Annotated in this window: 60 protein-coding genes, 1 pseudogene and 2 riboswitches (1 of these 63 running past the window's edge); of the genes and pseudogenes, 21 read left to right on the top strand and 40 right to left on the bottom strand. The window is 39.3% G+C overall.

Annotation, left to right across the window (positions count from 1 at the left end; genetic code table 11):
• A protein-coding gene (locus PQ474_RS14285; protein ID WP_273844519.1) for an MDR family MFS transporter crosses the window boundary here: on the bottom strand, positions 1 to 763 show its 5' portion. 449 nt of this gene lie to the left of the window's left edge; 763 of the gene's 1,212 nt are visible here — the first part of the coding sequence; it begins with the start codon at positions 761 to 763; its stop codon lies beyond the left edge, outside the window.
• A gap of 360 nt (positions 764 to 1,123) precedes the next feature.
• On the opposite strand from PQ474_RS14285, the gene mnmL reads away from it, so the two are divergent.
• The 4 genes from mnmL to PQ474_RS14265 all read left to right on the top strand — a co-directional run bounded on the left by mnmL (position 1,124) and on the right by PQ474_RS14265 (position 4,157).
• Positions 1,124 to 2,071 carry a tRNA modification radical SAM protein MnmL/YtqA gene (gene mnmL, locus PQ474_RS14280; RefSeq protein ID WP_273844517.1) on the top strand — a complete coding sequence of 316 codons (948 nt, stop codon included), beginning with the start codon at positions 1,124 to 1,126 and terminating at the stop codon, positions 2,069 to 2,071.
• The gene (gene mnmM, locus PQ474_RS14275) at positions 2,068 to 2,640 is read left to right on the top strand and encodes a tRNA 5-(aminomethyl)-2-thiouridylate-methyltransferase MnmM (protein ID WP_273844516.1); all 573 of its coding nucleotides are present in this window, start codon (positions 2,068 to 2,070) and stop codon (positions 2,638 to 2,640) included. The genes mnmL and mnmM overlap by 4 nt, the downstream gene beginning before the upstream one ends.
• Before the next feature lie 64 nt (positions 2,641 to 2,704).
• Entirely contained in the window at positions 2,705 to 3,262 is a 558-nt protein-coding gene (locus PQ474_RS14270) for a beta-class carbonic anhydrase (protein ID WP_273844513.1), read from the top strand.
• Between the two features lie 460 nt (positions 3,263 to 3,722).
• A complete protein-coding gene (locus tag PQ474_RS14265) occupies positions 3,723 to 4,157 on the top strand; it encodes a VOC family protein (RefSeq protein ID WP_273844511.1) in 435 nt (144 codons plus the stop codon).
• A gap of 199 nt (positions 4,158 to 4,356) precedes the next feature.
• Here PQ474_RS14265 and PQ474_RS14260 read toward each other — a convergent pair whose 3' ends face one another.
• Positions 4,357 to 5,412, bottom strand: a complete 1,056-nt coding sequence (locus PQ474_RS14260) for a tetraprenyl-beta-curcumene synthase family protein (protein ID WP_273844509.1) — start codon at positions 5,410 to 5,412, stop codon at positions 4,357 to 4,359.
• A gap of 90 nt (positions 5,413 to 5,502) precedes the next feature.
• Positions 5,503 to 6,285: an alpha/beta hydrolase gene (locus PQ474_RS14255; protein ID WP_273844506.1), complete on the bottom strand. Its 783-nt coding sequence runs from the start codon at positions 6,283 to 6,285 to the stop codon at positions 5,503 to 5,505.
• Between the two features lie 108 nt (positions 6,286 to 6,393).
• On the opposite strand from PQ474_RS14255, the gene PQ474_RS14250 reads away from it, so the two are divergent.
• Complete coding sequence (locus PQ474_RS14250; protein ID WP_273844504.1) at positions 6,394 to 6,912, top strand: gamma carbonic anhydrase; 519 nt, start codon at positions 6,394 to 6,396, stop codon at positions 6,910 to 6,912.
• Between the two features lie 90 nt (positions 6,913 to 7,002).
• Here PQ474_RS14250 and PQ474_RS14245 read toward each other — a convergent pair whose 3' ends face one another.
• The 3 genes from PQ474_RS14245 to PQ474_RS14235 form a co-directional block, all read right to left on the bottom strand.
• Positions 7,003 to 7,158, bottom strand: coding sequence for a DUF1540 domain-containing protein (locus tag PQ474_RS14245; RefSeq protein WP_273844502.1), 156 nt, complete (start codon positions 7,156 to 7,158; stop codon positions 7,003 to 7,005).
• 322 nt (positions 7,159 to 7,480) lie between these two features.
• A complete protein-coding gene (gene metK / locus PQ474_RS14240; RefSeq protein WP_273844500.1) occupies positions 7,481 to 8,686 on the bottom strand; it encodes a methionine adenosyltransferase in 1,206 nt (401 codons plus the stop codon).
• A gap of 157 nt (positions 8,687 to 8,843) precedes the next feature.
• A riboswitch (SAM riboswitch) is annotated at positions 8,844 to 8,955 on the bottom strand.
• Positions 8,956 to 9,155: 200 nt separating this feature from the next.
• Positions 9,156 to 9,530, bottom strand: coding sequence for a hypothetical protein (locus PQ474_RS14235; RefSeq protein ID WP_273844497.1), 375 nt, complete (start codon positions 9,528 to 9,530; stop codon positions 9,156 to 9,158).
• A gap of 358 nt (positions 9,531 to 9,888) precedes the next feature.
• On the opposite strand from PQ474_RS14235, the gene pckA reads away from it, so the two are divergent.
• On the top strand, positions 9,889 to 11,469 hold the full coding sequence (pckA, locus tag PQ474_RS14230; protein ID WP_273844496.1) for a phosphoenolpyruvate carboxykinase (ATP): 1,581 nt from the start codon (positions 9,889 to 9,891) through the stop codon (positions 11,467 to 11,469).
• A 45-nt stretch (positions 11,470 to 11,514) separates the two neighbouring features.
• On the opposite strand, the gene PQ474_RS14225 is transcribed toward pckA, so the two are convergent.
• Positions 11,515 to 12,663 (bottom strand): glycosyltransferase family 4 protein, encoded by a 1,149-nt coding sequence (locus tag PQ474_RS14225; RefSeq protein ID WP_273844493.1) that lies wholly within the window; start codon positions 12,661 to 12,663, stop codon positions 11,515 to 11,517.
• 177 nt (positions 12,664 to 12,840) lie between these two features.
• Here PQ474_RS14225 and PQ474_RS14220 point away from each other — a divergent pair, with 177 nt between their 5' ends.
• On the top strand, positions 12,841 to 13,377 hold the full coding sequence (locus PQ474_RS14220) for a phosphatase PAP2 family protein (protein WP_273844491.1): 537 nt from the start codon (positions 12,841 to 12,843) through the stop codon (positions 13,375 to 13,377).
• Positions 13,378 to 13,400: 23 nt separating this feature from the next.
• Here PQ474_RS14220 and PQ474_RS14215 read toward each other — a convergent pair whose 3' ends face one another.
• Both PQ474_RS14215 and PQ474_RS14210 read right to left on the bottom strand, forming a co-directional pair.
• Entirely contained in the window at positions 13,401 to 14,216 is an 816-nt protein-coding gene (locus PQ474_RS14215; RefSeq protein WP_273844489.1) for an alpha/beta fold hydrolase, read from the bottom strand.
• A gap of 69 nt (positions 14,217 to 14,285) precedes the next feature.
• Positions 14,286 to 15,071 carry an alpha/beta hydrolase family protein gene (locus PQ474_RS14210; RefSeq protein ID WP_273844487.1) on the bottom strand — a complete coding sequence of 262 codons (786 nt, stop codon included), beginning with the start codon at positions 15,069 to 15,071 and terminating at the stop codon, positions 14,286 to 14,288.
• A gap of 145 nt (positions 15,072 to 15,216) precedes the next feature.
• Between PQ474_RS14210 and PQ474_RS14205 the strand changes: the two genes are divergently transcribed.
• Genes PQ474_RS14205 through PQ474_RS14195 form a run of 3 tightly spaced genes read left to right on the top strand, consistent with a single transcriptional unit; the run spans position 15,217 to position 17,786 of the window.
• A complete protein-coding gene (locus tag PQ474_RS14205; protein ID WP_273844484.1) occupies positions 15,217 to 16,215 on the top strand; it encodes an ABC transporter substrate-binding protein in 999 nt (332 codons plus the stop codon).
• 13 nt (positions 16,216 to 16,228) lie between these two features.
• Positions 16,229 to 17,002: an ABC transporter ATP-binding protein gene (locus tag PQ474_RS14200; protein WP_273844482.1), complete on the top strand. Its 774-nt coding sequence runs from the start codon at positions 16,229 to 16,231 to the stop codon at positions 17,000 to 17,002.
• A complete protein-coding gene (locus PQ474_RS14195; RefSeq protein WP_273844479.1) occupies positions 16,947 to 17,786 on the top strand; it encodes an ABC transporter permease in 840 nt (279 codons plus the stop codon). The genes PQ474_RS14200 and PQ474_RS14195 overlap by 56 nt, the downstream gene beginning before the upstream one ends.
• Positions 17,787 to 17,967: 181 nt before the next feature.
• On the opposite strand, the gene ytkD is transcribed toward PQ474_RS14195, so the two are convergent.
• From ytkD to PQ474_RS14160, 7 genes are all read right to left on the bottom strand, one after another.
• Positions 17,968 to 18,441 carry an RNA deprotection pyrophosphohydrolase gene (gene ytkD / locus PQ474_RS14190; RefSeq protein ID WP_273844477.1) on the bottom strand — a complete coding sequence of 158 codons (474 nt, stop codon included), beginning with the start codon at positions 18,439 to 18,441 and terminating at the stop codon, positions 17,968 to 17,970.
• A gap of 63 nt (positions 18,442 to 18,504) precedes the next feature.
• Positions 18,505 to 19,716: a bacillibactin exporter BcbE gene (locus PQ474_RS14185; protein WP_273844475.1), complete on the bottom strand. Its 1,212-nt coding sequence runs from the start codon at positions 19,714 to 19,716 to the stop codon at positions 18,505 to 18,507.
• Positions 19,717 to 19,932: 216 nt separating this feature from the next.
• Positions 19,933 to 20,427: a YwpF-like family protein gene (locus PQ474_RS14180; RefSeq protein WP_273844474.1), complete on the bottom strand. Its 495-nt coding sequence runs from the start codon at positions 20,425 to 20,427 to the stop codon at positions 19,933 to 19,935.
• A 129-nt stretch (positions 20,428 to 20,556) separates the two neighbouring features.
• Positions 20,557 to 20,703 (bottom strand): hypothetical protein, encoded by a 147-nt coding sequence (locus PQ474_RS14175; RefSeq protein ID WP_273844471.1) that lies wholly within the window; start codon positions 20,701 to 20,703, stop codon positions 20,557 to 20,559.
• A 108-nt stretch (positions 20,704 to 20,811) separates the two neighbouring features.
• Positions 20,812 to 20,961: a sporulation histidine kinase inhibitor Sda gene (gene sda / locus PQ474_RS14170; RefSeq protein ID WP_273844469.1), complete on the bottom strand. Its 150-nt coding sequence runs from the start codon at positions 20,959 to 20,961 to the stop codon at positions 20,812 to 20,814.
• Positions 20,962 to 20,990: 29 nt separating this feature from the next.
• Complete coding sequence (locus PQ474_RS14165) at positions 20,991 to 22,169, bottom strand: MalY/PatB family protein (RefSeq protein WP_273844468.1); 1,179 nt, start codon at positions 22,167 to 22,169, stop codon at positions 20,991 to 20,993.
• Positions 22,170 to 22,459: 290 nt separating this feature from the next.
• Positions 22,460 to 22,843 carry a hypothetical protein gene (locus PQ474_RS14160; protein WP_273844466.1) on the bottom strand — a complete coding sequence of 128 codons (384 nt, stop codon included), beginning with the start codon at positions 22,841 to 22,843 and terminating at the stop codon, positions 22,460 to 22,462.
• A 174-nt stretch (positions 22,844 to 23,017) separates the two neighbouring features.
• Here PQ474_RS14160 and PQ474_RS14155 point away from each other — a divergent pair, with 174 nt between their 5' ends.
• The 3 genes from PQ474_RS14155 (at position 23,018) to PQ474_RS14145 (ending at position 25,942) form a co-directional block, all read left to right on the top strand.
• Positions 23,018 to 24,571, top strand: a complete 1,554-nt coding sequence (locus PQ474_RS14155) for an ABC-F family ATP-binding cassette domain-containing protein (protein ID WP_273844464.1) — start codon at positions 23,018 to 23,020, stop codon at positions 24,569 to 24,571.
• 71 nt (positions 24,572 to 24,642) lie between these two features.
• Entirely contained in the window at positions 24,643 to 25,296 is a 654-nt protein-coding gene (locus tag PQ474_RS14150; protein ID WP_273844462.1) for a deoxynucleoside kinase, read from the top strand.
• Positions 25,280 to 25,942 carry a deoxynucleoside kinase gene (locus PQ474_RS14145; RefSeq protein WP_273844460.1) on the top strand — a complete coding sequence of 221 codons (663 nt, stop codon included), beginning with the start codon at positions 25,280 to 25,282 and terminating at the stop codon, positions 25,940 to 25,942. Before PQ474_RS14150 ends, PQ474_RS14145 begins: the two co-directional genes overlap by 17 nt.
• Before the next feature lie 153 nt (positions 25,943 to 26,095).
• Here the strand turns inward: PQ474_RS14145 and PQ474_RS14140 are convergent, their stop codons facing one another.
• The 3 genes from PQ474_RS14140 to PQ474_RS14130 form a co-directional block, all read right to left on the bottom strand.
• Positions 26,096 to 26,344, bottom strand: a complete 249-nt coding sequence (locus PQ474_RS14140) for a substrate-binding domain-containing protein (protein WP_273844458.1) — start codon at positions 26,342 to 26,344, stop codon at positions 26,096 to 26,098.
• A gap of 224 nt (positions 26,345 to 26,568) precedes the next feature.
• Complete coding sequence (locus PQ474_RS14135) at positions 26,569 to 26,715, bottom strand: hypothetical protein (RefSeq protein ID WP_273844455.1); 147 nt, start codon at positions 26,713 to 26,715, stop codon at positions 26,569 to 26,571.
• 42 nt (positions 26,716 to 26,757) lie between these two features.
• Positions 26,758 to 27,399, bottom strand: coding sequence for a restriction endonuclease (locus PQ474_RS14130; RefSeq protein WP_273844452.1), 642 nt, complete (start codon positions 27,397 to 27,399; stop codon positions 26,758 to 26,760).
• A gap of 129 nt (positions 27,400 to 27,528) precedes the next feature.
• Between PQ474_RS14130 and PQ474_RS14125 the strand changes: the two genes are divergently transcribed.
• Both PQ474_RS14125 and PQ474_RS14120 read left to right on the top strand, forming a co-directional pair.
• Positions 27,529 to 28,257, top strand: coding sequence for an SDR family NAD(P)-dependent oxidoreductase (locus tag PQ474_RS14125; RefSeq protein ID WP_273844448.1), 729 nt, complete (start codon positions 27,529 to 27,531; stop codon positions 28,255 to 28,257).
• Complete coding sequence (locus tag PQ474_RS14120) at positions 28,254 to 29,276, top strand: S-adenosylmethionine:tRNA ribosyltransferase-isomerase (protein WP_273844442.1); 1,023 nt, start codon at positions 28,254 to 28,256, stop codon at positions 29,274 to 29,276. Before PQ474_RS14125 ends, PQ474_RS14120 begins: the two co-directional genes overlap by 4 nt.
• A gap of 950 nt (positions 29,277 to 30,226) precedes the next feature.
• Here the strand turns inward: PQ474_RS14120 and PQ474_RS14115 are convergent.
• Together PQ474_RS14115 and PQ474_RS14110 are read right to left on the bottom strand one after the other, a co-directional pair.
• A complete protein-coding gene (locus tag PQ474_RS14115; RefSeq protein WP_273844439.1) occupies positions 30,227 to 30,871 on the bottom strand; it encodes a response regulator in 645 nt (214 codons plus the stop codon).
• Positions 30,872 to 30,894: 23 nt separating this feature from the next.
• Entirely contained in the window at positions 30,895 to 32,331 is a 1,437-nt protein-coding gene (locus PQ474_RS14110) for a GAF domain-containing sensor histidine kinase (protein WP_273844436.1), read from the bottom strand.
• A 131-nt stretch (positions 32,332 to 32,462) separates the two neighbouring features.
• Here PQ474_RS14110 and PQ474_RS14105 point away from each other — a divergent pair, with 131 nt between their 5' ends.
• Complete coding sequence (locus PQ474_RS14105; protein ID WP_273844431.1) at positions 32,463 to 33,086, top strand: restriction endonuclease; 624 nt, start codon at positions 32,463 to 32,465, stop codon at positions 33,084 to 33,086.
• A gap of 195 nt (positions 33,087 to 33,281) precedes the next feature.
• A complete protein-coding gene (locus PQ474_RS14100) occupies positions 33,282 to 34,007 on the top strand; it encodes a TspO/MBR family protein (RefSeq protein WP_273844428.1) in 726 nt (241 codons plus the stop codon).
• 76 nt (positions 34,008 to 34,083) lie between these two features.
• Here the strand turns inward: PQ474_RS14100 and PQ474_RS14095 are convergent, their stop codons facing one another.
• From PQ474_RS14095 to PQ474_RS14070, 6 genes are all read right to left on the bottom strand, one after another.
• Positions 34,084 to 34,311 (bottom strand): hypothetical protein, encoded by a 228-nt coding sequence (locus PQ474_RS14095; RefSeq protein ID WP_273844425.1) that lies wholly within the window; start codon positions 34,309 to 34,311, stop codon positions 34,084 to 34,086.
• A gap of 212 nt (positions 34,312 to 34,523) precedes the next feature.
• Entirely contained in the window at positions 34,524 to 35,084 is a 561-nt protein-coding gene (locus PQ474_RS14090) for a maltose acetyltransferase domain-containing protein (protein WP_273844423.1), read from the bottom strand.
• A gap of 62 nt (positions 35,085 to 35,146) precedes the next feature.
• Entirely contained in the window at positions 35,147 to 36,013 is an 867-nt protein-coding gene (locus tag PQ474_RS14085) for a hypothetical protein (protein ID WP_273844421.1), read from the bottom strand.
• Positions 36,014 to 36,122: 109 nt separating this feature from the next.
• Positions 36,123 to 36,392 carry a hypothetical protein gene (locus PQ474_RS14080; RefSeq protein WP_273844419.1) on the bottom strand — a complete coding sequence of 90 codons (270 nt, stop codon included), beginning with the start codon at positions 36,390 to 36,392 and terminating at the stop codon, positions 36,123 to 36,125.
• On the bottom strand, positions 36,382 to 36,789 hold the full coding sequence (locus PQ474_RS14075) for a hypothetical protein (protein ID WP_273844416.1): 408 nt from the start codon (positions 36,787 to 36,789) through the stop codon (positions 36,382 to 36,384). Before PQ474_RS14075 ends, PQ474_RS14080 begins: the two co-directional genes overlap by 11 nt.
• 163 nt (positions 36,790 to 36,952) lie before the next feature.
• Entirely contained in the window at positions 36,953 to 37,786 is an 834-nt protein-coding gene (locus PQ474_RS14070) for a tyrosine-type recombinase/integrase (protein WP_273844414.1), read from the bottom strand.
• A 180-nt stretch (positions 37,787 to 37,966) separates the two neighbouring features.
• Between PQ474_RS14070 and PQ474_RS14065 the strand changes: the two genes are divergently transcribed.
• The 3 genes from PQ474_RS14065 to PQ474_RS14055 all read left to right on the top strand — a co-directional run bounded on the left by PQ474_RS14065 (position 37,967) and on the right by PQ474_RS14055 (position 41,212).
• A complete protein-coding gene (locus PQ474_RS14065) occupies positions 37,967 to 39,013 on the top strand; it encodes a lactonase family protein (RefSeq protein ID WP_273844412.1) in 1,047 nt (348 codons plus the stop codon).
• A gap of 265 nt (positions 39,014 to 39,278) precedes the next feature.
• Positions 39,279 to 39,378: riboswitch (purine riboswitch) on the top strand.
• Positions 39,379 to 39,445: 67 nt separating this feature from the next.
• Positions 39,446 to 40,735, top strand: a complete 1,290-nt coding sequence (locus tag PQ474_RS14060) for an NCS2 family permease (RefSeq protein WP_273844409.1) — start codon at positions 39,446 to 39,448, stop codon at positions 40,733 to 40,735.
• 99 nt (positions 40,736 to 40,834) lie between these two features.
• The gene (locus tag PQ474_RS14055; RefSeq protein WP_273844406.1) at positions 40,835 to 41,212 is read left to right on the top strand and encodes a hypothetical protein; all 378 of its coding nucleotides are present in this window, start codon (positions 40,835 to 40,837) and stop codon (positions 41,210 to 41,212) included.
• A 56-nt stretch (positions 41,213 to 41,268) separates the two neighbouring features.
• Here PQ474_RS14055 and PQ474_RS14050 read toward each other — a convergent pair whose 3' ends face one another.
• From PQ474_RS14050 to PQ474_RS14025, 6 genes are all read right to left on the bottom strand, one after another.
• On the bottom strand, positions 41,269 to 42,483 hold the full coding sequence (locus tag PQ474_RS14050) for an MFS transporter (RefSeq protein WP_273844403.1): 1,215 nt from the start codon (positions 42,481 to 42,483) through the stop codon (positions 41,269 to 41,271).
• 58 nt (positions 42,484 to 42,541) lie between these two features.
• Positions 42,542 to 43,606, bottom strand: coding sequence for a tartrate dehydrogenase (locus PQ474_RS14045; RefSeq protein WP_273844401.1), 1,065 nt, complete (start codon positions 43,604 to 43,606; stop codon positions 42,542 to 42,544).
• A 126-nt stretch (positions 43,607 to 43,732) separates the two neighbouring features.
• The gene (locus tag PQ474_RS14040; protein WP_273844399.1) at positions 43,733 to 45,382 is read right to left on the bottom strand and encodes an SLC13 family permease; all 1,650 of its coding nucleotides are present in this window, start codon (positions 45,380 to 45,382) and stop codon (positions 43,733 to 43,735) included.
• A gap of 227 nt (positions 45,383 to 45,609) precedes the next feature.
• A complete protein-coding gene (locus PQ474_RS14035) occupies positions 45,610 to 46,269 on the bottom strand; it encodes a response regulator (protein ID WP_273844397.1) in 660 nt (219 codons plus the stop codon).
• The gene (locus PQ474_RS14030; RefSeq protein WP_273844394.1) at positions 46,262 to 47,857 is read right to left on the bottom strand and encodes an ATP-binding protein; all 1,596 of its coding nucleotides are present in this window, start codon (positions 47,855 to 47,857) and stop codon (positions 46,262 to 46,264) included. Before PQ474_RS14030 ends, PQ474_RS14035 begins: the two co-directional genes overlap by 8 nt.
• Positions 47,858 to 47,884: 27 nt before the next feature.
• Positions 47,885 to 48,955, bottom strand: coding sequence for an NAD(P)H-dependent flavin oxidoreductase (locus PQ474_RS14025; protein ID WP_273844392.1), 1,071 nt, complete (start codon positions 48,953 to 48,955; stop codon positions 47,885 to 47,887).
• Positions 48,956 to 49,314: 359 nt separating this feature from the next.
• Here PQ474_RS14025 and rsgA point away from each other — a divergent pair.
• Positions 49,315 to 50,366: pseudogene (rsgA, locus tag PQ474_RS14020) on the top strand (ribosome small subunit-dependent GTPase A).
• A 49-nt stretch (positions 50,367 to 50,415) separates the two neighbouring features.
• Here the strand turns inward: rsgA and PQ474_RS14015 are convergent.
• From PQ474_RS14015 to PQ474_RS13985, 7 genes are all read right to left on the bottom strand, one after another.
• Positions 50,416 to 51,192, bottom strand: coding sequence for a Cof-type HAD-IIB family hydrolase (locus PQ474_RS14015; protein WP_273844389.1), 777 nt, complete (start codon positions 51,190 to 51,192; stop codon positions 50,416 to 50,418).
• 231 nt (positions 51,193 to 51,423) lie between these two features.
• Positions 51,424 to 52,752 (bottom strand): 6-phospho-beta-glucosidase, encoded by a 1,329-nt coding sequence (locus tag PQ474_RS14010; RefSeq protein ID WP_273844387.1) that lies wholly within the window; start codon positions 52,750 to 52,752, stop codon positions 51,424 to 51,426.
• A 13-nt stretch (positions 52,753 to 52,765) separates the two neighbouring features.
• Positions 52,766 to 53,077 (bottom strand): PTS lactose/cellobiose transporter subunit IIA, encoded by a 312-nt coding sequence (locus PQ474_RS14005; RefSeq protein ID WP_273844385.1) that lies wholly within the window; start codon positions 53,075 to 53,077, stop codon positions 52,766 to 52,768.
• A gap of 119 nt (positions 53,078 to 53,196) precedes the next feature.
• The gene (gene celB / locus PQ474_RS14000; protein WP_273844630.1) at positions 53,197 to 54,522 is read right to left on the bottom strand and encodes a PTS cellobiose transporter subunit IIC; all 1,326 of its coding nucleotides are present in this window, start codon (positions 54,520 to 54,522) and stop codon (positions 53,197 to 53,199) included.
• 16 nt (positions 54,523 to 54,538) lie between these two features.
• On the bottom strand, positions 54,539 to 54,844 hold the full coding sequence (locus PQ474_RS13995; protein WP_273844383.1) for a PTS sugar transporter subunit IIB: 306 nt from the start codon (positions 54,842 to 54,844) through the stop codon (positions 54,539 to 54,541).
• Positions 54,845 to 55,121: 277 nt separating this feature from the next.
• Positions 55,122 to 57,059 carry a BglG family transcription antiterminator gene (locus tag PQ474_RS13990; RefSeq protein WP_273844382.1) on the bottom strand — a complete coding sequence of 646 codons (1,938 nt, stop codon included), beginning with the start codon at positions 57,057 to 57,059 and terminating at the stop codon, positions 55,122 to 55,124.
• Positions 57,060 to 57,436: 377 nt separating this feature from the next.
• Positions 57,437 to 57,671: hypothetical protein (locus PQ474_RS13985; protein WP_273844380.1), on the bottom strand; the 235-nt coding region annotated here is incomplete at its 5' end.

The following is a 57,671-nucleotide window of genomic DNA, read 5'->3' as shown; positions in this document are numbered from 1 at the left end:
CAATCATTAATCCATTAACCGTCCATAGCAAGCTGTAATACTGCAAGGATATACCAAGTGATTGTGTGTGAACAGACACATTCGCCTGCCACTGAGTATAAGCCAGCCAGCAAATAAAGAACGCAACCGATAGTAGCACCAAGGCCTGGAGTCGCGCGTTGCTTCGAATAGGCGTCTTTTGTTCAAATACATTCGACGTGGCTTGACTGATCGCTTTTGCTCCGATTTTCTTAAAGCAAGCTGCTACAAACACTAATAATACAGCGTACATGAATGCATTGGCCGTAAATACTGCCGTCAGTTCGATCGTCGCTACCACTCCAACTAAAGCCGTTCCAAGAGCAACCCCCACGTTTTGAGCGACGTACATCGCATTGAATGGCTTACGATCACCTTCGGGCCATAAACTACCCGCCAGTGCATACATGGCTGGAAAAAGAATACCTGTACCAAAACCAAGCCCTATTAATAGAGACATATAGAAATAAAAACTATGATAGAAAACTAATATAATAGCACTAACTGTTGTGATCACAAGTCCTAAAATCATCGTCCGATAGGCTCCTATTTGATCAAACAACCGCCCGCCAATTAAACTACCGAACACGCCTGCCCCTGCATTAAGCATTAGAACAAAGCCAGCTGCGGTTAGCGATCTACCTAATTCTTGATGAATAATAATGGCATTTAACGGCCATAAAAATGAAGCTCCAGTTACATTCACAACCATGGCAACAACAAGGAACCAAAGTGATTTTGGCATAACATTAGCCCCTCCTTCCGCTTTATTCCCTAAGACATCTTAGAAGATCTATAATTAAATTGCAATCTTTTTCTTTCGTACTACTAAAGAAACTCCTTTGGGCGGCGACTGAAAAAGGTCGACTTTTACTTTTTTCGTTCGCCTCCAAGCAATGAACGTAGCCGTTTCATATTTTAAAACCCTGCTATGAGTGGGTTTCTCCTAGCAGGGCGCAACGTGTGGAGTCATTGCTATTTAATCAAGATACTAAAAATGGTCGGTTTTCACCTTTTTAAAGAGGCTTCACTTTTTGAAGATTCATTTTCAAACATGCTACAATAAAGGTAAATCCATGACAGGTAAGAAAGAAAGGCTGGGTCCATGAGCAAACCTAACTTCGGAGACAAACGTTATTATTCTTGGAATTATTATTTAAAAAATCATTTTGGTGAAAAAATATTTAAAGTCCCACTTGACGCTGGATTTGATTGTCCTAATCGTGATGGAAATGTCGCACATGGGGGGTGTACGTTCTGCAGTGAAAGAGGATCAGGAGATTTTGCTGGCGATCGCCGTGATGATTTAATCACGCAATTTAATACGATCAAAGAGAGGATGCACAAAAAATGGAAAACTGGAAAATACATCGGGTACTTTCAAGCTTACTCGAATACATATGCTCCTGTTGAAACGTTACGTGAGTATTTTGAAGTGATTTTACAGCAAGAAGGGGTCGTCGGTCTTTCGATTGCCACAAGGCCTGATTGCCTTCCGGACGATGTTGTCGACTATCTTGCGGAGCTTAATAAACGAACTTTTTTATGGGTCGAGCTTGGGTTGCAAACGGTTCATGAAAGAACAGCTCTCCTCATCAATCGCGCACATGATTATCAATGCTACATAGATGGTGTGGAGAAGCTTAGAAAACATGGCATTAATGTTTGTGCCCATATGATTAACGGACTCCCTCTTGAAGATCATAAAATGATGATGGAGACGACTCAAGAAGTTGCAAAGTTGGATGTTCAAGGCATTAAGATTCATCTCCTTCATCTGTTGAAAAAAACTCCAATGGTGAAGCAATTTGAAAAAGGGCTCGTTGAATTGATGAGTCAAGAGGATTATATCAACCTTGTTGTTGATCAGTTAGAAGTATTACCACCAGAAATGGTCATCCATCGTTTAACCGGAGATGGTCCAGCTGATATTATGATTGGGCCAATGTGGAGTATGAATAAGTGGAGTGTTCTAAATGGAATTGAAGCTGAACTTGTAAGACGAGATAGCTGGCAAGGAAAATTCTATGTGAAGGAGTTATTAAATCAATGAAAGTATTTGGCGTTTTACCTTTTGCCCGTTTTCTATTACAACAAGCGATACAGCCAGGTGATGTTGCGGTCGATTGCACAGTCGGAAATGGCCATGACACTCTTTTCCTGGCAAACCTTGTTGGAAAGGACGGGTTGGTTTACGGATTCGATATCCAGGAACAAGCGATTACAGCCACTACCCAACGGCTTCAGGAGCATCATGTCTTATCTAGAGTAGAGCTTGTTCAAACAGGACATGAACACGTACGGAAGGTTGTTCCAGAACTGGAGTACAGTCGATTAAAGGGAGCCATTTTCAATTTGGGATTTTTACCAGGTGGTGATAAATCCATTGTCACAAAACCCACCTCCACACTGGCTGCAATTAGTGCCTTACTTGAAATGATGGCTCCTAGCGCCATCATCGTTCTTGTCATTTATCATGGACATGACGAGGGGAAGGAGGAGAAAAATCAGATCCTTTCATTTGTTGAGCAAATTGATCAACGACATGCACATGTACTCAAATATGAGTTTATTAATCAAGTAAACGATCCTCCTTTCATTATCGCAATCGAAAAGCGCTAATGTTTGACAATTCTAAATAAAGCGTGGAAAATATAGGGAAATAAATTTATTAAGGGGAATCACTATGACTTTACTTGATAATGTGTTGGCTCACAATCAAAGGTTTGTGACTGATAAACAATACGAGGGCTTTCAAACAACCAAGTTTCCTGATAAGAAGGTCGTCATTTTTACCTGTATGGACACACGCCTTTCTCAGTTGCTGCGGTCTGCCATGGATATAAATCACGGCGATGCCAAGTTCATAAAAAATGCCGGGGCTGTTATCTCACATCCATTTGGCAGTGTTATGCGTAGCATTCTTTTGGCTGTCTATGAACTAAAAGCAGAAGAAGTGATGGTAGTGGGGCATCATAACTGTGGAATGGCCGGATTGGAACCAGGTGGCATTGTCGAAAAAGCGAAAGAAAGAGGAGTTAGTTCAAAAACCATTGAAACACTAGAGTTTTCAGGAATTGATGTCAAATCATTTCTGACTGGTTTCAATAATGTCGAAGAAAGTGTTAGAAATAGCGTGAAAATGATAAAAAATCATCCCCTACTCCCAGAGACGATTCCAGTTCATGGACTCGTTATCTCTCCAGATACAGGAGCTTTAGACCTAATTATTGATGGATATTAGCCAAAGAGAAAGCAACCTGAGTGTAGGGATAACGGGTTTACTTCAGAGGTGCAAACAAGCCAATCACAAGCAAAAACACATGCGATTTTACACAAGAAATCACATGTGTTTTTTTTATTGTTATATCAATGTTTTACCCTCATATAGTCTTAAAATCACATAGCAATTCACACCCCTATTACACGGGTGGAAATAAATATTTCCAGCTTGTGATTTAGGTGAGATTAAATATGTGAAATTTCATGTGACTGAAAGGCATTTGGATATTTATGTTAAAATGGTAATAAGAAAAATGCAGAGTTTGTGAACAAAAACACTTAAGCTAGCGAGTAGAATACTACAATAAGAAAACCATATTTACCGTGTTATTAATATTTAACTGGTATACTTTAATTGATTAAACTGGGGAAAATGGTGAGGTAAAGAATATTTATTAACTTGTAAAAGGAGTGTGTTCATTATGGTTGGAGTAGAAATTGATATGGTTGTGAAAGATAGCTTAAAAGCATTGGAATTATACGAAAATATATTTAATATCGAGCGTGTCGAGGTTTCAAACTTTCCTCGTGGTGAAAATGAGGTAGTTTTTATCCTATACGATGTTCACTTTCATATGTTAGATGAAAATCCAGAATTCCATTTGATCGCACCAAATCCTGACGACCCTAAAACTAGTTGGGTTAATGTTACTGTCCCAGACATTAAGGAGACCTATGCAAAGGCGATGGATTTAGGTTGTACAGAGGTGCAACCGGTGACTGAGATTCCTGACTACGGAGTATCGAACGCCATATTCATGGACCCCTTTGGTTATATATGGATGCTGCATCAAGTACATAAAGAGGTTAGTCATGAAGAACGTATACAGCTTTGGGAGGAAAAAAGGGAGAATTAACAATGGGTACTTTAGTTTAACAAGAAAAAACATAAAAATTGAAGGCACGAAGAACAGTTCTTCGTGCCTTTTTACAATGCGAATTATCCTGTGATTTAGGTTGTGAATATTGTGTGATTTAGTATGTGAATTTGTCGGTGTTTTTCCGTTTTGCCCCTTACAAGTAAACCCGTTAGTGTAGGGAACCGGTTGCTTTCTTTTATCGTTTACGTCTCACCATCCACCTATTTAAAAAGAAAAGGAGTGTAGGCAATCCGCCCATTTTAATCATTTGTTTCGATTTCCTTTTTAAGTCCTTATCACCTTGAATTTTTTCGTCGGCAATATAGATCGCAATGATTCCGCGAATAATCATTCTGTGGAACTGTGGGTCTGGTAATTTGGCAAGGTATTCCTCTGCTTTCTCCACAAAAAAACGAAAACGCTCAATCATTTGTTCTTCATTTTCATAGTAAAATAAAAAGTTCAATTCATCATCCGCTATATCTTCTTCTTGATCAATGAAATAGTCAAGTAAAATATGTACACCTTGAAGCCAAGGATAATAACCGTCCTTGAGTGCTTTGGCTGTTATTTCTGTTAAGTCCGGTTTCGTTGCGTATGTCGCTTGTACGTAAATTCCTAAGGTCGAAGCCGTACAAGCAGAGAACTCAAACCAGGTCATTTCGGGTACTTTATGCTGATGTTCGGCAAACCACTTTTCTAGACGCGGAATGCGTTCTTCCTTAACCACATGCTTATGAACTTGTAAATCACCATAGTAACCACTTAATTCAAGCATTCCTGCCTGAACTTTTTCAAAAGACGGGAAAGTGATCAGAATATCTTGACACGTTTTTACTAAAGCGTGTAAGTAGCCACCATCTTCCTGTTCTTGTCGGTATTGATAATAGTTTTTCAAGCTCGCTCCTGGGGTTAACGCATCGAGCAATGCTTGATGTAACGACCTGAAATCATTAGGATCAAGAGACGGACTCTGATCACAAAGATTATCAAGATAATCACACGTTATTTGATAAGCAATAATGAATTGGATCAGATCATCAAAACGATCTCTAGCTACTAAACCAAACACTCCACCACCCTCACAGTGGAACTGTTTCTTGTTGATAGCGTCAAGAGCTTGTGAACGCAATTCTGGGTCTGGTATCGTTTGAGCTAATTGATCCCATTGATTGAAATAACGATGAACCGTTGGGATCACCTCTTTATAAACATTATACAATAAAGGGATTGGTTTGGTCGGGACAGTCAACGTTTCTCCTCCTCCGTATTTCCATCAATATACCTTAGCATAATCATTCCTTAGAGACAATGAAAGACCTTTTAAGCACGGTCTCAGGTACTAAGGTACAAGCAAGTTCACAAATCCAATCGCATAGCGGAAAACATCGTCGCGTTCTGGTTCATTAAATACTTCATGGTACAAACCTTCCCATTCCTTATAAAACTTCTCCGTTGACGAAATTTCATCAAACCATGCCCTTACCTCAAGTTTATTAACTAAATGATCGTCACCCGACTGTAAAACAAGGACTGGTACATTCGGAAATTTCTCTGGATATCTGAGTGCTACCCTCATCGCTTTTGTTAACTCCTGATACCACCTTGCCGATACCTTTGTTACTCGTAACTCATCTCTTAAATAGAGCTCTCGGATTTCTTCATTCCGCGTTGCGAGCTCTGAGCGTACACCTGAAGTCGTACTAAAAGTCGGAACGATTCGGTGAATCAACTTCGACGCCAAATCTTTTGTTTTTGCTGGTGGATGGCTTAGTCCTAAGCAAGGTGAGGACAACAGCACTCCTTTTATGAGAGCCGCATTCCTCTCCATTAACGTTCTTATCACAACAAGTCCACCCATACTATGACCGAGTAAAAAAACCGGCAATCCTTTTGTTCGGGCTTCTTCTAACCATTCTTCAACCGTATCTAAATATTGATTAAAGGATTGAATATGTCCTCTTCTTCCCCTCGTCTTTCCTTGACCAGGTAGATCTCCCATCACGACATCAAATCCATGTTCATTCCATTTCTCAGCAAGCCATTGGTACCTCGCGTGATGCTCTCCGGCACCATGAACCACAACTATAACTCCTCTTGGTTCAGCCACTTCCCATTTCCACATACAGCAAACTCCCCCTTTGATGAAAATTTAAAAAGAGACCATAACATGCATTTTTTACGTTAAAATAAGTATAGCGATTTATTGACCAAACGAAAAGGATGTGGCTTTATGATTTATCGATATCAAGACAAATTTCCGACAATTGCAGAAAGTGCGTTTATTGCCGATGGAGTGACAATCACAGGAGATGTAAAAATCGGTGAAGAATCAAGCATTTGGTTTCAGACCGTTATTCGCGGCGATGTCTCACCTACAATCATTGGAGATCGTGTGAACATTCAAGACCAATCCATGCTCCACCAAAGTCCGAAATATCCATTAATTATTGAGGATGATGTTACCGTAGGTCATCAAGTGATGCTCCACAGCTGCACGGTTCGAAAAAAAGCATTAATAGGAATGGGCTCTATCGTTCTTGACGGAGCGGAGATTGGCGAAGGAGCCTTTATAGGGGCTGGAAGTCTTGTCCCTCCAGGAAAGAAAATTCCAGCCAATACTTTAGCTTTTGGCCGACCTGCGAAAGTCGTACGCGAGTTAAATGAAGAGGACCTCATAGATATGGCGCGTATTCGCCAGGAATACGTTGAAAAGGGGCAGCATTATAAACAGGTGATGAAGGAAAAATAATTTTCTTTGAATAAGATTGATTATTATTATCAATAATAATAGAGAAAGAACGAGAGATTGTTGAAGCAACCTCTCGTCTTCTCCGATTGATTAGTGTTGTGGTTCAAACGTTTTACAATCCGTTTCTTCTTGTTTGTCCGCTTCCTCACCTGTATGACTAACTACGTAAATTTTATCTGCTTCACATTGATTACCATGAGCCCAATGCACACAGTTATTTACTTCACATAATACATCTTGTGCCATATGCGTCACCTCCTCTTGCTACTATTTTGACCAAGAAGAGATAAAGCCATACCAAAAGGACCTTATGAGAGGTCTTTTTTCGCATGCTTGTTAGCAAAAGCCTATTTTGCCGAGAACAGTGTATCTAACTCTTGAATTTTAATGTTCCACTTAATTCGATCGATTTACCCCTTTTACACAGAAGAACAAACACGATCTTCTTTTTATGCGTCTAATCCGCCTTCTTATGCTCTTCACTTCTCTTTACCTGCTCATGCATCGTACATGTTTCGAAACAACAAAGAGGCGGACTCACATATGAGTCTGCCTCCTCCTATATTTATTATAAACCTGCTTGCTCTTTTAAAGCAGCTGCCTTATCTGTTTGCTCCCATGGAAGCTCAACATCTGTACGACCGAAGTGTCCGTAAGCAGCTGTTTGCTTGTAGATAGGACGACGTAGGTCAAGCATTTTGATGATGCCAGCTGGGCGAAGATCAAAATTGTCACGTACTAAAGTAACGAGTGACTCTTCTGATACTTTTCCAGTTCCAAATGTATCAACCGAAATCGATACAGGATGTGCTACCCCAATTGCGTAGGCTAATTGAACTTCACACTTATCAGCAAGGCCTGATGCAACAATGTTTTTCGCAACATAGCGAGCTGCGTATGCACCAGAGCGGTCTACTTTCGTAGCATCCTTACCTGAGAATGCACCACCACCGTGACGAGCGTAACCACCGTATGTATCTACGATAATTTTACGTCCAGTAAGACCAGCATCTCCTTGAGGTCCACCAATAACAAAGCGGCCTGTTGGATTAATGAAATATTTCGTATCTTCATCAATTAGTTCTTTAGGAACGACTGGATTGATGACATACTCTTTTAAGTTGCGTTGAATTTGCTCAAGCGCTACTTCTGGATGATGTTGTGTTGAGATAACGATTGTGTCTACACGTAATGGTTTTCCAGTCTCGTCATATTCAACCGTTACTTGTGTTTTCCCATCAGGACGTAAGTATGGAAGAATTTCCTCTTTACGAACTTCTGTTAAACGGCGAGCAAGTTTGTGACTTAATGAAATCGGAAGAGGCATAAGCTCTTTGGTTTCATTATTTGCATAACCAAACATTAAACCTTGGTCACCTGCACCAATTGCATCAATTTCTTCTTCTGTCATTTGACCTTCACGCGCTTCAAGAGCTTGGTCAACACCTTGCGCGATATCAGCAGATTGCTCATCAATCGATGTTAAAACCGCACACGTTTCAGAGTCAAAACCATACTTAGCACGTGTATAGCCAATTCCTTTAATTGTTTCACGAACAATTTTAGGAATATCTACGTAAGTGCTAGTTGTAATTTCACCAGCAACTAATACAAGACCTGTAGTAACTGATGTTTCACACGCCACGCGTGCGTTTGGATCATTTGTTAAAATAGCATCAAGAATCGCATCTGAAATTTGATCACAAATTTTATCTGGATGCCCTTCTGTTACAGACTCTGACGTAAATAAACGTCTACTTTTAAATTCTGCCATGTAAAATTTCCTCCTTTAAACACTGCTACATTCTTAGCATGTGTCTTTCTTTGAGACGGCACTCATGTCCCACCGAATGGGAAATGCTTCCTGTACAGCGTATAAACGATAAAAACCCTAATCCATAGAGGAAAAGGGTTGAATGTTTACCTTTAGCCTCTTATCGTTCAAGGCAAATGCCTTGCAGGTTAGCACCTTTTCACTCATGGCTACGAGTGTTGGTTGCTGGGCTTCTTCGGGCCTGTCCCTCCGCCTACTCAGGATAAGAGTATCCGTTCGACGCATATCATATCGCACATGTCGATTACTGTCAACCTGTCCACTAAAATAAATGACCAAATTAATCCAACACACACTAAAATCCATTTTACTTGAATCATCAAAAGGCGAGCCTCTGCCTTTTGATGATTCGGACCTTACACGTAATGTTAAGGATAGTATCTCAAACAAACCATTTTTCATTCTTTATTTAATAGGGTGTATCGTCTCTTTGTGCCGGATAGTTCTCACGATTTCTACGCCTTTCTTCTTCCCTGCGTAGACGTTCCTGCTCTTCTTCCTGTTCTAGTCTCGTCTCTTCTCTTATCTCCATTTTTAATAGTTCATTTTGATTATCTCTAGGCTTCACTTGGCTATAAACACCACTTGCCATCAAGCCGATAATAAGGGCCATTAACACCTGTTCCCCCCACTCTCTAGGAATAAACCAGAGAATTCCTGCTATCCCTATCGCTAAAAGGGCTCGGTACTTATTTTCGACACCAAATGCATTTCCTAGCACAGTCACTAAAGCGGCTACTACAGCTGAAACGGTCGCAAGATCTAGCATCGATACTTGATCCACACAGAACGCCTCCTTTTCCCTTTACCTACATCCTATGCAAGCAATCGACATTTAGGAACATCTCCTATGAGACTCGTGCGATAAGGGGATCCGGACACTTATTGATCTCAATCCCATTTCAAGCGCCTCCTTACGCTATTTCGTCACCCTCCTTTTTTCCAACGTCATCTTTAAGCTTCTAGCCTCTCTTTCACTCCCTACAGAAAAAACATAGGTAAACACATTTTCTTAAAAGAACATGTCACACTCAAAAAAAAACATTAATAGTATAGACTATTAATGTTAATGTGTTATACTAATAAACAAGAATTATAAACTAAAGGTAACAAATACTTGTTATGGAAAGGGTTTTGTGACAATGAATACGATTAGCCTACAATCGGAGTTAGAGAATTTAGTGAAACAGAATAACGTACAACTTAATCTACCAATCTCTTCTCTTATCGAAAAATCTTTAATGCGCGGAGAAGGAAGCCTAACGTCAACAGGTGCACTAAGTGTTGAAACAGGTGCCTATACAGGACGTTCCCCTAAAGACAAATTCATTGTCAATGAATCTAGCATTACTGACAAAATTGAGTGGGGACCTGTTAATCAACCGATTGAAAAAGAAGTGTTTGCAGCGCTTTATCAAAAAGTGTTAGAACATTTAGGAAAAAAAGAAGAGCTTTTTGTTTCAGATGGCTTTGCTGGGGCGGACCAAACTTATCGTTTACCTTTAAAAGTCATAAACGAATTTGCTTGGCATCAAGTTTTTGCCCGTCAGTTGTTTATTCGTCCAAATGGACTAGAAGATAAAAGAGAAGAGAACGCCTTCACGATTGTATCTGCCCCGACCTTTAAAGCAGATCCTGTAGTGGACGGGACACGTTCAGAAGCGTTTGTCATTGTTTCTTTTGAAGAAAGAGTCGTGTTAATTGGTGGGACTGAATATGCCGGTGAAATGAAAAAATCTATCTTCTCTGTGATGAATTTCTTATTACCAGAACAAGATGTTCTTTCTATGCATTGTTCTGCTAATACCGGAAGAGAAGGTGATGTTGCTTTATTTTTCGGCTTATCAGGCACAGGAAAAACCACTTTATCAGCTGATCCAAATCGTTCATTGATTGGAGATGACGAACATGGGTGGTCTAGCAATGGCGTATTCAATATTGAAGGCGGTTGCTACGCAAAATGTGTGAACCTTTCTCAAGAAAAGGAGCCACAAATTTGGAATGCCATTCGCTTCGGTTCTGTTTTAGAAAATGTCGTTGTTGATCCGCAAACAGGTCAACCTAATTACGATGATATTTCTTTAACTGAAAATACACGTGCCGCTTATCCGATTGAGTTAATTCCAAATGCTTTAACACCAAGTGTATCTGGACATCCTAATACGATCATTTTCCTTACGGCTGATGCCTTTGGAGTCCTGCCTCCTATTAGCAAGTTGACTAAAGAGCAGGCTATGTACCACTTTTTATCAGGCTACACGAGCAAGCTTGCAGGAACGGAGCGTGGCGTTACCTCTCCAGAGGCAACTTTCTCTACTTGCTTCGGGGCACCATTTCTTCCTCTTCCAGCGGCACGTTACGCTGAAATGTTAGGCGAGAAAATTGATCAACATGATGTAAACGTATACCTTGTAAACACAGGTTGGTCTGGTGGTCCTTACGGAGTTGGAAATCGAATGAACCTAAAATATACTCGCGCTATGGTTCAAGCGGCTTTATCAGGTGAGTTACGTTCTGTCGAAACGGTGACCGATGAATTTTTCGGATTACACATACCTACTCATTGCCCTGGTGTTCCTGACCATGTTTTACAACCTCGCGACACATGGGAAGATAAAGATGCCTATGATGCAAAAGCGAAAGAATTAGCTACCAATTTCAAAGATAACTTCTTGAAATTCAACGCGGTCAGCGAGAAAATTAAAAATGCAGGCCCACAATAATGAAATCCAAGCTAGCCACTGTGTAAAAGCAAGTGGCTAGCTTTTTTACGCGGTATTGATCCTTCTACGCTTAATCACGCTTTGATAGCCTTGAATGAGTTGAGCAAATACCTCATCCCACGACTGCATCAAGGCATACTGACGTGCTTGATATCCGAATTGCATTCGAATCGTTTCATGTTCTAATAAAAAGCACGTCTCCTTTGCGAAGGATTGTACTTGCTTCCTTTCGCATAACAATCCGTTCTCGCCGTGTTTTATTAAATGTTTGACCCCACCAGCATTTGCCCCTACAACAGGTAGACCAGAAGCCATCGCTTCTAACACTACGTTTCCAAATGTCTCAGTTGAAGAGGGAAATAAAAAAACGTCACTTGACGCATACACGTCGGCTAATTCTTCCCCTTCTAAAAAACCGGTAAAGGTAATTGGTTTATCGTTCGTTTTTTCCGTTAAAGGCTTGAGGAGAGGTCCGTCTCCTACAATTAAGAGATGAGTATCTTTTTTTATGTTTTCAGGTAACGTTTCAAAGGTTTCAATTACTATATCGATATCTTTTTCAGGGGCAATTCTGCCAACAAATAATAAAACCTTTGCTTCTTTAATTTGATATTTTTGTTTGATCTCACTTCTTTTTCGCTCAGGAGTATAGAGCCCGTGATCGACACCTCTTTTCCATAGATCAATGTCTTCGTGAACGCCTCTTTTCAACAATTCACTTTTCGTACTTTCGGAAGGGACAAATACTTTTTCAAAAGGTCGATGAAACCAAATCATATATTTCCAAAGCCAGTGCTGAAAAAATAGCGCATTGTAATAATTTAAATATTGATCGAAATGGGTATGGTAAGATGCCACCATTGGTATATGATGTTTTTTTCCGTAGTAAAGTCCGCAAAGTCCTAGATTTAAAGGGGTTGCTACATGAATGAGGGTTGGTTGAAACTCTTCTAAAGTTTGATTGATTTGTAGAGGGTTTAAGAGGGTTATTCGACATTGTGGGTAAAGAAAAAAAGGTATACTAGCAAAACGCTCGATCTGACGAACACCAGGAACAGTCGCTTTTGTTTCAGGCGCAAAGACACGAAACTCCATTTGATTCTTGGCTAAATAACGAGTCAATCTCTCCAGCGTTTTGGCAACACCATTGATTTCAGGTGCATAAGTATCGGTGAAAATTGCCACTCGTACCATCCTGTTCTCTCCTTTTTCGGTAAAAGTTGTTTTATTTAACTTTACGAAAAAAGAGCGAGGTTTTTTACAATATTCTTGTAAAGGTTACGTTAAGTTTCTCACAAAAAAGCTATATGATCGTTACAAAAAATCAAAAGAAATGTATTATAATAAAATTATTATACCTAACGAATTGGGGTGTTTACGATCAACCGTTTTGTTAACTGGCTAACCGTTTACGACAACCGAATGTTCATGCTCATAAATAAACAATGGAGATGTCGCTTTTTCGATTTCATCTTACCCAAGTTAACGCACCTTGGAGGAGCTACCTTTTCATTATCGCTACTGTTTCTTCTCATGATCTTTTTTACAAACTCTGTACGTGATTCTGCTTTCGTTGCCCTTCTCTCCATCGTGGCAAGTCATGTTGCTGTACAACTCATTAAAAAACTTTCTTGTCGCAAACGTCCTTATATTATTCTACCTGACGTGCATACATGCCAAAATCCATTAAAAGATTATTCTTTCCCCTCAGGCCATACGACTGCGACCTTTGCTATAGCTGTTGTATTTTCCATTTATTATCCGTGGCTAATGCCTACTTTACTCCCGCTTGCCATGCTTGTTGGTATTTCAAGAATGTACCTTGGGTTACACTACCCAACAGATTGTATCATTGGTGCTCTCATTGGAACCGTTAGTTCCATCGTTATTGTCCTTTTGTTATCCTAGAAAAATAGTACTACTGTCCTCCCCTACGAGGTGTAGGACAGTATTTGATGAAAGACAGCTTCTGACTGTTCTTCTGTCACTAAATGACCTGTTTTCTCATAGATGACTAACTGTGCTTGAGGCAAATCTTGCACTAGACGTTTTCCAACTTGGAGGGGCACGACCTTATCCTCTTCTCCCCAGATTAAGAGTACTGGCTTTTTAATTTCCTTTAACTCTTCCTCTGTTAAATCCCCTTCTCGGTACCGAAGTAAACGCATAAGTGCAACAGGGAACCCCTTGTCCCTTAAGGGAGCAGCAAATTCATTCATCAGCTCATCTGTAATGAATTCATGATTATAACACACATTTTCTAAACTCTTCTTAATATCTTTTCTACGAATATAGTGCTTGACCCCATACTTAAAAAACGGGAGATAGGAACAATAAATGAGGGAACGACGTGCTCGTTTTACATAGCCAGAGCTACAAAGCAAAATTAATTTAGATACTTTCTCTGGAATTTCCCTAGCCGTATTTAGGGCAATCTGACCACCCATTGAATGGCCCACTACAATTACATCGTTTAGGTTAAAATACTTAATACATTCAGCAACCACATTCGCATAATTTTTATAAGAATAAACAAATGACTTCGATTTTTCACTTTTTCCAAAACCAGGTAAATCGATTGCCACGACTGAGAAGTGCTTGGACAACAACGGAATCATTCGATGATAGGTGTAGATGGAAGAGACAAATCCATGAATGAGGATGATAGGTGGCTTATGATTCAAGATGTATTCACAATAAACGTTTACATCACAAAGTGTAATCGTCTTTTTCTCAAACCGTTCCATCGCAACCAACTCCTTATAGATTGATAACGATAGTATTTGTCACAACTATTTCCTACATACCAATCACATTCAACCATTTCTCTTCCTTTTCATCCATGCCGCTGCCTCTGATAAGATTTGCCTCTGATCTGAAGCTGGAAAGTGATGGCCGAACTCATCATAATACCAACACTCCGCCTCTCGTCCCGCATAACGACATACTTGTTCTAACATATATGCATGCTTAAATGAAACATGTTCATCTTTAACTCCATGTATAATTAAGACATTTGCTTTCATCTCTTCTAAAAAAAACAAAGGAGTTCTCCACCGATAATGAACTGGATACTTATTGGGTGTCCCTCCAATGACACGCTTCATCATCCTTCTTAAATCCACTCTTTCCTCATAGGTAAGAACCATGTCTGTCACTCCGTTCCAACAGGTCACCGTCGCTGCTTCAGGTCTTGCCACAGCGGTTAATAGCGCCATCACCCCTCCTCTTGAAAAGCCAAGAATGTGTAGGGAGTTCAGGTCGACTTTTTCAAAGCTCGCTAACAAATCAAAAGCTGAAAAAGCATCCTCGCGATCCTCTCCACAAAAATCTTCCTGGCCTTCTCCACCTTTGTTCCCTCGATAAAAAGGGGCCACTACCACCATGCCTTCTGCAGCCCATTGAATGACTCGTTGAATACGAACCATCCCTACGTTTTTTATGCCACCGCGTAAATACAACAATCCAGGCAACTTCTCTCCCCATGATGGGACAGCCATATAGCCTTTCACCTTTAATCCATCGCTTATATAAGTAATTAAATAAAGCTGAATCTTTGGATGAGGGGACGGAATTCTTTGTTTTTTAATCAGACGTTTCATTAAAATAATCCTTTCTTCCACTGTAGTTTTTTTCCCATTGGAATAGTCCTTGTCCGTTTAACGATTTAAATATGGGCAAACACACATTTTTATTCTCCAACATACACTATCACATCCACTTATAAAAATTTAGGAGATGAAGACTATGAAGCTTGTAAAGAAAGCATTTCTTTTGCTCTTATCACTCGTTCTCATTGTTGCCATTAGCGCTTGTTCGTTTGGAGGAAGTAACAAAGAAACGATCCGCGTTTCTGAAGTAACAAGATCAATTTTTTACGCTCCATTCTATGTTGCTATTTCCCAAGGTTTCTTTGAGGACGAAGGAATCGATCTCGAGCTGACGACCACTTGGGGTGGCGATAATACGATGACCTCTCTCTTATCTGGTGGAGCTGATGTTGCTTTAGTAGGAGCAGAAACCACTATTTATGTTTACGCTCAACAAGCGACGGATCCTCCAATAAACTTTGCTCAACTGACACAAACAGATGGTACCTTTCTTGTCTCACGTGATCAACTCGATTCTTTTGAATGGGACGATCTAAAAGGCAGCACATTCCTTGGGCAACGCACAGGCGGGATGCCGCAAATGGTTGGCGAGCACGTACTCAAACAACATGGGATTAACCCGCATTCTGACCTTAACCTTATCCAGAACATTGATTTCGGAAATATCCCAAGTGCCTTTGCTTCAGGAACTGGTGACTATGTTCAATTATTTGAGCCACAAGCTTCTCTGTTTGAAAACGAAGGGATCGGTCACATTGTCGCTTCCTTTGGAACTGAATCTGGAAACGTTCCTTATACCGTTTTCATGGCCAAACAAAGCTATATTGAGAAGGAAGAAGAAAAACTAATTGCGTTCACACGTGCCTTAACGAAAGCTCAACTATGGGTCGATGAGCAACCCGTTGATGTTGTAGCTGAAGCGATCGTTGACTTTTTTGAAGATACGGATGTCGAACTTGTTGCTCAAGTAGTTGATCGTTATAAGTCTCAAGGTTCATATGCCACCTCCCCACTTCTTCAACCTGAGGCATGGGAAAATTTACAGCTGATTATGGATGAAGCTGGTGAGCTCCCTCAGCAAGTTGATTATACAGAACTAGTGAATACGTCTATTGCTGAGAGTGTACTAAAATAGGAGGCAGAAAGCTATGTCCACTTTAACATTATCAAATGTCTCAATGGGTTACGTTACAAAACGTGAAACGACTTTAGCTCTAGATTCCATTTCACTTTCAATCGAGGATGGAGAGTTCGTCTCCATCCTCGGCCCAAGCGGCTGTGGAAAAACGACTTTACTTTCACTCATTGGAGGTCTTCTTTCTCCTATATCTGGTCAAATTACGCTTGGAGATCAAGAAATAAAAAAGTCCAATGCAGCGATTGGATATATGCTCCAGCAAGATTATTTATTTCCTTGGAGAACGATTGAAGATAATTTAATGCTCGGTTTAAAGATCCGGAGAACATATAGCGAATCAACTAGAAGAGATGCGTTGAATTGGCTACAGCAACTCGGCCTTGGAGATAAAAAAGATTTATACCCTAATCAACTATCTGGAGGAATGCGCCAACGAGTCGCCCTTGTCCGTATGCTAGCCACTAACCCCTCTCTCATGTTACTTGATGAGCCCTTTTCCGCACTCGACTATCAAACGAAATTAAAATTAGAGGACCTAGTTTTCCACACATTAAAATCCGAGAGAAAAACAGCTATCCTCGTGACTCACGATATCGGCGAAGCCATTGCCATGTCTGATCGTGTCGTTTTACTTTCTCCTAGACCTGGACGAATTCATAGAGTCTTTGAAATTCCAAAAGACATGGCAAACATTTTGCCATTCGATGCCAGACAACATCAACATTTTAATGAGCAATTCCAAATCATTTGGAAGGAGATGGAAAGACTTGCAGCAGCAACTTGAAACACTACACAAAGAATACATCACCTCACTTCGGCGAGAACGTAGACGCGTTCTAACTGTTCAGCTTGGAATTTTGCTCTCCTTCTTTGCATTTTGGGAGCTTGCAGCTAGACAACGTTGGATTGATCCATTATTGTTTAGCATGCCTTCTCGAGTTTGGGACCTTTTATTTACAAGACTTAGTGATGGTTCTTTATTTACCCATGCTTCAGTAACTTTATTTGAAACGTTACTTGGGTTCATGCTAGGAACTGGAATCGGAACCCTTCTTGCCGCCGTATTGTGGTGGTCTCGCTTTATCTCAAAAGTGTTAGATCCTTATTTAGTCGTCTTAAATTCAATGCCCAAAGTCGCACTCGGTCCCATTTTAATCGTAGGACTTGGACCAGGTTTTACTTCGATCATCGCTATGGGAGCTCTTATTTCCGTTATTATTACAACCATGGTCGTTTATACGGCGTTTCGGGAAGTAGACTCAAATTACCTAACTGTCATGAATACGTTTGGAGCTTCCAAAAAACAATCATTCCGCTTTGTCATTTTTCCCGCATCGTTACCGACCATCATCTCCACATTAAAAGTTAATGTGGGATTAGCCTGGGTCGGTGTCATTGTAGGAGAATTTCTTGTCTCAAAGCAAGGACTCGGCTATCTAATCATCTATGGTTTCCAAGTATTCAATTTCACCTTAGTGATTATGAGCCTATTAGTAATAGCCATCCTAGCCACGATCATGTATAAAGCAGTCGAACTAATGGAAAAACGACTGCTAAAACGATTTTAGAGATATAAAAAAAGGTCGCACTTCACCTTTTTTTATATCTCTAAGCACTGAGCGTAGCCGCTGCCTGCCTTTAAGCCCACTCCAAGCGCTCTTCTTGGCGTGGGCGCGTAGCGTGTGGAGTGCGTGGAGCCCAGTGTCACTATTTTCATCAAAGTTTCAATAAAACTAAGCCAAGAAACAACTATATCAGTTGTTTCTTAGCTATCTGTTTTAATGTGTAGGGAAGGACCTCATCTTTCATGACGAAGCTAAATGAATCGTTTTCCCTTATATTAGCAGGTAATTCCTGTAGTAAAATCGGTCCATCTGTTTCGAGGTACGTGCCCTTCTCCGTTAGAGAAGAGATTTCAGCAAAATAAATAGCTTTCTGAAAGCTAGTACGATCAGATCTCACCTCATACTGACCAATGAAATGCAACGATTTGATGGTTGCACCTGTTTCTTCCCAGACTTCACGTTCAGCTGCTTCTGTTAAACGTTCTCCCTCTTCTACTTTTCCACCAGGGAATTCCAAGCCTCTTGTTGAATGGTTCGTTAACAACCATCTATTTAAATACCGACACACAATCCATACATGCTTAGGATCTGATGTACATTCATTAGGTTCAAATGTTAACCTAACCTCGCAATTGTGAAAATCCTTAAAAAGATACATGGTCTCAGCCTCTCCCTTAATCTATATCATCAGTATACCGATGATTTTAACGAAGCGAAACACTTATCCCCAAGTTGGTTTCACAGGATCTTCTGGTTTGATTGCCAGAAGAACGATCAAAACAGCGATAACGCATAGGATGGAATTTGAAAAGAACATAAAGAAATGGGATGTCTTCATTAAAACAGCAAATAGTGGAGGTCCAGCAGCAACGCCAAGAAAGCGCATGCTACTATACAAAGAAGAAATTGTTCCTCGCTGTTCCATCTCAATTCCTTCCGTTACTAATGCATCTAAACAAGGAAGGGCTATGCCAATTCCGACACCGCTTGCGAAAATGCAAGTTAACAACAAATAAATATCTTTCGAAAACGATACAGTAAAAATGGCTAACGTCAATATTACTAAACCTGTAACGGTGAACCACTTCATTTTTTGTTTGTCTTGGCCGATTACTTTCCCCGTTGCAAAGGAAGAAAAACATAAAGCGGCAAGTGGGATCGCTAAGATAATCCCTTTTTTTATTCCATCTATTTGATACTCATCTTCAAGCATGGTTGATAAATAGAAGAGAACGCCAAATATAACAAGCATTAAGATTCCACCAATTACAAAAACGGCATACAACCACCGACCTTCACGCTTGAATATAACTTTTGTATTTTTGAAAAACTGTTTGAACCCAACGGCTTCGCCACTCATTGGTGCCTCTTTCACTAACAAAAGCATCGCCAGAATGGAGATTAAGCATAGAACAGGAATGGAGAGAAGCGGCATATACCAAACAATAAGAGCGAGTGCGGCTCCTAAGATAGGGCTTAACACCTTCCCCAATGTATTTGCAGTCTCAATCATACCTAACCCTTTACTTACATCTTTTTGGTCTGGATACATATCACCAACTAGTGGCAATACAATTGGCATGGCTCCAGCTGCCCCAATCCCCTGTAAAACACGACCAATAATCATAATTCCATAAGGGCTTTCCATTTGCCAGCCAGCAAATCCAGATATAAAGCCACCCAACCCAGCCAGGATTAAACTTGGAATAATGACTTTCTTTCTGCCAATATGATCTGAGATATAACCTGCGATTGGAATGCAAATAATAGCGACAATGGAGTATACCGTGATCAACATACTTACTTGGAACGAACTAATGCCAAGCTCTCTTTCAATTTCGGGTAACACCGGTATAAGCATTGAATTTCCTAACGTCATCACTAACGGTATTGAAGAAATCGAGAATATCGCCCACTTATCTTTTTCTTGCATGTAAGGCTCCCCCGTTCCTAACATAAAAAATAATTACTCTGTTAGTATGAGAAACACTTTACGGAATATACCTTAAGAAAACGGTGCAACCTTCTTTTTTAGAAGCAGATGAACCGAATAAAATGTTGTATCCTGTCGATGACCTTACAATGAATGCTGCAAATTCATTTTCTTTATCAAGCAAAAAAACATCCAAAAAATGGATGCTTTTTCATTTTACTGCAACTTATATAGCCCACTTTCTTGGATGGATCGGTAGATAGTATTTAACGCGGATGTAGGATGTGCAGCTAATGTTTCCATTTCATTTCTAAATGCTTGCACTAGTGCTTCATTTGAAAAACCACGACCCACCAAATCCTTTAACACATCTTCAATAATATCATCTTTCTTTAACGCAAGTTTCGCCTCCAACAAGATACTTATCTTCTGATCCGTTAATTCAGTTATGCTTTGAACACTTGTAATCATAGCAGCAGGATGGTTATCTTTACTGGTAATAACTACATCCACTAATATATGTCCCTTTTGAGTTTTAACATCTTGAAAATACTTTTTGTACTCTTGACTAATCACAGCCTCGATATACCACATTTGTTTTTGATTTTCCATGTTAATTATGAGTCCGTCTTCAATAGGTACCATTTTTTGATGGACATTCCCATCCTTACCTTCAAGCAAACTGAGAGAATAGAGCTTAAATGTTTTCATACGTAATCGCTCCTTTCCTTTTCATTTATTATAAGCATACACATGCCCTTTTCACAAAAAAACAATTAAAAAAGATTTCCTAACTAGCTTATTGAAGTAGCTATTGTTAGAAAATCTAAAACATTCTCTTTATGAACTTTTAACCCTTTCAAAAAAGGTCTCATAATGCTTTTCTTGAATCCACTTAATGAGTTCCACTTCTTCTCGTGCTAGTTCTCTCCCAAGCTTACATTTACATTCATTTACAAGTTCCTCAAAAAGGTTTTCAATCGGCATAAAGTAAATGTCTCCTTTGTCGATTATTTATACGAACGTGTGACTCATACTTTTTGGATATATATGTCTTTCTATATGAAAGGAAAAATCCCCTTCTACATCTTTTATTTATACTGGCATTTTTTTCTTTTTTCTAACATGATTCGTTTGGCGATCGAGAATTTCTTCTTTTAATAATTGAATAAAGTCCTCTTCAAGGTTTAATGCCATTGCTTGTTCATACGCTTCTAGTAACACAGTGTATTCCAGCCTATCCATTTCCTACTTTCACCGCACTTATAAAAAATTTAAAATCCACGCTTATCATAAGCCCTTTTAATCCGCTCTAATCCTTCTTGTAATGTTGCTCTTGGACAGGCTAAATTAATTCGCTCAAAACTCTTTCCTTCTTCACCGAAAATCGAACCAGGATTTAAAGCCACTTGTGCTTCTTCAATCAGCCATTTCTTTCGCTCTGCTGGTGTTAATGGTAACTTAGAACACTCTAACCATAATAGATATGTGCCTTCAGAATCCATCACTCGTAGCTTAGGCATATGCTCTTCTACATATCTTCGAACATATTGAAAATTAGCTTCAACATAAACCATTAACTCATCTAACCATTCTTCTCCATGATTATAAGCGGCTTCTGTTGCGACTTCTGCAAATGAGTTTGTCATGTTGGCAAATGAATTCGCCAAATGGTTTCTTAGTTTCGTACGCAACTCTTCATTTTCAACCACCACATATGAAGTTTGTATTCCAGCTAAGTTGAACGTTTTACTAGGAGCTAAACAGGTGAACGTTCGCTCAGCTGCCTCGTTGCTCACAGATGCAAATGGAATATGTTTTTCACCATTAAAAAGTAGATCAGCGTGAATTTCATCGGATACGACGAATAAGTCATGCTTTTTACAAATTTGAGCTAACGCCTCTAGTTCCTCTCGTTTCCAAACACGACCAACTGGATTGTGAGGGTGACATAGGACAATCATCTTTGTTTTTTCTGTAATTACAGACTCTAGATGCTCTAGATCCATGTCATAATGATCTCCATCAAAAGCAAGAGGATTTCTGATAAGTTCACGATTATTTTTATTTACCACATCGTAGAACGGGTAATACACAGGTGTTTGGATGATCACCTGATCACCAGGCTCCGTAAATGCTTGAATAATATAACTGATTGTCGGGACAATCCCAGCTGTATATATAAGAGTATTCGTATCTATCGTCCAATCGTATCTTCGCTTTAACCAACTTTGAACGGCTTGATCAACGGTTTCAGAATGTGCAGGATAACCGAATATCCCATGCTCCACTTTTTCATGTAGCGCATCAAGTACTTCTTGCGGTGCTCGAAAATCCATATCCGCTACCCACATCGGCAAAAGATTTTCACCACCGAAACGTTGTTTGGTCATATCCCACTTCAAAGAATCTGTTCCACGTCGTTCAATTACTTCATTAAATCTTTCACTCACTCTTTACACTTCCTTCCTAATTACACACTACCTCCATTTAATTCTGTTGCCGCATTTAGGTCAATACTAACTATTCTACAGTTTCACCTTTGATTCCTTTGCATTTGACAAATTTCTTTAATCAAATTTTCATTAAAAAATAAAAATTCCAGCTATACACAAGAAAATGATCCATAATTCTTTGTGCAATCCTTTCCTCTCTTAGCTTTCGTTGTAAAATAGTAGCTTGGAGTTTGTCAATTTTACAGCAGTGAAAATAAAGCTGCAAGTTCAAAATGAAAAGAGTTGAACTATAATCCCCCATGCAAACCATGCAAAAAAGTTAAATCTGTAGAGCTGCTAGACTCCTCTTGTAGCAAAAAAATCAAGATAAAAAGACAAACACTAAAGATCATTGATGTGAACGGACTTTGTTTTTGCTCAAACCACTCCGACCCCCATTTCTGTTTTTCATATGTCCGTAACTCGACTAACCATTTGAATAACCTCCATTGCCTACCACTCATATCAAGCCAAATGAAGGTCGCATGAAGACCATTAATAAATATAATCAAAAAATACACAGGGTTAAAGATTGAATTAAGGTACATCACAGCTAGAAGAACGAGAATGACCGACAGCGAAAGAACATTGACCAGGATTTGTTCATTTCTTCTCCATTTATACAACTCCAACTTCGACACCTCCATTAATCTTGAAATAACCTTACCATAACCATTCGTATAAGTGGGGAATACAGGAATATTCCTCCATTATTTAATCGAATTTGAAACAGACATCTACACTTTCTTATGATAAGATGAGAAAAGTAAAAAAGTACCCACTTTATTAGAGGATAGGTGTTTTACATGAGTGTGTTAACGGTGAAAAACTTAAGCCATGGCTTTGGCGATCGAGCCATTTTTCATGATGTGTCTTTCCGGTTACTAAAAGGAGAGCATATTGGTTTAATTGGAGCCAATGGTGAAGGAAAATCAACATTTATGAATATTATCACTGGCAAATTAATGCCAGATGAAGGAAAAGTAGAATGGTCGAAAAAGGTCCGTGTTGGTTACTTGGATCAACACACGGTTCTTGAACGTGGAATGACGATGCGTGATGTGTTAAAAAGCGCCTTCCAATATATGTTTGATTTAGAAGCGGAAATGACATCGATGTATGACAGGATGGGTGATGCTACTCCTGAACAGCTTGAGAAAATGCTTGAAGAAGTCGGAATCATTCAAGATACATTAACGAATAACGATTTCTATACCATTGATGCAAAAGTCGAAGAAACAGCACGTGGACTCGGTCTAGACGATGTTGGACTTGATCGTGATGTAACTGACTTGAGTGGTGGTCAACGAACGAAGGTGCTACTTGCCAAATTACTATTAGAAAAGCCTGATATTCTTCTTTTGGACGAGCCTACTAACTATTTAGATGAACAGCACATTGAATGGTTAAAACGGTATTTACAAGAATATGAAAATGCCTTTATTTTAATTTCTCATGACATTCCGTTCTTAAATAGCGTTATTAACTTGATCTATCATATGGAAAATCAAGAACTTAACCGTTATGTCGGTGATTATGAGCATTTCCAAGAAGTCCATCAAATGAAGAAACAACAACTAGAAGCAGCTTATAAGAGACAACAGCAAGAAGTGGCCCAGCTTAAAGACTTCGTTGCTCGGAACAAAGCACGTGTTTCCACTCGAAACATGGCGATGTCACGACAAAAAAAGCTTGATAAGATGGACATGATTGAGCTTGCGCATGAAAAACCAAAGCCGCAATTTAACTTTAAAGAAGCTCGGACAACGAGTAAGCTTATCTTTGAGACGAAAGACCTTGTTATCGGGTATGATGAACCGCTTTCTCGCCCTCTTAATTTAAAAATGGAACGCGGACAGAAAATTGCGTTAGTCGGTGCGAACGGAATCGGAAAAACAACTTTACTTAAAAGCATTCTTGGGATCAATCGACCTGTCTCAGGTACAGTGGAACGCGGCGACTATCAAGAAGTAGGTTACTTTGAACAAGAAGCCAAGTCACCAGACCGAACGTGCATAGAAGAAGTGTGGCAAGAGTTCCCTTCTCTTACTCAAGCGGAAGTTCGTTCTGCGCTTGCCAAATGTGGATTAACAACGAAGCACATTGAGAGTAAAATTGTCGTTTTAAGTGGTGGAGAAAAATCAAAAGTAAGACTATGTAAATTAATTAACCGCGAAACGAATATTCTCGTTCTAGATGAACCGACCAATCATCTAGACGTTGACGCTAAAGAAGAACTTAAACGTGCCCTAAACGCTTATAAAGGTAGCATTCTTCTCATCAGTCATGAACCCGAATTTTACCAAGACGTTGTGACAGAGGTTTGGAACTGTGAATCCTGGACAACCAAGCTCGTATAGAAAGCCCTATGATCAGACCCCTCTTCTAAGAGGGGCCTGATCTCATTATGTCTAAAAGGAGGCTCAGCCATATGAACGATATTCCCTTTATTGCGGTAGAAGGGCCGATTGGAGTCGGAAAGACTTCACTAGCGAAAGCCATTTCTGCTCATTATCAATACCATCTTTTAAAAGAGATCGTTGATGAAAACCCATTCCTAACAAAGTTTTATGAAAATATTGAGGAATGGAGTTTTCAAACAGAGATGTTCTTTCTATGTAATCGCTATAAGCAATTAGAAGATATTAAACAAAAGTTTCTAAATAAAAACATCCCAGCTGTAGCCGATTACCATATTTATAAAAATATCATTTTCGCAGAACGTACCCTTACAACTGATCAATATGCCAAATATAAAAACATCTATGATATTCTAACAGCCGATATGCCAAAGCCAAACTTAATCATCTACTTGCATGCCAGTCTCCCTACTCTTCTTAGTCGCATTGAATTAAGAGGCAGAGAAATGGAACAGAAAATGGACCCCCGTTATCTCAAACAACTATCTGCGGATTATGAGACGGCGATGTCTAACTGGGCTACCCTATATCCTAATACGCCTATTATTCGGATTAACGGTGATGAATTTGATTTTGTAAGAAATCCAGACGATTTAAAAACCATCCTTTCTATGTTAGATCATGAATGGCCAAAAGGAGCGACATGTTTTGAACCTACGCGCTAATTACAACATCCCAGAAAATGCTATTATTACCATTGCCGGTACGGTTGGAGTCGGGAAGTCAACGATGACTAGAGCTCTCGCAAACGCACTTGGCTTTCACACATCATTTGAAAATGTCGATCACAACCCTTATTTGAACAAGTTCTATGCGGACTTTGAACGTTGGAGCTTCCATTTGCAAATTTATTTTCTAGCAGAACGCTTTAAAGAACAAAAGAACATGTTTGAGACTGGTGGTGGATTCGTTCAAGATCGCTCCATCTACGAGGATACGGGGATATTTGCCAAAATGCATGCTGATAAAGGAACGATGACAAAGGTCGATTATGAAACCTACACGAGCCTTTTTGATGCGATGGTTATGACACCTTACTTCCCACACCCTGATGTATTGATTTACCTTGAGGGAAGTCTTGATCACATCATTGGACGAATTCAGGAGCGTGGGCGTGAAATGGAGCAAAACACTCCAACTGCTTATTGGGAAGAAATGCACGGCCGTTATGAGGAGTGGATTTCTCAATTTTCATCCTGTCCTGTCCTTCGTTTGAATATTCAGGATTATGACTTGATCAAAGATGAACAAGCAGTAGAATCGATTATTGCTAAAATAAGTAATACGATCCATTCGAAAACCTTAATCTAGATTCATTCAACTACTCAATCTTATCAAAGGCTTGCTAGTAAATAAGCAGATCAAGCCTTTGTTTCATTTTGATAATGAAATATACGAAAATTACCATGTTAGAAGACAAAAAATATCCGCCCTTAAAGCAAGGCGGATTAGTTAAACTAACATTTAATTAAAAATATCTTTCTCTGATAAGAAACCATCTTTTATCACGGTTTCTTTTATATTGCTCTTTGTAACTGAAATAGGTTCAAGGAGAAAAGACGGAATTTCCGCTTTCCCGTTGTCAACGGTTTGATTGGTTTCTACCGTCTCTTTTGTGGCGACTTGCATAACTACTGCTGCTGCTCTTTTGGCAATTAGATCAATTGATTTATAAACAGTCATCGTCTGTGTCCCATCGAAGACTCGCTTCACTCCGTTTAATTCTGCATCTTGACCAGAAACAGCGCTTGAACAATGATATCCCTCCGTTTGTGTAAGATCTAATTATTGAACAAATAAAGGCTTTTGTATGTTAGTTACTAACATTGTCAATAAAAAAATTTGTGCTATCAATCTTATGTGAATATATGTAGGTAACCTTTACCTACATATAAATTTGCAGCTTTTTTCGTTCATGATAAAAAACAACCGAACCTTTAGGCGGCTCGGTCATCGTCATCTTCATCTTTTTGGTTCTTTTCTACAAAATAATAAACGCGCGGTAAATGCTGAAAGCGAAGGTACTCTTGCAATAATGATCCTCCTACAAATGCGACCATTTGCCAATCAATTGCCTTTAGCATAGCACACCCCCATATCGAAGCATATGTTCCGATAGAGATGTCCTATTCCGCCCTACTCTGCTTCGGATTAGACGGCCTTTTATAAAAATATTCACCGGCCTGTACAAGTCCTCTTTTTGATTCAATCACTTCAATACTATCTTCGGCTTTGAAATCAACCCATTCAAACAATTCTTCAATGAGTTCTTGCGCCTCGTCAAACCGATTCCGTTTAAACAGCTTAATGATTTGACTGAGCTGTTCTCGGTCAATAATCTTTACCTTTGTAGCAGCGGCTAATTTCCGACACGGCTCAGAGGCCTGCTCAGCAGAGGTGATGATCAGCGCTTTTTCTGCTAGATAATAGGCTTGAGCGGTATAAATTTCTTGAACCGCATCAAGACCAAGCTTTTCTGAAAGTCGTTTCGCTTGTACAACGGTTAACTGACCCGTTCCGTCGCGAAAAAGCAAATCAGCACCAAAATCTCGGCTTTTTTTTGTTAAATACGTCTCATAGCCCAATGCTTTGATCAACACATACAAGTACTCTTCAAACTCATGACCTGTCATTTGATCGATGTCCGAAAGGGTAATTTTCGCGACATCAAATCTTCTTTTTCTTTTAAATTTTAGAACAATCGCTACTACAATTAATCCAGTCATGATGCTAAGTAGCATGATTCCTATAAAAAAATAATCAAACAAACGCTCTCACCTACCTTTCGTTATTTCATCTACTCCAAAAGTTGTAGATATGTTCATCCTAGCTCTCGATGTCCGATTTATCTTCTGACCGTAAAATGAAGGTATCAAGTGAACAAAGGAGCTGTCACAATGAAACATTCAAACGTTATGATGATTACGGGTGCATCTCGAGGTCTTGGCAAAACCCTAGCCCTTTATTTTGCAAAGCAAGGTACAAACCTAGCCATATGCTCTAGGAACGCACTGGAGATCCAGGCGGTTCAAAGAGAAGCCGAACAATTAGGTGCAGAAGTCGTTGCAGTCACAGCTGATGTCTCTAATCAAGCTGATGTAGAACGGTTTGTATCCATTACGGAACATCATTTTGGACAGATCGATATTTTAATTAACAACGCTTCGATTTTCGGACCTGGTCCTCTTTATTTAAGCGATTATCCAGAATACGAATTTAAAAAGGTTCTAGATGTCAATCTTCTTAATCCCTTCCTTGTTACAAAACGAGTCTTACCAGGAATGTTAGCAAGAGGTACTGGGAGTATTATAAACCTAACATCCGAAGTTGGCCAAACAGGTTATGCCGAATGGGGAGCTTATGCTGTCTCAAAGTTTGCTGTTGAAGGCATGACGCAGGTGTGGGCAGATGAACTAGATTCAACCGGCGTACGGATCAATTTAGTCGACCCAGGTGAGATGGATACGGTTATGCACCAAATTGCTGTTCCTGATTGTGATTATGAGCTGGCTCAGCCAAAAGACGTAATTGATGTATTTAGTTATTTAGCTTCAGATGCTGCAAAAGAAATAAACGGACAACGTTTTCAAGCTCAAGCGTTCTCAAAGAAGGAGGAAGCAAGATGAATCATTTAGCTTACCCTTTTCAAATTCCTTCAACCTTACATGCAGACACACCTGCTGAATATTATCTTAATAAAAGAGAGGCTGTGAGGTTACTTGTTCAAGACCGATTGAGCGGTGAATGCTTTCACCAGTCATTTGTGAACTTAGATCGGTACCTTCAAAAAGGAGATGTGCTCATTTTAAATAACAGTCGAACGATACCAGCTGTCCTCTATACAGTTAACCAAGTTGAAGTTCGGCTTGCAAGAAAAGTCACATCCAATACATGGGAAGCCCTCATTATTGGTACCCAACCTAATATCGGTGACACCCTTTCTTTTCCGAATCATGTGAAGGGACTTGTCATGAGGAAGAATCTAGAAACCCCTTTGGTGAGTATTCAATTTTCCGTTAGTGGGGACGACTTCTATGAGTTCCTCTATCAATTTGGTTCTCCTATCAGGTATGAGTATATTAAAAAGGAATGGCCGATTGATGCGTATCAGACCGTGTTTAGCTCCGTACCAGGTTCTATTGAAATGCCGTCTGCCGGACGCGCTCTTTCCTGGAAGATGCTCGCTAAATTACAGAAGGAGGGGATTGAAATCGGGTTTATCCAGCTTCACACTGGTTTGAGTTATTACGGGGATAATCGTTGGCCAGAGCCATCCAAGCATCCTGAGCGTTTTTCTGTTTCTAGTGAGGTTGTAAATCTTATTGAAGCAGCCAAAGCGAGAGGATCGAAAGTCATTGCAGTGGGAACGACGGTTGTTCGTGCTCTTGAAAGTGCGGTAGATGCCAATGCTGTGCTTCACCCAGTTACTGGGGAGACGACACTTCATATTAAGGAAGATTCTCTCTTACATGTCGTTGATGGTTTATTGACAGGCTTTCACGAGACTGAAGCGAGTCATCTTGACATGCTCTCTGCTTTTATCCATTCAAGCCATTTGCTCAGCACTTATCAGGAAGCGATTCATCAAGGGTATTTATGGCATGAATTCGGTGATATGAATTTATTGCTGCGTCTGGATCAGTAAATTAAAATTCCATCATATTGGCTTTTATGTCGAGAGCTTATCTGAAGCAAAGCAGCTATTTGAGGAACAACTAGGCTGGGAGTTTGATCGAGCTTTTACCTCTATGAATGAAGAAATGGTATTCTTGAAAAAAAGAGAGACGAGAGTTGAACTGGATCAGCGACGAGGAGACATCCGTTCCATACTTTCATATCGCCTATGAGGTCGCGAATTTACAACCATACTTACTTCCCTCTTGTAGAAGGTCCTTATGAGATAGATACTTGGAAAATCGCTTTCTTTCAATTCAATGGCCTACTGATTGAATTAATAGAAAAACGTTAAGAAGAGCGCTCGTTTCTACAAGCGCTCTTCTTCCAATTTAAGTTTAATTATAAATCGTTCCACTTGAAGGAGTAGAATACCAGTTCCAGAAATCTACACAGCATCTTCTTGCTTATTAAGTTGATTCTGGTCATGTAATAAAACATCTTGCCCCTTTAGCTCTTCATCTAGTAAACTTTTACAATTAACACATGTTTCAAGGTGCTCTTCCATTTCAACTTCCTCTTGTGTTTTGAACAATCACCCTATATAAGCATTCCATTTTAAACTTCACCCATAGTCAACGAATGTATGATAAGAAACCTTAAATAACCAAGGCTTTATCTTCCTCTCCCTGATAGCTTTCTAAATAAAGGTAGGCCCGGGTAGAATGTCTCTTGAACAACATCCTCGCTCAATTGTTCATGTTTACAAAGGGAATGAACGATATAAATCCTCCATATAAAGCAGGTAAATTTGTTCTAAATCTAAATTCTTTCTCATCGAAACCTCCTTCCCTACATCCACGGTTTCACATCGAAAAAGTTACATAAATTTCAAAAAAAAAAAACGGCTTAGCCGTCTCTAATCAGCAAAATCATTTTTGTTGATTCATTTCTAAATGTATAGTTAAATGGGTTCGACCTTTATTTCTTCTTCAGCTGATGTTTTAACGCAAAAACAGCGGCTTGAGTTCGATCTGCAAGCTCAAGCTTTGCAAGTAAGTTCGACATATGTGTCTTTACTGTTTTTTCAGAAATGTGAAGGTTTTCGCCAATTTCCTTGTTGCTATAGCCCTTGGTCACCTCGATCAGAACATCACGTTCTCTTTCTGTAAGACGGTTCAGACGATTCTGTTCATTGGTATATGTTTTTGATATCCGAGTTAATAGGTGCTTCGTCACTTTCTCATGTAATCTATTTTCTCCATGATAAACGGCTTGAATGGTTTCAACTAATTGCTCTGGTTCAATATCCTTCAGCTGATACCCAAGCGCACCAGCTTCTAGAGCTGGAATCACATGATCTTGGTCGGTAAAACTCGTAAGGATAAGAATAACAGCCGTTTCATCCATTTCTATTATCTTCTTTGTGCATTCAATTCCATCCATGACAGGCATATCTAAATCCATAAGTACGAGATCAGGTCGCGCTTGTTTATACTTTTTAAGGGCTTCTTCTCCATTACTTGCTTCAGCGATCACTTCAATGTCTTCCACTGTCGCTAAAAAATAAACAAGACCTTTTCTTACGACATGATGGTCATCTACAATTAAAATACGAATCGGCAATCTTCCTACCTCCATTTCTCTTTTTAGTTATTTGGAATGATCACCTTTACGCTTGTTCCTTTGTTTCTATTACTCTTCCAATCAAACGTCCCTTTTTGCCCTTCAACTCTTGCCTTCATTCCACTAATACCTGTTGATCTTGGGTGGATCTGCTCATTTAGTGTCGCTCCACAGCCCAGGTCTTTTATCTCCATCTTCACATGTTCTTTCGTTGCTTCAATCGAGATCATCGCCTCTTGCACACCGCTATGCTTCTTCACATTATTTAACGCTTCCTGCGCGACTCTCCACAAGCATTCCTCACTCGATTTAGATAACGTTAGCAACCCTGTTATTTTTACTTGAACGTCTACTTCAAGTAAATGTCCATAGTGCTTTAAAGCATGTAACATGCCTTCCTCTAGGTCAACTGATCGTAGCTGATAAATTAACTGCTTTAGCCCTTTTAATGCTTCTTGGGATAAATCCTGAATAAAAGCAAGTGCCTCGCTCGTTTTTGCTTCTGACGTTTGCCTTTGTGCTCCTTTTGCTGTTAAGGAAATAGAAAACAGCATTTGATTCACGGAATCATGTAAATCTCTGGCCAAGCGATTTCGTTCATCAACGCGCGCCATTTCCTTTTTTTGATCAGCTAAACGTTCTTTTTCAGCTTGTATGCAAATGTGGTGAATGAGCTGTTCAGCCAAGTCCTGGTCTTGTTCATCACTATTCTCATCGTACATTTTTACTTGTACATGCGTTTCACCAAAGACTGTTTCTGTGCTCCAGTTTTCTTTTCCCTTTGTGTCACCCATGGCTATTTCACTATCGTTTACAGAAAGAGTGAACCGTTCCCAAGCAAAAAGATCAACTATTTTCGTGGCAGTCATTTCAAGGTTATTTTCTTGTTTTTGTAGAAACGAAATGAAGGTACCAACATATTCAAGTAGCCTCGCTCGTTTCTGTTCAATCTCTAATAACTCCACTCGCTTAACCGTTGCCCCGATTTGGTAAGCCACCATCTCAAGCAAATCAAGTTCTGCCTCCGTAAAGTGTAATTTGTTGGGAGAGGCCACATTCATTAAACCAAAGGATTCTGTTCCTGCAAAGATCGGAACCGTTGCGTGGTGGCTAATTTCTCGGGTTTCTCCCCACTTCTCTTTTTTGACGCGTTCTAACCTTTGACATTCCATTATATTCACGGCTTTTTGTAAACTACCTTTGTAGTATTTATCCTTACACCAACATCCACCTTCACATAGAGGTTTGTTTTGATCAAAGCTCAGTCCAGCTGGTAACCCAAATGAGGCTGCTAATGAATGGTGGCCAGCTTGATCAACAAGAAAGATCCAGCCACTCTCTAGCTTGGTAACTTCTAGAACACTTTCGAGAACATATTGAAGCATTTCCTCAAGCTTCATTCCTTTGTTCAGTGTTTTCGAAATGAGTCTTAACGTTTCTAAGACGGAATCCGTCGCCATAGGCCCTCTCCCTTTTTCTTAATCGTTATCTGTATCGTACCTTAGAAAGGTTCTATCGAAAAGTCATAATTACATATATATTCCAACTATGGACATACTAAAGACAAAATACTGTAAAGGGGTTCATTCTGATGGCAAAAACGCGTTCTACACCTAAGGGAAGATTCATTCCGATCTACCTTTTCTTAATCACATACTTACTTGTTCAATTATATCATTACGATTTCACTATATTTGGTTTTACCTTAGCTACCTTGTTAACCTTCACTGGGATTTGGTATTGGTTTAAAGAATACAAGCTAACCTCCCGTTACTTGTCAGCGGAGTTTCTAAATATTGATGAGATACCGGACAAAGATTTTCAGAAACTACTCGTTCCTATTTTTCAACGACAAGGTTATTCTGTTAATAAAATGAAAGAGAATTACAGATCAAAGGCCGACTTGGTTCTCCGCAAAAAAGGGGTAAAAGCTATTGTGTTTGCCAAACGGCAAACGAGCAATATTGGTTCTAACTTAATTAAAGATGCATTGGCCAGTAAACCGACCTACCAAGCATCTAAAGTCATTGTTGTGACTAATCGTCATTTTACAAAAGCAGCTAAACAAGTTGCGCGAGCAAATAAAGTCGTCTTGATTGATAGGGATTCATTGGACGCTATGCTTGATGCTTACCTTGAACATAAAAGAACCCACCGTTTCATTCAACGTGTTCGAACATTGTTTATGAATGAGGAAATGAAAAGCGGTTCTTAAATAGGCTGATTTTTAAGAGGTCGTCAATTTGTTTTGACGGCCTTTTCTTCGTTTTTTCGACAGTTAGGGCTTCTTGCAGGTACTCTTAGATCTCTGATTACTCTCTCACCACTCATCTTCCTTTGCTTAACAAGTTATCATTTCTGCTTGTACCGAATACGATTAAGAAAAGATGTTTAGGAGGGAAGAACATACATGCTTCGTTTTTCTTTTAATTTATTTGCCATCATTTTCGTCATAAGTATGAATTATTTAGCAAATGCTTTGCCTTTTAATCAGCAAACAACTTCTGAGATTTCGAGTCGATTGGTTGTTTTATTTACGCCTGCTGGTTACGTATTTGGGATTTGGTCTTTCATTTACATCCTTTTACTCATTTGGGTCATTCGACAACTTTTCAAACGACATTCACCGGTTTATAAAGCCGCGACTCCCCTATTTACTTTAAGTTGTTTTCTTAATAGTTTCTGGTTACTTGTATGGCATTATGAATATTTCATCTTATCCGTTGTAATCATGATCTCGTTACTGATTACGTTAAGCATATTGTATATACGCATCAAATCTCTAGCTATTCATTTCTTTGATCTGTTTCCATTTTCCGTTTATCTTGGTTGGATTAGCGTGGCAACGATCGCTAATATCAGCTATGTTTTAGTTAAAATCGGTTGGGATGGCTTCGGAATCTCTCAAGTGACTTGGACCATTTTTATGCTTATTGTGGCATCCGCATTAGCTATTTTCTTCCGCTTACAAAAAGGGGATGTCGCCTATCCACTAGTTCTCATTTGGGCTTTTATCGGTATAGGAGTAAACAACCTTTCCACTTACCCATTTGTCTCCTTTGTCGCTTTCTTTCTTGCAACCATCGTATTTGTTTATGGCATCTTTGGTAAGCGAAAACAGATAACCGTTTTGTGAATGGTTATCTGACCGAAAAAAACAGGAAAGCAGTCTACATATAGGGCTGCTTTCCTGTTTACATTAACGCTTTTAGTTAAATTCTCTTTTTAACCTCTCCTCTAATCGATTCAATAAGGGAATCTGATAAATTGGCAGGGAAAGATGTCCCTCTCTCAAAAACCCACGTATTGATGATTTCAAGATCAGCTTTATCAAAAGTAATACTATACTCTTTATCATTGTAACTAAATTCAGCTGTTACTGATTCTTCTCCAGCAAAATGGTCATCAATGATCATATCTTTGATTTGATATGGTTCCACTACACCATCTCCTTTTTGTTTTATAGAATGAACCTTTAGTCTGATGAATATTCTTGAACACTCAAATGGTTTTAGCTTTATCTAATTTCCTCATCCTTTAAGTTGGACGCTAAACTTAATGAGGCGATTGTATAACGTTACAACAAAAGGGAATTATGTTCATGCAATTAATACTACATTCATTCAAATTCCAAGCTCTTTCACTCAACAGCCTAGACCTCGATTTGTTTCATAACTCTCGCAGGATTTCCCCCCACTACTACATTGTCTCCTATATCTTTCGTTACTACTGCACCAGAAGCGATCACGACATTATTCCCTATTTTCACTCCCGGGTTTATAACCGCTCTCCCACCAATCCAAACATTGTGACCGATCGATACTGGTATACCGTATTCGGCACCTGAAATGCGCTCAGTGGGATTTAGTGGGTGTGTAGCGGTATAGATATGTACACCTGGTGCTATAAAGCAGTTATCGCCAATGTTAATCTCACAAACATCTAAAAATACACAATCGAAATTAGCATAGAAGTTCTCACCCACATGTATGTTGTACCCATAATCACAGCGAAACGTTGGTTCTATGTAAATATGGTTTCCAGTAGAACCGAACAATTCGATTAGTAGTTGTTTTCTTTTGTCTTCCTCTGTTTCAAGGGTTTGATTGTACAATCTTGTTACTTTCCTTGCATGTAATCTTTCTTGAACTAATTCAGGATCAGCCGCCTGATACAGTTCTCCATTCAACATTTTTTCTTTTTCCGTTTTCACTTTCCGTCTCCTCCGTACTAATATTCGGTCTTAACATATTCCCTCTATGTTCTATCCTTTATCTAATCAATGACCTTCATCCATGAATATAAATGATGCACGGAAATTCCTTGATAGCCATCTTCATTTTTATAAGAGGAGTGAGTTTTTTTTATAAAGCGGTTTAAATCTGCTTCTTCTTTTTCAGCAAAGGTAATAGACCACTCCTCGCCGTCTAAACTCTCTGTTTCTAAGGTCAAGACGATCTCCATATCCTTAAATTGATATTCTTTAAAATAAGGAGCGACGATGGCATGTAGTCCATTTTCTCCTTCTAGTTCTGTTCGGTACGACATGATGACAAGCGTATTTATGTATGGACTCATCCAATCAAGTAAAGCTTGATCATCGATTTTTATCTCGTTAAACCAAAAAGGAATCGCCATTTCAAACGGAATTCCTAACTTCGCTGCAAAAGTGGATCCACCCCGTATGACTTCCTGGTAGCCGCGAATAAGAAATTCTTGATCAGTCTCCCATTCCGCAAGTAGATAGGGCTCAATATCTAGCAACAACCCTGAAAATCTAGCTGACTCCTTCACCCCAGTCTGGTAGTCTTTGAGCCACTCTAATAAAAATTCCAATTCATCAGTGCTATAGACCCAGTCCTTTGCCCCATCAATGGCAAATACCGCAATCTCTTTGGAGCTCGCCTCGAGAATCATTGCTTCATACTGTTCCATTGGTAGATTGCGATCGATCTGAACATAAAGCTTCGTGACCCCTTTTTCTTCGAGAAAAGAAAAATAAGCTTGCTGATTGCTTTGAAAATCTCTTGTATCCCAAACCCAAGTCGATTGAATTTGAGGATTTTTATTTAAATAAGAAGCCACAACCACTCCCCCAAAAACGATCACACTAGCGAGTAAAAAAAATGATATCCGTTTCAAATTGATTCTCCTTCTATTTGTTTCATTATACTGGTAAACGGAATGTTTTTCTAATAGGGCAAGAAGAGCACATGGGATTACATCCCCATGTGCTCTTAAGTCAAGCTTCCTACCTGATCTTCGGCCCCGCTTCTTCAATATAAAACGCCTCAATATCTTCTATTTTTACATGAACGGTTCCATTTTGGATTTCACTTATTGAGTTGGCCTCAATATTTATTAATAAAAAATCATGCATAACTGTCACAATCGATCCAATTATGACAAAGGGATAGGCCTGAATGAGTAGAAAGACTTTTTGTCCTGTACTTCTTGATAATGTATCGATTATCACTTTTTGGCGAACGCTTCCGCTTGATAAGTTCGGTTTACTTTTCATTTTCCTGGTCCTCCGTAACGAAATTGGAAATCCGCTCAATGGGAAAATGGAGAGGTGTTTGAAATCGATAGTGGTTCCGCTCCGATAATATCAACGCTACAGGATCTAACGTAATATACCCATTCGTCACATGAACGACCTTGCCACTAAAAAGAGGTCGAACTTGCTGATTTAAAAAAGTGATTTCGTTTGCTCTAAGCGTTATCTTTATTTCTTTTCCGAAAACATGTTGAAACATGATATTCATAGCGTGAATCATTTCTCCCGCTCTTACTTTATATTGTTGGAACATATTTTTTCCATGTCCTATTTGGGAAACATTAGACCAAAACAAATCTTGCATATTCCTTTCACTTACATTCGGTTTATAAATGAGCTGATTTTCGTTATTCTTCATCCTTCCACCCCACTCCACTTAAAAACATATTCGTGATTAGTTTATGGTGGAACGGCCTAAAAGGTTATCTATTTAGGCGCTTTCACTAGAGAGAAGTCTTTCCTTAAACAAAACATAGCCCTAGTTCTGAACTTCAGAATTAGGACTATGCTAGAATAGTTTGTTAACTTACGTTATCGGTTGTCGCGTCTAGATACTGCTTTGTTACATTTACATCAGAATGACCTGAAAGCTGGGCTACCATCGATAAATCTACCCCTTTACGAACTAAGTCATGGCAAAACGTATGACGTAGTTTATGCGGGTGTATATTATATTCTTGTTTGAGCATGTGCTGAACGGTTCTTGTGGCGATGCGTTTTTGATAGTTAGATACGAATAGCGCATCATGATCATCGGTTCGTGACGTCAGATAATCATCAAGTTTAATCACAAGTTCTTTTGACAGCGGAATCATCCGCTCATTTCCACTTTCAGACCTTACCATTACCTGTCCTGTTTGGCTTTTAGCATTTAATTTAATATCTTTTTTATTTAACTGACATAGCTCAGAGACACGAACGCCTGTGTATAATAGCGTATAAACAATGGCTACATTCCGTTTACTTGTGTCTTTTTTTGCGCGACTTAACAACTCTTGCAGTTCTGCTTCCTTTAAATAATCTGGAGCGACGTAATCAATTCTTTTATTTGTTCGTTCAACCGTATCCGTCAACTCTGGTAATGCAATGGACCTGGCAAATGTGTTTATTGTATTGAATATTTTGTTAATAGTTGATACACTTCGTTTCTCAGCTTCTAAGAAATAAATGTATTCTTGAATATCATCCTTAGTAAGATGTGTAATCATTTTCTCGCGAGACTCTAACCAACAACAAAATGAATGGATCACTCCACAGTAGGTCTTGATTGTATTCTCGGATCGTCCTTTTTCAGAGAGATAGACAGCAAAAGAATCAATCACGTCTTTTGTGGTTCCAGCGCATTTTTCATCCAAAATGATTCCCCCCCCTAACTACTCAAACTATAAACTCTGTCAAGCACAAAGTCAAGTTCTGCGCAATAATTTTTATGGTAATTTCACCCTTTTACACCATTCACTTGATTTTTCAGGTTATGCTTGTCATTTCCTCCTATGATATAGTTAACAAGTAATAACTTAATTAGGAGGAAAAAAATGAGTACTCAATTAACAGCCTATATTGGCACTTACACGAATGGTGAAAGCAAAGGCATTTATCGCATGACGATGAATGGTTCAACTGGAGCGATTGATCAGCCAGAGCTTGCTGCTGAGTTAGATAACCCTACATATTTAACAGTAAGCACGGACAATAAGTATCTTTTTTCAGTCAAAAAAGAAGGCAACGAAGGTGGTGTCGCGGCTTATGCCATTCATGAATCTGATCAATTACAATCTTTAAATGCTCAATTAGCAGCTGGGAGCCCTCCTTGCCATGTGAGCTTAGACTCTACGAACAGATTTATTTTTACAGCTAACTATCATCTTGGCACAGCCGTTTCCTATCAAGTGACCGACCAAGGTGAAGTTTCTCCAGTTATCTCAACCATTACTCACGAGGGTAAGGGTCCTCATGAACGTCAAGAAAAACCTCATGCGCATTATGCTGGTTTAACGCCTGATGAAAAGTATCTTTGTGTAGTTGATTTAGGAACAGACAAGATGGGGATCTATCAAAACGAAGTTGGACAACTTTCGCCACATAGTGAATTTACATTTAAACCTGGAACAGGTCCAAGACATATTCAGTTCCATCCAAACGGTAAATTCGCTTATGCAAACGGAGAATTAAGCTCTGAAGTCATTGCTCTAGCGTACGACTCCGAAACAGGCTCATTTAAAGAAATCCAATATATCAACTCCCTTCCTTCTAGTTTTGAAGGAGAAAGTATCGGTGGTGCTTTAAAAATCTCTCCCGATGGAAATTTTGTTTATGCGTCCAACCGTGGTGATGACAGCATAGCTGTCTTTAGCATTGATGACCAAACGGGCGAACTTTCTTTAGTAGATCACACATCTACCGGTGGTGAATTTCCAAGAGATTTTACAATTGATCCAACTGGCGCCTATTTACTTGCTGCCAATCAAAACACAAGCAACATTGTCCAATTTTCAATTGATCATACGACTGGAAAGCTTACAAATACAGGCGTTGAAATTGATGTACCAAATCCAGTATGTGTTGTTTTTCTAAATGCTTAATCGTTAATGAGGTCTGTTCTAAGGAAACTTGGAACAGATCTTTTTCTCTTTGATAAAACAACTAAAGACTTTTCAACTCCCATATTTACGACGTTTTACAAGAGAATTGATTCAACTATTTCTATTATCCAAACCTCGAATTTATTCTCATTCTAGAAAAAACAACCATATGCCTGTTGGCTCTCCCTCCCCCTCTCAAATACGAATAATTTTATATTGACAACCTAATATCGTATGCTTTATCATTCATAATGTTGGATTTTTAACAAAGTTCTATAAAAACGTTCGTATATCCTCAATGATATGGTTTGGGGGTTTCTAGAAGGAACCGTAAAGTCCTAACTACGAATGGGTACAAATTTTTTTTGTGTACCCATTTGTAGTTAGGACTTTTTTTCATGCAAAAATAAATAACTGTGATGGAGGCTTACAATGGAAAGATTTTTTCAATTTAAGGAACACGGGACAAATGCAAAAACAGAAATCATGGCTGGAATTACTACATTCTTAACAATGGTTTACATCGTGATCGTCAACCCAGCGATTCTTTCTTCGGCAGGAGTGCCGTTTGATCAAGTATTCATGGCCACCATTATTGCAGCTGTTATCGGAACATTATATATGGCTATTTTCGCGAAATATCCGATTGCTATTGCCCCAGGCATGGGAATGAATGCTTACTTTGCAAGTGTTGTCGCGACACATGGAGTTTCTTATCAAATTGTGTTAGGAACTGTTTTTCTAGCAGGTCTTTTATTCATTCTTTTAACCTTTACGCCGTTTAGAGAAATGCTTATCAGATCCATTCCAAATTCTCTTAAATTCGGTATTACTTCCGGGATCGGCTTATTTATTGCTTTTATTGGCCTACGCATGGCTGGGATCGTCGTACCAAACCCTGAGACACTCGTGACGTTTGGTGATCTTCATAATCCGATTACGTTGCTCACGATTTTTGGTCTTTTCCTTACGTTAATTTTAATGGTGCGAAACGTAAAAGGTGCCTTATTTTTTGGAATGGTCATCACCGCAATCGTCGGTATTTTCGCTGGCCTACTACAATTTGACGGAGTGGTCTCTCCGCCTCCAGCTCCCGTTTTCTTTGATATGGATATTGCGGGTGTGTTCACGTTCGGATTATACACCGTGGTGATTTCCTTCTTGCTCGTTACGATTTTTGACACGACAGGAACGATGATCGGTGTCGCCGAGCAAGCCGGCTTTTTAAAAGATGGAAAATTCCCACGTGCGAAGCCAGCCTTAATGGCTGACGCATTAGCGACTACAGTCGGTTCCACGCTAGGTACGAGTCCTTCAAGTGCCTATATTGAATCTTCTTCAGGTGTAGCTGCAGGCGGACGAACGGGTCTGACTTCCATTGTCGTAGCTGCGTTATTTTTAGTATCGATGTTCTTTTCTCCGTTCATCTCTGCCATTTCATCGTTACCAGCCATTACAGCACCAGTTTTAATTATCGTCGGTTGCTTTATGATGGAGGGTCTCGCGCGAATTGAATGGAAGAAGTTTGATGAGGCATTCCCAGCTTTCGCTATCTTAATCACTATGCCACTGACCTCAAGCATAGCAACCGGTATTGCCATTGGTTTTATCACCTATCCCTTAATGAAGCTGGTTAACGGGAAAGGCAAAAGCGTACACCCTATTCTCTATATATTCGCAGTGATTTTCATCTTTCAAATGATCTTTTTTCCTGCTCACTAACACAAACACAAAAAGCGTCACAACTGTTGGCGCTTTTTGTAAAACTTTTTAGAAAAAACGGGGAAAGATAATGAATGAATTCAAATAGGTGGTGTGAATATGCGTAAAAAAGTAGTAGATCTCAAGAATGAAAAATTAGACGCTAAAATAAAAGAGGAATTAGAGAGATTAACTTTCACGAAAAACCTCCGCTCAGCAACAGCAGAGGAATGGTATGTTTTTCTTCAACATTTTCATGACCCTCAAACGAAAGGAGCGGCCGGCAAAGTGATCATTCAATACGATCTGCAAGGCAACAGAGATGTATTCATTCATACAACGATTATTTATGACGATCCAAAGCTTTTTGAAGAATCTCATCATCAATTGGTCTATTCCATTTCAGATGAGTTGGTTAATCGTCTCGTTGGGTATGCTAACACCTTACTTTCCGTTCATGCCGGTGCAAACTCCTACCAAGCAGAGTATATTCGGTGAGGGGTAACTAAACGCTGACACGATAAATTAGATATCAAAGGTTAAAGGTTTCATCTCTATAAGTTCTCCACTCGATTTAAATCGGCCCAGTTCCTTTGCTGCTCTACATTCCTCATCTGTATCCCTAAAATCGCCGTTATACCCAAAATTATCATACTTCCCAACACAATTCCATTCCGTTGAAAGACCATCCAGAAAGGTTCTAAATAAAGCGGCCCAATGCTTCCACCAATATAATAAAAGATCAAATAAAGCCCTGTTGCACTAGCTTTAGCTGACACGGGTCGGCTACTCACCCAAGCACTCGCTGTTGAATGAGCAAAAAAGAAGCCAAAACAATTGAGAAGCAATCCACCGATAACAGCTGGTATCGTTCCAATTAACGTTAGGAGAAAGCCAACGACCATCACAGCAATCCCTATCTCGATACAGGTCGATTTTGACCATTTCGTGGCTAACTTGCCTGAGAGTGGTGAGCTAATCGTTCCGGCAATATAGGTTAAAAACAAAAGTCCAATTAAACTAGCGGGCAATTGATATGGCGGTCTGCTTAACAGAAAGGTCACATAACTAAAGTGACCAACAAATATCCCAAAATGAAGTCCGCCAATCAAATACGCCAACCTCAATTCTCTATTCCAGAGGTGAGAACGATAGTCTTTAAAGATCCCTTTCCAATTAAATTTTTTGCTAACAAATTGTTTAGAAGGACGAAGTAATACAATAAAAAAAATCAGGCAAATCAAGCTAACGAATCCCATTGCCATAAAAGCAAACCGCCAGCTGATTAAGTCCGTAAGAATGCCGCTAAATGCTCTCCCAAACATTCCACCGATCGTATTGCCACTAATATAAATACCAATTGCAAGAGAAAGTGCACGCTTCGAATACTCCTCACCAATATAGGCAACCGCTAAAGAAGGTAATCCAGCTAAAAATACTCCTTGAAGCACCCTGACAACGATGAATAGCTCAAAGGTTGGAACAAAAGCAGCTATAAACGTTGTAATTGTCGCAAGGGCCATCGTCACAATCATAATGCCACGACGTCCAACACTATCAGAAAAAGGACCGTAGAACACCAAAGATAAGCCTAGTGCTAATATAACTAGGGAAACAGTCATGTTAGCAGCGAGTGTAGAGACAGCGAACTCCTCGGCGAGAATCGGTAAAATGGGTTGTGTAAAATAAACATTTGCAAAAATGAAGAGAGAACCAATACTAAGGGCAATCGTCGTTTGCCAAAATTCCTTAGTCCGTAATTCAATCACTTGGAACCCTTCCTTTCTAAAAGAGAATAAGACCGGTAAAAAAACCGATCCTTCTCCTTTATTTAGAATAAGCCGTTAATTTCGTAATGATATGATCAATCACTTCATTTGTATAGGACGTACCACCGAGATCTCTCGTTTTGATTCCTTCTCCGATCGTTTCTTTAATCGCTTTCATTAAGAGCGAACCCAACTCATCTAAGCCAAGGTGGTCTAGCATCATCTTAGCTGTCCATAACTGACCGATCGGATTGGCAATGCCTCGGCCAATAATATCAGGTGCAGAGCCATGCACCGGCTCAAACATCGAAGGGTATTTGCCGTTAATATTGATATTTGCAGCTGGTGCAATTCCGATACTCCCCATCACAGCTGCTCCTAAATCAGTCAGGATATCTCCGAATAAGTTACTTGCGACAATAACGTCAAACTGATGTGGCTTTGAAACGAAAAAAGCGCAGAGTGCATCAATGTGGTTGCTCTCTGTTTGTATGCTCGGATAGTCTTTACCAACCTCTTGAAACACTTGATCCCAAAACGGCATGCTATGAACAATCCCATTAGACTTCGTCGCACTCGTCACCTGACCACTTCGCCTTTGGGCTAACTCAAACGCATAGCGAATCGTACGTTCAGTCGCCTTCCGCGTAAATACCGCATTTTGTATGGCAATCTCATCGTCACCACTATGAATTCGACCACCTACTTCACTGTATTCGCCTTCACTATTTTCACGAACAACAATAAAGTCAAAATCATTAGGGTTAGCAAGTGGTGAGTTCACACCATTAATGTATTGGGCAGGACGGATGTTAATCACTTGCTCACACTCACGCCGAATTTTAATGAGAAGTCCCCAAAGAGAAACATGATCGGGAACAAGCTTTGGATTACCAACAGCTCCTAAGTAAATCGCATCAGTTTGATGAAGTCTAGCCATCCCATCCTTTGGCATCATCACCCCATGCTCTAAATAATACTCACAGCTCCATGGATGGGTTTCATATTCAAACTTCACCCCTCCATTAATTTCGGCTAGTGTATCGAGCACTTTTAACGTTTCTGGGACGACCTCTTGACCTATTCCATCTCCTGGTATGACAGATAATTTTAGTTTTTGCACGAATGAACTCTCCTTTATCCTAATTCTAAACATGAAAAGAGATAGGCTCTAGTGTGTGCTAATACGCGATTGGCGTATTATTTAATAAACCAAAACCTATCCCCTTTCTTTAATCGTTTTTACCCTTTAAGATCTAAACTCAGATGGAAATACAGTTAAATCAATTCCCCATAAGAGTGGTAGTAAAATGTAGACCGCTAACGTAATCAAGACTACCGCTAAGATATTAATCCAGAACCCGTTTTTAACCATCTCAATGATTTTTAATTTACCCGATGCAAAAATAATCGCATTGGGTGGAGTTCCAACCGGTAGCATGAATGCACAGTTAGCAGCCATTGCTGCAGGTACCATTAATGCAAACGGATGAATGTTTAAAGCTAAACCTAGCGCTGCCAAGACAGGTAGGATCATCGTAGCCGTTGCGGTATTAGATGTAATTTCAGTTAAGAATAATACTAGAGTTGTTGTAAGAACGATAATAAGAATAAAATTAACACCATCCAATATCGTTAACTGACCACCAATCCAATCAGCTAATCCCGATTCACGAAAACCAGCGGCAATCGCTAATCCACCACCAAATAACAATAAAATCCCCCACGGTACATCTTTAGACACATTCCAATCTAAAATACGACCGCCCTTATTAACAGAAGGTATTAAAAATAATAGAACAGCGGCAAAGATGGCGATCATTGTGTCATTAAGGCCTGGTATTGTAATAATTTGCCCTTCCCATAAGAACGTTCTCGTAATCCACATAAAAGCGGCAAATAGAAACACCGTTAAAACAGCAGTCTCTTCAAAACTAATTTTCCCTAGCTTCTTCTTTTCGTTATCAATGAGTTCTTTTCCTCCCGGTAGCTCCTTTAACTTGATAGGATGTGCGATCTTCGTTAAGAACCACCAGCTACTGATAAGTAAAACGATAACGACAGGAGCAGCAAAGAATAACCAATCAGCAAAAGAGATTTGCACACCAAATAATTCCTGAACCGTTGCTGCAAGAATGATATTGGGAGGCGTACCAATCAATGTTCCAAGTCCACCAATGGTTCCAGCATAACCAATCCCAAAAATAAGTACTTTTGAAAACTTTTCTTCTTCTCCAGTTAAGTTTTCTTTGTTGTTTTTTAACGCTTGTGCTACTTGATACGTAATAGCCGTACCAATTGGCAGCATCATCATAACTGCTGCCGTATTCGAAACCCACATCGATAGAAAGCCAGTTGCCGCCATAAAACCAAACACAATTCGTGACGGACTTGTTCCAATGACAGAGATGATATTTAAAGCAATCCGTTTATGCAAATCCCATTTTTCCATGGCAAGAGCAATAAGGAAACCACCTAAAAACAAGAAAATTATCGGATTCCCATAAGCAGCCGTAACCGTATCTCCATTTAATGCCCCTGTAATAGGCAATAGAATAATAGGAAGTAGTGACGTCGCTGGAATCGGAATCGCTTCTGTGATCCACCAAGTTGCTACCCACAATGTGGTCGCTAGAACCATTCGTCCCTCATAGCTGAGTCCCTCCGGAAAAAAGAATAATAACACCGCCATAAACAAAAGCGGTCCAAGAAACAACCCTACCTTTTGTGGTGTTCGATAACTCGGTTGCTTCGGGCTCTTCTCGTGCTCCTTCTGTTCTTGAACGACCGATTCTCCCTTTTTACCTGATCTCATTGGTAAAGAAAACAAAAGTAGTTTTTTAGATTGATTATGTGAATTCCATAATTGATTCCAAACGGAAGTCATGCTTGCTTTCATTTTAATTCCTCCCTACTTGTAAAGAGCGCTTACGCTTCTGATCAAAACTCATTACGTTTCAGCGCTCCTCCATCAGATGCTAGTTAAACATCTGTTTAATTATTCTGATTATAAAGCGCTTCCAATAAAACAACAATAAAAAGACCATACTGCTCTTTTAGGTCTTTTTGGTCTTGAGTTCTTTCAAGCAAGAACGAGTTCTAGTAAAACAAAAATACCCTCCACCATCACACGAAATAATGATGGCTCGGGCGTCCGACGCTTCCATATTTTACTTGCACTTGAATTTTCCCTGATTGTTCCAAATGGTCTAAATACCTTCTTACAGTGACTCTTGCCATCCCTAGCGATGTTGCGACTTGCTCCGCTGTTACTGGTTTTGGCTGATCAATCAGGTTCAACAGGATCTGTCTCATTGTCGTCTCACTCAAGCCTTTGGGCATGGATTGATCACGTTGTTGAATTCGCTTCATTTGATCGATATCTGACTGATTAAGGGAGCTTGAATCATTTAGTTTTCTTCTCATTTTCTGGTACGTTTCTAAAGCTGTCTTAAAGCGGTCAAACCTAAATGGTTTGACCAGGTAATCTACGGCGCCAAGTCTAAATACGTTCTGAACCGTCTCCGGATCTTTTGCGGCAGTAATCATAATCACATCACACTTCAAATCATTTTCTCGAATGGATCTTAATACATCTAACCCAGACATATCTGGTAAAAACATATCTAATAACACTAAATCAGGCTTCTTTTGAATAATTCCTGCTACGGCGTCACTTCCAGTCGTTGCCGTCCCACATAATGTAAAAAGGGTAACTCTTTCTAAAAAACTACTATTCACTTCTAACACCATCGGATCATCTTCCACTATAAAAACGTTAATCATGCTCTGTCCCTCTTCTAGTTATTTTAATGGTAATCTCCGTTCCATTATTCAGTTCAGACTCTACTTTAACTTCCCCATGATGGGCCATTACAATTTGTTGAACAAGAGCTAGCCCTATACCGCGTCCTTCCTTCGCTTTGCTACTAAAGCCATAAGTGAATATGTTCTCTTTATCAGAAGGGGAAATCCCCTTTCCATTATCTTTGACTTTAATATAGAGATGACTGTCATCTCCTTGTATGAAACAATCAACCATTCTGCTTTTAGCTTGCGGCCCAAACGCCTCAAACGCATTTTCAATCAGATTCCCAGTGATCGTCACAAGGTCTCCAGCACTATGATAGGTTCCCTTTAGATAACTAGCTGGATCTATGGAAAGAGTAATTCCTAACTCACGGGCTCTAGACCGTTTCCCTAGTAAAAGTCCAGAGAGCGAATAGTCTGTAAAACGCTCCTTTAAAAATAGAATCATACTTTCTTCATTTTCTGTTTCATCAAGAATAACGTCTAAAGCTTCATCTGTTCTTTCTAACTGAATGAGTCCAGCAATACTATGTAGCTTGTTCATATATTCATGATTTTGGGCTCTAAGGGCATCAACTAACGCTTTTACACCGGTTAATTCTTCAGCCAAGCGGTTTGCTTCTGTCCGATCGACCATTGTTAATAGTGTGCCAACCAATTTTCCTTTTACTTCAATAGGGTATAAAGAAAGAAGATAAGTCTTACCAAAAAGCACCACATTCTGATTGATCAACTGCTCCATTCGTTCCTGATTCAATTGCTGAACCAAACGTTCCCACGAATTTGGAAAAATATCTTTAACGTGTAAAGATTCCTTTTCGTTCCCGCCTTGTATGTATTGCCTTGCTAAACTATTCATAAAGGTAATCTGACCCTCTTCATCTACAGCAATGATTCCAATATCCATCGCTTGCATAACCGCTGATCGTTCCTCTGCAAGTTTGGCAATTTCATATGGCTCTAAACCAAATGTTTGCTTTTTGATATGATGAGCTAACAGAAACGAACCGACCAAGCCAATGAATAATCCCCAAAGAAGGGAGAAAAGTAGGTCGTTGCTGTAATCGGCAACGATGGAGTGAAAAGTCGGCGCTAAAATGCCAACAACGGCAACCCCTACTTGTTCGTCCCTGTCTTCAGTTAAGATAGGAACAAAAGCTCTAATCGCGTTTCCTAAAGTACCTTGTGCTCTTGATACATATTCCTTTTTTGCCAAAGCTTCTTGCTCATCGCCCCCAACAAACGCTTTTCCTATCAATTCCTCCGAAGGATGAGAATAGCGAATGCTATTCATATCGATGATGACGATATAATCGACATTGGCGGCCGTTCGTATATTTTCGGCAACCGGCTGAATTTTTGTCTCTCCGCCTTGTCTCCCAACATGTTCGCGAATATCAGGCATTTGTGCCACCGTTCTTGCAATGGCAACCGCTCGCTCTTCAATCTCTTTCTCAAAAGCATCGGTAATATTATTAACCATAATCCAGCCACTTGTCATGACCGAAACGACCACTACGACAAATGACATGATTACTATTTTTAAGCGTAAACTCATGTTCATTTCGTTCAATCCTTTAAGATCTTCTTTTCATTTTAGGTGCATGATTGCTTTTGTCTCGGCGATCGTACGCGAAATTAATTCTCCCACCGATTGATCTTTCGCTAATAATGGGCTCTGCCCCGACCAAAGGGACATGAAGTCCATGTTGTTTTCCTTCGCTGCTACTTGTCTGAGTTGTTTTGTCAATATATTTTGGATAGGGAAATCGGGTAGTTGATCCTCATACGCTTTCATTTCTTCGATAAATACATTGTTCAATCCCCGAGCCCATTTACCAGAAAAAGATCGTGTCAACACGGTTGCATCATCTAGTGCTTGTAAAATCGCTTTTTTATGAATCTCAGGGGCTCCGCTCTCCTTACATGTTAAAAAGGCCGTACCCATTTGAACTCCTTTTGCCCCAAGACAAAGAGACGCACTCATTCCTCTACCGTCCATGATACCACCTGCTGCGATCACAGGTATTTGGACTCGATCTACCACCTGAGGAATCAATGACATTAATCCAATCAAACTCTTACTATCATCCATAAAAGACCCACGATGACCTCCAGCTTCCGTCCCTTGAACGACCACCATGTCCATCCCTTTTTGTTCACTCAACATCGCCTCTTTGACATTTGTTGCGGTTCCTATTAACAGAACGTCATGCTCTTTTAAAAGAGATATCTGTTCATCGGTAGGCAGTTCAAACGTAAACGAACAAATCGGTACCTTTTCTTCCACGATGACCTTCAGTTGCTGCTCGAATTGTTCCCAAGCCAATTCCGTAGGTAACAAAGGCTTTGTTTCTGGTTGCAAGTTATATTTTTCTAAGTATGGCTTCAAGAACTGATTCGCTTCTCTTACTTCTTCTTCAGAAGTTCGAATGGAGCTTGGCACAAAAAGATTGACTCCAAAAGGTTTCGTTGTAGCCTTTTGAATTTGTTTAATTTGTTCACGCATTTGAAACGGTGTTAGATAGCCTGCCCCGATCATTCCGAGTCCGCCACAACTAGACACAGCGGCAACCAGTTTCGTTGTCGTTACCCCACCTGCCATCGGCGCCTGAATCAAAGGATACGTAATTCCTAATTGTTTCGTTAGCTCATTTTGCATGTTTACACCTCACCCATTTCTCTATTCCTTTCATTATAGAGGAACCCCCCTATTTCTAAAAGGTCACCTTTTTTAGTGGTCTAATTCTAAGAAAGGCTTTTGCGCTTCTTTTTTATTCCATTTTATGTTATATTGGTTTTATCTAATAGAAAGCGAGGGATGTCTTATGAAAATTGAAATGAAATTACGTTCAAGCATTGTGATACAGGCACAGCCCTCAAGTGAAGCTTTCTAATTGACGTTTCTTTTTATTGGATACGTATATTCACTATGGGCTGTGCAACAGGCCATGGTTTTTATGTACACAAGGCCGTTATTAAAGCGGCCTTATTTTTTTTATCCAATAGGAGGAACAAACATTGAATTTAGAACAATTAGGATGGAATGAAAGATTTGAACAAGAATTTATTCCATATAAAAATCAACATTTTTCAGTAGGTAGAATTACGTTAGAACACAAGAGATTGTACCGAATCGTCTATACAGAGGGAGAGCTTTTAGCTGAGGTTTCAGGAAAGTTTCGGTTTGAAGCGCATGAAAGAGAGCACTTTCCTGCCGTTGGAGATTGGGTTGTCATGACTCCTCGCCCCGCTGAAGGAAAGGCAACGATCCATGCGGTTCTCCCTCGTTTCAGCAAATTTTCCAGAAAAACAGCTGGAGCGCGCACAGAAGAGCAAATTGTAGCAACTAATGTAAATACCGTCTTTTTAGTCAATGCTTTAAACAACGATTTTAACGTTAGAAGACTAGAACGTTATCTCATGATGTCTTGGGAAAGTGGTGCCACACCAGTCATTATTTTATCAAAGGCTGACCTTTGTACGGATATTGAAACAAAGCGTGCAAAAGTGGAAGCAATTGCTTATGGAGTGCCCATTCATGTTGTAAGTACAAAAACAAATGAGGGTCTAGAAAGCTTGTATCAGTATGTGACATCAGGCCAAACAATTGCTTTACTTGGCTCATCTGGTGCTGGAAAATCTACGTTATCAAATTTCTTAGCAAAATCAGAGAAACAAGTTGTTCAAGAGGTCCGAGCTGGTGATGACAGGGGCAAACATACCACTACCCATAGGGAATTAATGATCCTTCCACGTGGGGGGCTAATTATCGACACTCCTGGGATGAGAGAACTTCAATTATGGGAGTCAGAACAATCATCCGATCAAGTTTTCCAAGATATTCAACAGCTTGAACAACAATGTCGCTTTAGAAATTGTACGCACACGACCGAGCCACATTGTGCCGTGAACACCTCACTTGAAACAGGAGAGCTTCTCCAAGAACGATTTGATCGTTTCAAAAGCTACAAAAGGAACTTGCTTATTTAGAACGAAAAACAGACAAACGAGCTCAACTAGCTGAAAAGGCGAAATGGAAGAAGTTGAGCAGCGAGAGTAAAAGAAGATAAAAGGATAGACAAACGCGTGTACTAGCCTAAGCTGTACACGCGTTTTTTATTATAGAAGCCCGAGCATTTTTAACCCGTGTTCGATCCCATCTTCGTTGACATGTTTCGTTAGATGCTTCGCCGCATTCTTCACTTCTTCATGAGCATTCCCCATTGCCACACTGTTTTCAACAAATTGTAGCATCTCGATATCATTTAAGCCATCACCAAATGCATATACATCTTCTTTGGCAAAACCAAGGTAATTCATAACCATCTCAACGCCTCTTGCTTTCGAGCCGTTTGCAGGCAAGACATCCACTGAAAGCGGATGCCATCTAACAAAGTCAAACTTTGGAAATGCATGTACATACTCTGCTTCCTCACTGTCTGTACAGAACAGCAACGTTTGAATGATTTCTCGGTTAACATGATAGTCAGCATCATGCTCTGGTTGATAACATTTTAACGTACCCATACTCTCCTCGACATGCGGATGAGATTCAATGTTCGTTTTCATATCATCTGGATCCATAAAGACTAATGGGTGTTGCTTGCTTGATGAGTATTCAACTAGCTTCTCTAAGGAATCTTTATCTAATAACGTCTTTGATACCACTTCATTGTCAACGACAACAAGTGAACCATTAAAGCACACATATGTATCAATGTTAAGTTCCTCACGTAAATCTTTAAACAAGAACGGTGCGCGTCCTGTTGCAATAGCGACATAGTGTCCTTTTGCCTTTAAGTCTTCAATTGCTTTTTTTGTAGAGACTGGTAATTGTTTATTTTCATCGTAAAGAGTCCCGTCAATATCAAAAAAGACGATTTTTTTCTCTGACATCTTATTACCTCCTGAAGATATTCTAGTAAAAATCCCTCACACTTCTTCGTCTAACGGTGGTGTGAGGGATTTGATTGTAGTCTATTATATCATACTAAAGTTTCTTACCATTTGTTTCAATCTTCTTTATACTAGTGGGAACTTTGCTTTTTAATTCGTCTCAGTTCTTTTGCACTTTCCTCAATAAATAGAATTTGGTCCTAGTGTCAACACTAGAACCAAATCTCTATATTATGCTTCTACTTTTTTAAAGAACTGTGGCAAATGCTCTTTGTGTGCTTCCATCATTTCATCGACAATTTGTTTCGAAATCGTATCAGAAGGACTAAGTGGATTAATCGTTAAAGCAAGAACTGCCTTGTTATAATCGCCTGTAACTGCGGCTTCCGCTGCGACACGCTCAAATGATTTAATTTGTTGAACCAATCCACGAACTTGTACAGGAAGATCTCCTACTACGATTGGCTTAGGGCCATCTTTTGTAATGATGCAACTAACTTCAACAGCTGAGTCATCTGGAATACTCGCAATCGCACCATTGTTAATGGTATTGACCGGTTGAATATCGCCACGATCTGTATAAATGGATGTGATTAGACGAACGGCAGCATCTGAGTAGTAAGCTCCGCCACGCTCTTCTAATTGAGGAGGCTTCACTGCTAAGTTCGGATCTTTGTAGAGCTCAAACAATTCTTTTTCTAATCGTTGAACGACTTCTGCACGTGTTCCCTCTTCTTCAGCACTCTTCAAATCTTTTTCAACCATTTCACGAGATTTATAGTAATAGTTGTGGTAAGGGCACGTCAGCACGTTTAGAGCTTTTATGAATGCTGGCTCCCAACCAAGACCTTGAATGTTCTTCACAAAACTACTATTGTTTGGATCTGTTAATAGATCGATAACTTTATCTTTTACGCTAACTCCGTCGACATACACATCTAGCCCATACACCATGTGGTTCAAACCAGCGAAGTCGATGCGGATGCGTGAATGGTCGACGTCTAATAATTTAGCCACTCCCATTTCAATTCCAATTGGAACGTTACACAGACCGACGATTTTTTTAATATTTGAGTAACGAAGAACAGCTTCTGTTACCATTCCTGCTGGATTCGTGAAGTTGATTAACCAAGCATCTGGACATAACTCCTCCATGTCTTTACAAATATCAAGAATAACTGGAATCGTACGTAAGCCTTTAAATAATCCCCCAGGACCGTTTGTCTCTTGACCAAGTACACCATATTTCAATGGAATTCTCTCATCTTTTGCGCGTGCTTCTAAGAGACCAACGCGAAATTGAGTTGTGACGAAATCAGCATCTTTTAACGCTGCTTTACGATCTAGCGTTAAGTGAACTTCAATGGGTAGACCTGCTTTTTCAATCATGCGTTTTGCCAGATTCCCAACGATCTCCATCTTTTCTCTTCCCGCTTCAATATCAACGAGCCATAATTCTCTTACAGGTAGTTCATCGTATCGTTTAATAAATCCTTCAACAAGCTCCGGAGTGTAACTGGAACCTCCACCAATCGTTGCAATTTTTAATCCTTTTGTCATTATAAATTCCTCCTTAGTTCCCCATTTTTTCATATAAATCTACGAATTCAGTTGCTAGATCTTTAACGGTTATCGCATTCATTAAATGATCTTGCGCATGTATCATTAAAAGTGATATTTCTGTTTTTTCTCCTCTTATTTCCGCTTGAATTAAAGCAGTTTGAATATGATGTGCTTCATTTAGTTCCTTCCCACATTCCTCTAATTTTGCTCTAGCTTCTTCCATATTCCCTTGCTTAGCAAACTGAAGAGCTTCCATAGCGGAGCTTTTTCCGTTACCCGCATGTAAAATTAATTGAAAAATAAATTCTTCTGTTTGTACCATAGCGTTTTCTCTCCTATCAAATGAACGATATTAGTTTGGTTGTTACTCTCTCCATCAGGGGAGGAATCACTTCCTCCCTATAGATATTCTCCTATCTAGCTTTCTATCTATTTCTTTTATTAGCTAACTTTTGAATTTGATTCGATTTCAGTTTCTTCTTTAAGTTTCAAGCTATCCCACATTTTGAAGAATGGTAACCAGATCAATAGCCCAATACTGATATTAATAATTTGCATAACAGCACCTGAGATGCTACCACCTGTTGCTAAGAACCCACTAAGAATTGGCGGTGTTGTCCAAGGAATCGCAATTCCAACCGGCTTAGCAACTAAGCCTGTGCTCATTCCAATATAAGTTGTAATAACCACTACTACTGGTGTTAAGAAGAATGGAATAATTAATAATGGATTCATTACAATCGGCGTACCAAAGATAATTGGTTCGTTAATATTGAATAATCCAGGACCTGCTGATAGTTTCCCTAATTGTTTCATTTGCTTACTTCTTGACCATGCAACCATGATGAGTACTAATGCAAAAGTTGAACCTGAACCACCCATGTTAACGAATACTTCGAAGAACTGTTGAGTAAAAATGTTTGGTACTTCTTCACCAGCTTGGAAAGCAACACGGTTTGCATCTGTTGCAGATAACCAAATTGGTGTCATTACTCCACCGACGATGTTCATACCATGAATACCAGCAAACCAAAGTAGTGAAACTAACATCACAGCGATAATTGAACCGATTAGACTTCCACCTACTGCACTTAATGGTACAAATAATAAATCACCAATGACATTATGCAAACTTCCAAATGGTGTATTTTCTACAATTAAACGTAACACCCAAATAGAAAAGATAACCGCAAAACCAGGAATTAAAGCGACAAACGACTTTGCTACTGCCGGAGGAACACCATCTGGCATTTTAATAACGATATTACGTTGAACGATTAAACGATAAATTTCTGTTGAGAACATGGCTACAAGTAATGCTACGAATAATCCTTGGCTTCCCATTAATGCTACAGGAATTACACCACCTACTACTTCTTCAGCTCCACCAAATGTTCCCATAATCTCGAATGGCGTTGCTAGCAAGAAAGCCGATACTGAAATTGCACCTGCTGTGATTGCATCAATTCCGTATTTTTCAGCAAGGCGATAAGCCACACCAAACGATGCAATTAAAGCCATCATTCCAAATGTTGCATCAACCGGATATAAGAGCTTTGTTAACCATGCATCCCCGAAAACTCCAGCCATAAAATCGGCGTACCCTGGAATCGGAAGAAAACCTAGGATAAGGAACAAAGAACCGATAATGATGAGTGGCATTGTGAGGATGATCCCATCCCTTAGTGCCTGTAAATGTTTTTGTCCTGCCAACTTACCGGCAAATGGTAAGAAGTATTTTTCTAAGAAAGTATTAAATTTATCCATCATTGTGATTCACCCCTTATTTGTTTAGAAGTGCTTTGGCAGATTTGATAACTTCTGCTCCATTACACGTTCCGTAGTGAACTGGATTAATGACATCAACGGGAATATTTTTTTCAGTTTCATATTTTTTCATTTGAGTTAAAAGGTATCGAACTTGAGGTCCTAGTAATAAAACATCTGCTTGATCAATGTTATTTGGTACACTTTCAGCACTTACTGCCCAAATCTTTGCTTCAATTCCTTGTTCAGCTGCACTCTTCTCCATTTTTGTAACCAAAAGACTAGTAGACATTCCTGCTGCACAACATAATAAGATATTCATTATAAAATCCCCCTAAAATAAATTAGTTTAACTATTTTTCTGTTTGTTTTTACAACAGCTCACCTGATCCTTTTGCTGTTTTGTTAACGTTTTGTTTAGGTGTGTTGTTGATAGTTTTATAATAATACGAAAGCGCTTTCATATAAACGCATGCTTTTTCCGTTACACAACGGAAATCGATATTTGACTTACGGAAACAAAAAAAGACTGAACAACATGATCCCTATTCTCCCAAAATCGTTAGAACAGGTATTAATGTGCTTCAGTCTCAAACTATTTACGTTTTTGATCTTAAAAATACTTGTGTAAATTCGTAATAACTTCTTGCTTTGATCAATTGTTGCACAATATCACGGTTATCTACTAGGTGCACTAACTTATCATACATTCTTTGCAAGTCCCGGTTATTATTTTTTTCAACACATAATAAACAAACAAATTGTACCGGTTTATCTCCCCAAGTAATCGGCTTTTGTAATGTACATATAACCCAAAAAGTATGGTCGGTTTGTGGGGAAATCGGATGGGGAATCGCCACAAAATTACCAAAACTCGTAGGAGAAACCTTTTCTCTTTCAAATACAGCTTCAATAAAACCTTCTCCAACAAGACCTTGCTCAGTCATTTGATTTCCTAAAAACGTTATAATTTCTTCTTTTGTTTCAAACTTTTTCTGTAGAAAAACTAATTCTTCTTTTGTGAATTCTAATTGTTCGCTATCTTCCAACAGGATTTTCTCCACTTTTTCTAAGTCATTTCCGCCTAAAATACTATTCACTTCAATAACTGGAATCGATAACGGCTTTGAAATAGGAATGGTACTAATAACAAAATCTAAAGCATGTAAAGACATTTCATTTAGCTTATAATACTCTGTCGTCCCTAAAATTTCTAACCTCGATCCAAACTTAGCCCTTAACTTATAAAATAGTAACTGTGCACTTCCCGCTCCTGAAGCACAAACAACAATACAGCGCTTGGGCGTCTTACCTATCTTTCTTCTTTCCATTGCTGCTCCAATATGTAGAGCTAAATAACCAATTTCATTCTCATGGATGTCTAGTGCCATCTCTTCCTTTAATACCATTCCAGCAATAACTCCTGCCTCAAAAGCGACTGGGTAATTCGCTTTTATTGAATCAAGCATCGGATTGCGTAAGTTCATTCCATAACGGAAGCGATTAATGGCAGGCTTTAAATGAATCGCCATTCCAATTAATAAATCTCGATCATCACTAATGCCTAAATTCATTCTTTGTTCGATTTTTTCAAGCATTCTTTGCGTCAACTGATACATTTTCTTGTCAATCATATCTCTAATTTCTTCACTGTTTATACTTTTTTCTTTAAAGACTTTTGTCCCTAGTAAATGAATCGCGATATAAGCCACTTCAGATTGAGGGAAACTGACATGAAGCCTCTCTTCAACTTGTTCGACAATGTTCTTCGCTACCTCATACTCTTTGGTAATCAGAATTTCACTTAATTCTTTCGGATATAGCGACACATAATTTTCATCTCTTATACGTTTACAAGCAATCGCAATATGTATCATCAAATTTGAAAGTCCAACATCAGATAATCCAATCTCATTCACTTGTATCTGTTCAAGTATAACTGTTCTGATATCAGCCATTTCTTCTTTTGATAAGATAGTCAATTTACTAGTAAATGTTTCAATCTCGGTTTCCTTTCTATTAAATAAATATTCAGACATACAGAAACGAAATTTAACTTCATCTCCTTTTAATCTAAATCCATAATTAGGTTTTTTTACTAAAGTGATTCCGAACTTTTCTAGTATTTTTTTGACATCTTTCATATCATTTTGAACAGTTGATTTGCTAATGTATAATTCGTTAGCTAAATCTTCAAGTTTGACGAAGCTATCGGATAATAGTAACTTCTTTAAAAGGAATTGAATTCGTTCTTCAGGAAGACTAGGAGCTTCGTCTTGCTGTTCTGGATCATTTTGGATGACCTCTTGCAAAAATTTAACAAAGAGTTCTTCATCCTCAACAACGAGCTTATAGCCCGTTCCTCTAACCGAATTTATTGTAGCACCCTGTTCAGACAATAATTGATCCAATTCTTTTATATCATTTCGTATCGTTCTTGAAGATACTTGTATCAAATTTGCCAGCTGCTCACCAGTTAGTGGCGTTTTAGATCCAACTAATTGACGAAAAATCGTATTCAAACGGGAATTAAACATGATTTCCTCCCCTCTAGCTTCATTGCTTATTCAATGCTTTTAGCACCATTACAATTGGTACACATTTCACTGGTCTCTTAATGGACTATAGCAAATCCATTAATAGATTACAACCGAACAAATTAAGAAGACCGTATGACAGCCGTACCACACTTCTTGTTTATTAGTAAGGCTCATTTAAATAAGTCTAATATCTCTTGGATCGATAAGGACATATTTGAGTTGACATTTTCAATCAGACTTTTAATCTTTCACTCTCTCATGTTTCAGTATATTTTTACTTTTTTTTAATAGTTTTATATTCTTTATTTAATTTTACCAATTGAATCAATGGGCAACTGCATCTAATTTGGGATTCTAACCCTGTTGAGAGAATGTCACACTCGAGCTAAGTAAATCGTATTATAAGTTTGCTCTCCGATCATTTCATTTAATACCACTAAGATAAAAAAGGATCTGGATGGAGTTAATGGTCTGAAAGAGAGGGCACTGAAAAATGTGAAAATCGTACCTTTTTCAGTGTCCTCTCTCCACAAAAAAAAACACAACCCATTGGATTGTGTTTTATCAGCCTGGCAACGTCCTACTCTCACAGGGGGAAGCCCCCAACTA

It is taken from the genome of Halalkalibacter alkalisediminis, assembly GCF_028610705.1.
GTDB lineage: Bacteria > Bacillota > Bacilli > Bacillales > Bacillaceae_D > Halalkalibacter > Halalkalibacter alkalisediminis.
Note: the sequence above shows the minus strand (reverse complement) of the source record. Positions and strands in the feature narration are given on the sequence as shown.

Excerpts from the sequence above, each read along its gene's own strand:
- PQ474_RS14265 (WP_273844511.1), top strand. The coding sequence starts at position 3,723 with ATGGTTGGAGTAGAAATTGATATGGTTGTGAAAGATAGCTTAAAAGCA.
- pckA (WP_273844496.1), top strand. The coding sequence starts at position 9,889 with ATGAATACGATTAGCCTACAATCGGAGTTAGAGAATTTAGTGAAACAG.
- PQ474_RS14100 (WP_273844428.1), top strand. The coding sequence starts at position 33,282 with ATGCTTCGTTTTTCTTTTAATTTATTTGCCATCATTTTCGTCATAAGT.
- PQ474_RS14225 (WP_273844493.1), bottom strand. The coding sequence starts at position 12,663 with ATGGTACGAGTGGCAATTTTCACCGATACTTATGCACCTGAAATCAAT.
- PQ474_RS14060 (WP_273844409.1), top strand. The coding sequence starts at position 39,446 with ATGGAAAGATTTTTTCAATTTAAGGAACACGGGACAAATGCAAAAACA.
- PQ474_RS14055 (WP_273844406.1), top strand. The coding sequence starts at position 40,835 with ATGCGTAAAAAAGTAGTAGATCTCAAGAATGAAAAATTAGACGCTAAA.
- PQ474_RS14200 (WP_273844482.1), top strand. The coding sequence starts at position 16,229 with ATGTCCACTTTAACATTATCAAATGTCTCAATGGGTTACGTTACAAAA.
- celB (WP_273844630.1), bottom strand. The coding sequence starts at position 54,522 with ATGGATAAATTTAATACTTTCTTAGAAAAATACTTCTTACCATTTGCC.
- PQ474_RS13990 (WP_273844382.1), bottom strand. The coding sequence starts at position 57,059 with ATGTTTAATTCCCGTTTGAATACGATTTTTCGTCAATTAGTTGGATCT.
- PQ474_RS14155 (WP_273844464.1), top strand. The coding sequence starts at position 23,018 with ATGAGTGTGTTAACGGTGAAAAACTTAAGCCATGGCTTTGGCGATCGA.
- PQ474_RS14010 (WP_273844387.1), bottom strand. The coding sequence starts at position 52,752 with ATGACAAAAGGATTAAAAATTGCAACGATTGGTGGAGGTTCCAGTTAC.
- PQ474_RS14075 (WP_273844416.1), bottom strand. The coding sequence starts at position 36,789 with ATGAAGAATAACGAAAATCAGCTCATTTATAAACCGAATGTAAGTGAA.
- PQ474_RS14185 (WP_273844475.1), bottom strand. The coding sequence starts at position 19,716 with ATGCAAGAAAAAGATAAGTGGGCGATATTCTCGATTTCTTCAATACCG.
- PQ474_RS14110 (WP_273844436.1), bottom strand. The coding sequence starts at position 32,331 with ATGGCGACGGATTCCGTCTTAGAAACGTTAAGACTCATTTCGAAAACA.
- PQ474_RS14175 (WP_273844471.1), bottom strand. The coding sequence starts at position 20,703 with ATGCCGATTGAAAACCTTTTTGAGGAACTTGTAAATGAATGTAAATGT.
- ytkD (WP_273844477.1), bottom strand. The coding sequence starts at position 18,441 with ATGTATCTTTTTAAGGATTTTCACAATTGCGAGGTTAGGTTAACATTT.
- PQ474_RS14080 (WP_273844419.1), bottom strand. The coding sequence starts at position 36,392 with ATGAAAAGTAAACCGAACTTATCAAGCGGAAGCGTTCGCCAAAAAGTG.
- PQ474_RS13995 (WP_273844383.1), bottom strand. The coding sequence starts at position 54,844 with ATGAATATCTTATTATGTTGTGCAGCAGGAATGTCTACTAGTCTTTTG.
- sda (WP_273844469.1), bottom strand. The coding sequence starts at position 20,961 with ATGGATAGGCTGGAATACACTGTGTTACTAGAAGCGTATGAACAAGCA.
- PQ474_RS14255 (WP_273844506.1), bottom strand. The coding sequence starts at position 6,285 with ATGTGGAAATGGGAAGTGGCTGAACCAAGAGGAGTTATAGTTGTGGTT.
- PQ474_RS14215 (WP_273844489.1), bottom strand. The coding sequence starts at position 14,216 with ATGGAACGGTTTGAGAAAAAGACGATTACACTTTGTGATGTAAACGTT.
- PQ474_RS14040 (WP_273844399.1), bottom strand. The coding sequence starts at position 45,382 with ATGAAAGCAAGCATGACTTCCGTTTGGAATCAATTATGGAATTCACAT.
- PQ474_RS14135 (WP_273844455.1), bottom strand. The coding sequence starts at position 26,715 with ATGCTAAAGGCAATTGATTGGCAAATGGTCGCATTTGTAGGAGGATCA.
- PQ474_RS14005 (WP_273844385.1), bottom strand. The coding sequence starts at position 53,077 with ATGGTACAAACAGAAGAATTTATTTTTCAATTAATTTTACATGCGGGT.
- PQ474_RS14015 (WP_273844389.1), bottom strand. The coding sequence starts at position 51,192 with ATGTCAGAGAAAAAAATCGTCTTTTTTGATATTGACGGGACTCTTTAC.
- PQ474_RS14250 (WP_273844504.1), top strand. The coding sequence starts at position 6,394 with ATGATTTATCGATATCAAGACAAATTTCCGACAATTGCAGAAAGTGCG.
- PQ474_RS14270 (WP_273844513.1), top strand. The coding sequence starts at position 2,705 with ATGACTTTACTTGATAATGTGTTGGCTCACAATCAAAGGTTTGTGACT.
- mnmM (WP_273844516.1), top strand. The coding sequence starts at position 2,068 with ATGAAAGTATTTGGCGTTTTACCTTTTGCCCGTTTTCTATTACAACAA.
- PQ474_RS14105 (WP_273844431.1), top strand. The coding sequence starts at position 32,463 with ATGGCAAAAACGCGTTCTACACCTAAGGGAAGATTCATTCCGATCTAC.
- PQ474_RS14065 (WP_273844412.1), top strand. The coding sequence starts at position 37,967 with ATGAGTACTCAATTAACAGCCTATATTGGCACTTACACGAATGGTGAA.
- PQ474_RS14180 (WP_273844474.1), bottom strand. The coding sequence starts at position 20,427 with ATGAAAACATTTAAGCTCTATTCTCTCAGTTTGCTTGAAGGTAAGGAT.
- PQ474_RS14150 (WP_273844462.1), top strand. The coding sequence starts at position 24,643 with ATGAACGATATTCCCTTTATTGCGGTAGAAGGGCCGATTGGAGTCGGA.
- PQ474_RS14210 (WP_273844487.1), bottom strand. The coding sequence starts at position 15,071 with ATGAAACGTCTGATTAAAAAACAAAGAATTCCGTCCCCTCATCCAAAG.
- PQ474_RS14195 (WP_273844479.1), top strand. The coding sequence starts at position 16,947 with ATGAGCAATTCCAAATCATTTGGAAGGAGATGGAAAGACTTGCAGCAG.
- PQ474_RS14030 (WP_273844394.1), bottom strand. The coding sequence starts at position 47,857 with ATGAACATGAGTTTACGCTTAAAAATAGTAATCATGTCATTTGTCGTA.
- mnmL (WP_273844517.1), top strand. The coding sequence starts at position 1,124 with ATGAGCAAACCTAACTTCGGAGACAAACGTTATTATTCTTGGAATTAT.
- metK (WP_273844500.1), bottom strand. The coding sequence starts at position 8,686 with ATGGCAGAATTTAAAAGTAGACGTTTATTTACGTCAGAGTCTGTAACA.
- PQ474_RS14025 (WP_273844392.1), bottom strand. The coding sequence starts at position 48,955 with ATGCAAAATGAGCTAACGAAACAATTAGGAATTACGTATCCTTTGATT.
- PQ474_RS14205 (WP_273844484.1), top strand. The coding sequence starts at position 15,217 with ATGAAGCTTGTAAAGAAAGCATTTCTTTTGCTCTTATCACTCGTTCTC.
- PQ474_RS14125 (WP_273844448.1), top strand. The coding sequence starts at position 27,529 with ATGAAACATTCAAACGTTATGATGATTACGGGTGCATCTCGAGGTCTT.
- PQ474_RS14035 (WP_273844397.1), bottom strand. The coding sequence starts at position 46,269 with ATGATTAACGTTTTTATAGTGGAAGATGATCCGATGGTGTTAGAAGTG.
- PQ474_RS14120 (WP_273844442.1), top strand. The coding sequence starts at position 28,254 with ATGAATCATTTAGCTTACCCTTTTCAAATTCCTTCAACCTTACATGCA.
- PQ474_RS14245 (WP_273844502.1), bottom strand. The coding sequence starts at position 7,158 with ATGGCACAAGATGTATTATGTGAAGTAAATAACTGTGTGCATTGGGCT.